The organism is Streptomyces sp. NBC_01723 (genome assembly GCF_036246005.1).
Classification (GTDB): domain Bacteria; phylum Actinomycetota; class Actinomycetes; order Streptomycetales; family Streptomycetaceae; genus Streptomyces.
In genome coordinates this window covers 6134515-6192185 of record NZ_CP109171.1, presented here as the reverse complement: position 1 = coordinate 6192185, position 57671 = coordinate 6134515, and the positions used below count along the sequence as shown (strand labels likewise).

The window sequence follows — 57671 nt, the reverse complement described above, 5'->3', positions numbered from 1 at the left end:
GATCAAGCTAGTCTTCTGAGTCAGGAATTCTATTCAGATAGCTGGCGAGGCGTTCGAGGATCTCGTCTGCGGTCTTCGTCCAGACGTAGGGCTTGGGATCGGTGTTCCATGCGGCGATCCAGGTCCGGACGTCCTTCTCCAGCGCCTGGACGCTTCTGTGGACGCCTCGCCGTATCTGCTTGTTCGTCAGCTCGGCGAACCACCGCTCGACCAGGTTGAGCCAGGACGAGCCGGTGGGCGTGAAGTGCAGGTGGAAGCGTGGGTGGGCCAGCAGCCAGGTCTTGATGGCGGGGGTCTTGTGGGTGGCGTAGTTGTCCAGCACCAGGTGCACGTCCAGGTCCGCCGGTATCTCCTGGTCGACTTTGATCAGGAACTTCTTGAACTCTTCGGCCCGGTGCCGGCGGTGCAGGGAGCCGATCACCTTCCCCGTGGCCACCTCCAGCGCGGCAAACAGTGTGGTGGTACCCGCGCGCACGTAGTCGTGGGTGACCCGCTGCGGGATGCCGGGCATCATCGGCAGCACCGGCTGGGACCGGTCCAGGGCCTGGATCTGCGACTTCTCGTCGACACAGAACACCAAGGCCCGCTCGGGCGGGTCCAGATAGAGGCCGACGACGTCGTGGACCTTGTCGATGAAGTACGGGTCCGTCGACAGCTTGAACGTCTCGGTGCGGTGTGGCTGCAGGCCGAAGGCCCGCCAGATCCGCGACACGGTCGACTGCGACAGACCCATCTCCGTGGCCATCGCCCGCGTCGACCAGTGCGTGGCGTTCTTCGGCGCGGTCTCCAGCGTCCGCTTCACCACCGCGGCGACCTGCTCGTCGGTGACCGTCCGGGGCCCGCCGGACCGCGGCATGTCACCCAGCCCGGCGATCCGGTGTTCAACGAACCGCTTCCGCCAGCGGCCCACCGCATGCGGTGTCGAACCGAGCTGTGCGGCCACGTCCTTGTTGGACGCGCCGGTCGCGCAGGCCAGGATGATCCGGCACCGCAAAGCCCACGCCTGCGGGGTGGAACGGCGCCGCACCCACCCCTCCAGCGCAGCCCGCTCCTCATCCGACAGGATCAACTCGGCCTTCGGCCGCCCAGTACGCGCCACCAGGCAACCCTACACATCTAAATAGAATTCCTGACTCAGAAGACTAGGGCGTGTGTCGAAAGTGGATCTTGGACGTGAAATGATCTTGTTTCGTGGCACGTGGAGATCTGACGGATGCACAGTGGGCCCGGCTGGAGCCGCTGCTGCCCGAGGGCACGAAGCCGGGTCGGCCGCCGATATGGACTCTGCGGTAACTGATCGCCGGCATACGGTGGCGAACCCGGACCGGGACGCCGTGGCGGGATGTCCCGGAGCGATACGGTCCTTGGGGCCGGGTGTACGACCTGTTCCGCCGCTGGCAGCGGGACGGCACCTGGAAGCGCGTCTTCACCGAACTGCTGGCCCAGGCCGACGCGAAGAACCTGATCACCTGGGACATCAACGTCGACTTCACCGTCTGCCGGGCCCACCAGCACGCAGCCGGGTCAAGGGAAAGGGGGACCTGCAGAAGGAGCCGCCCGGCGGCATCGCCGTCGAGCCCGGCGACCACGGGCTCGGACGCTCGCGCGGCGGCCTGACCACCAAGCTGCACTTGGCTGTCGAGCAGGGCCAGAAGCCCATGTCGATCGTGATCACGGCCGGGCAGCGCGGGGACTCCCCGCAGTTCGAGCCCGTCCTGAAGGCCATCTGCGTGCCCCGCATCGGGCCGGGCCGACCCCGCACCCGGCCCGATCGCGTGCGGGCGGACAAGGCGTATGCCTCTCGCAAGAACCGCGCCTACCTGCGGCGACGCGGGATCCGCTGCACGATCCCGGACAAGGCCGACCAGGTCCGCAACCGCAAGAAGCGCGGCTCCCACGGTGGCCGGCCTCCGAAGTTCGACAAGATCGACTATCGGGAGCGGCACGCGGTCGAATGCGGGATCAATCGCCTCAAGCGTCACCGCGCGGTCGCCACCAGGTACGAGAAACTCGCCGTCCGCTACCCAGTCCCCCTGGGCCTGAGCTCCCGGAACGACCTCGAACCGCCGGTGCAGGCCCGCCAGCTCGCCCGGGCTGATGCCCAGTTCCTCCGCTATTCGCGGCTGGGTCTCCTGCAGATAGAGCTTCACCCGCTGGTAGTTGATGCTGACCGCATAATTCTGGACCAGGCGTTCATGGATCACTGAGGCCTCCAGCAAGACCTCGGCCCTGAGTATCGCGTCGATCAACGGCGCGACCTCGTCCACCACCCGCCGAGGCCGCTGACCGGCCACCTCCCGCTTCGGCGGCGCGGCCGAAGCCGGATTCTTCAGGTACTTGCTGACCGTCCGGCGGTTCAGCCCCGTCTCCTTGGCAATCTCCCGCAGGCTCATCGCCCCGGACTCATACAGCGGACGAAACCGCCTCAACTCCAGCCACCGATGTGGATCCAGGACCACCGCCAGCCGCCTCCCTGCCACGAAACCGACAGCAGCAGACTCACGGTCCCCACCCCACCCCCGCACCGAAAACGGAGCACATTCCTCCGTACGAGGTGGCGCACGTCCACCTGTACGCCGACAACTGGAGGTCCGCCACCGCGGGCATGCCACCGTCGAGGACCACATCCGGTGCGGCAAGACCACCGGCTTCGGCCGCTTCCCCTCCCGCCGCTTCGGCCTCAACGCCGCCTGGCTCGAACTGAGCCTCCGGCAATCGACCTCCTGGCCTGGACCCGCGTCCTCCTGCTGGACGGCGAACTCGCGACGGCCGAACCCAGGAGACTCCGCGCCCGGATCCTGCACGTCGCCGCCCGGATCACTCGGGGCGGCCGCCGCCTCCGCCTTCGGATATCGGCCACCTGGCCCTGGCGACATGAACTCACGGCCGCATTCCACCGAATGACCGCACTGCCCCGCCCCGCCAGCTGACTCGCCACCCCCGCCCACCTCGACTCAAGGACCTTGGAGAACCCGCCCCCGCGTCGGACCCTCACCATGCCCACCCGCCGACCCAGCCTCAAACAACATCGCTCAACCGCCCAGCAACCCCATCCGAAACGGCGAGGCTAGAGCTCATAACACGATCATGATCGTGTCTTTTTGAGGCGTCTGAAGCTGATCAGGCTGCAGGCGAGGGAGACGAAGGCGTGGTGGAGTGCGGTGCGGCGTTCCCAGCGCACGGCGAGCCGCTTGAACTGGTGGAGCAGGGCGAAGGTCTGCTCGACGACGTAGCGGAGCATGCCGATGCCCTTGATGTTCGGTGATGACTTGCGTGAGGTGACGGGCAGGATTCGTCGGTTCCGCAGTGCGTCGCGGTGGGCGTTGGAGTCGTAGCCCTTGTCACCGAGCAGGGATTCAGGTCGGCGGCGGGGACGGCCGGGGCGTCCTGCGACGGGCGGGATGCCGTCGACCAGGACGAGAGTCTGGGTGACGTCGTTGACGTTCGCTGCGGTCGTGATGACCTTCAGTGGGATGCCGCGTCCGTCGCAGATCAGATGATGCTTGCTGCCTGTCTTCCGCCGGTCGACCGGCGACGGGCCGGTGTCGGCGCCCCACTTTTTTCGCGCGGATGTGAGAACCATCCACGCAGGCCCGCGACCAGTCGGGCTCGCCGGCCGCGTTCAGCTCGGCGAGCAGGACCTGGTGCAGCCGGTCGAAAGCTCCTGCTTTCTGCCACCGGTCCAGTCGGCGCCAGCACGTCTGCCCCGATCCGAAGCCCAACCCCAGCGGTAGGAGTTGACAGGCTATGTCGTTGTAGAGGACGAACAGAATGCTTTGCAGACAGAGCCGGTCCGGCACCGGCCGAGGCCCCGGCGACCGCTCCGGCCACGGCGGCAGCAACGGCTCGATCGACGCCCACAACTCATCGTTCACGATCCACGGCCGAGTACCCACACCATCACGAACGGCCGAATCGTCACACCAGTAACGCTCGACCAGCCCACATCAACAAGATCGTGTTACGAGCTCCAAGGGCGGGAATTACGGCTCAGCATTCAAGCGCCGCCGGCAAGGAAGAGGGTGGTGGTCTGTGTTCTGGAGGCGGGGCAAGCTCAGCGCCTCTGTCTCTTGGCGGGATGAGGGGCCGTCGGATACCCGAAAGCCGGCGGTGCCGCCTGGGAGGGGCCCGGCTGGTGACCGGCCTGGGGACTGGGGAACTGACCGGTGCCGGCCGCGGACACCAGATAGCTCCCCACCGGGTTGTGCGCCTCGTCCGAGGCAGGCAGAGCTCCCGGCAGCGGCACACCGGCCCCGCTCCAAGACTGCACAGCCCCCGCACCAGGCAGCCCCAGCCCGGGCTGCACACCACCGGCAACCACACCGGACAAGAAGTCCCGCTGCCGCGGTACCGCCGGATCGATGTAGTAACCCGGCCTGTTCGGCCGTAGCTGCAGAGGGATCTGCGCATCCGCCAGCACCTTCCCCTCCGCTTCACTGACCACACTCGCAGGGTCGAGGAGATGATGCATCCGCTGCCGGGCCGCGTTCTCCCACTCGGGCGCGCCCTTCCTGGTCGCCGTGGGGAGGTGGCCGAGGGGGACCAGGGCGGGGTGCTCCAGCTCGCGGGTCAGGCCGTACAGCCGTGCGATCCCCATGGCTTTGCTGACATGAGCAGCCGCCCTGGTGTCGTCACCGTGCCGCGGCACCGCCGGGTCGATGTAGTAACCCGCCCCCTGCGGCCGTAGCTTCAAGGGGATCTGCGCCTCCGCCAGCACCTTCCCCTCCGCGTCACTGACCAACTTGACAGGGTTGAGGAGGTTATGCATCCGCTGCCGGGCCGCGTTCTCCCACTTGGGCGCGTCCTTCCTTCGCGTGGGGAGGTGGCCGAGGGGGACCTGGGCGGTGTATTCCGGCTCCCCGCTCAGGCCGTACAGCCGTGCGATCCCCATGGCGTTGCTGACATGAGCAGCCGCCCTGGTCTCGTCACTGAGCCGCGGCACCGCCGGGTCGATGTGGTAACCCCCCTGCGGTCGTGGCTGCAGGGGGATCTGCGCATCCGCCAGCACCTTTCCCTCCGCTTCACTGACCACCTTGACAGGGTCGAGGAGATCATGCATCCGCTGCCGGGCCGCTTTCTCCCACTTGGGAGCGTCCTTCCTTCGCGTGGGGAGGTGGCCGAGGGGGACCTGGGCGGGGTGCTCCGGCTCGCCGCTCAGGCCGTACAGCCGTGCGATACCCATGGCGTTGCTGACATGAGCAGCCGCCCTGGTCTCGTCACTGAGCCGCGGCACCGCCGGGTCGATGTAGTAACCCGCCCCCTGCGGCCGTGGCTGCAGGGGGATCTGCGCTTCCGCCAGCACCTGCATCTCCGCTGCACTGACCACATTCGCGGGTTTGAGGAGGTTATGCATCCGCTGTCGGGCCGCGTTCTCCGACTCGGGCGCGCTCTTCCTGCTCTGCGTGGGGAGGTGGCCGAGGGGGACCTGGGCGGTGTGCTCCAGCTCGCCGCTCAGGCCGTACAGGCGTGCCATCCCCAGAGCATGCCCTTGAAGGGAAGCCTGCTGATCCATGACATCCTCCATACGCAAACCACCGACAAACACACCCCCTCAACGCAACACACTGCCCGACGGTTCACACCCGCCTGCCCTAACGAGTTGGTGCGTGATAGCGGGTGAGGCGTCGTGCCAGGCAGGTGGCACGATCCGGTCGTGGCGATCATGGTTAATCGGGTGGTGTTGGCCCATCGGCTGTTCATCGGGATCTCTTGTCGGCATCTCGCCTGTTGGTCGAGGAGTTGGCGGTGCCGTGGCAGGCCGGACTCGAGGGCCGACGCCATGCCGCACGAGGAGGAGTCCGGAAGCGGGCCGCGGGTGCCGGCGCCCGTCACCAGCTGGTGTTCGTCGACCGGCTGGTGGCCACGCTGATACATCTACGGCACGACCTGCCGCACTCGGTGCTGGGCCTGCTGTTCGGCGTCGACCGTTCCACCATCACCCGTGCGACCGCAGAGATACACACGCTCCTTGCCGAGCGGGGGTGCGCGGTTCCCGACCGTCCCGGCCTGCGTCTTCGGACGCTGACGGACGTGTTCGCCTACGCCCAGGCCGAAGGCGTCGAGCTGCGGCTGGACGCCACCGAGATCCAGGTCCGCAGGCCGCAGGCCAACCGCGGTGGTCGCCGTGCGTTCGTCTCGGGCGAGAAGAAGCAGAACACGATGAAGGCCACCGTGATCGCCGACTGGCGGGGCCGCACGTTATGGACCGATGCCCTGCGGCCTGGTCGTATGCACGACGCGACGGCGGCCCGCAGCGAAGGCATCGCCGTCTGCTTCCAGCACTTCCCCGGCGTCGAGGTCCTCCTGGACGACGGCTACCTCGGCCTCAGCCGCGACCACCGCGGGCAAGCGATCACACCGCCCAGAAAACCGCGTCCGGGAGCACTGCCCGGCAGAGGCGAACAGTGGGAACGCGACCGTCAGGGCCACTCATCCGACTGCATCACCGTCGAACATGCCCTCGCCGACCACAAACGCTGGAAGCAACTAACCCGCTGGACCCACCGCCGCGACCGCCTGCCCGACACCAACCGCGCCATCGCCGGCCACGTCTCCGACCGCACCCACAACAACTGAGCACAAGCCACGACCAGGCCAAACACGCCTCACCCACTATCACGCACCAACCCGTAAGGGGGGGGATCGACAGGCCGTGGATACGCGAATGCATGGACGGTAGAAGTGAAGCAGCACGGAGAAGTGAGCAACTCTCAGAAGGGGGGCGTGGTGATCGATCGGGCAGGGCTGGCGGGCTTTCTCCGTAACCGTCGTGAGGCGCTACAGCCGGAGGACGTCGGCATACCCCGGGGGCAGCGTCGCAGGACCAGCGGACTACGGCGGGAGGAGGTCGCGGCGCTGTGTCACATGTCAGCCGACTACTACGCCCGTCTGGAGCGCGAGCGTGGTCCGCAGCCGTCACCGCAGATGCTCGTCTCGATCGCCCAGGGGCTCCACCTGTCCATAGACGAGTGTGACCACCTGTTCCGGCTGGCCGGGCACAACCCGCCGCCTCGTGACAGCTCCAGTGAGCACATCAGCCCCGGGCTGCTGCGCGTTCTCGACCGGCTGCAGGACACCCCCGCGGAGATCACTACCGAGCTCGGCGAGACCTTGCGGCAGACACCGATGGGCGTCGCCCTCACCGGCGACACGACGCAGTACACCGGTCCTGCTCGCAGCAGTGGCTACCGGTGGTTCACCGACCCGAGCGCCCGGGACCTGTACGCTCCGGAGCAGCACGCGTTCATGACCCGGATGTACACCGCAGGCCTGCGGGGGATCGTCGCCCTCCGGGGTCCAAACTCCCGAGCCGCATATCTGGCGGATTTACTCCTGGACTCCAGCGAACAGTTTCGGCGGGGGTGGGGCGGCCACAGGTCGGGATCCTCCCGCGCGAGGTTTTGCGTCCAGTAAATTAACCGTAAGGGGCTGTAAATGACAGTGCTTGTGACTGGTGCCTCCAGCGGCATCGGTCGAGCGATTGCTATTAGACTGGCTGAGTGCGGGGAAAACGTGGTGGCGGGAGTTCGCCGAATCTCTGATGCCCCGGTCCACTCCCGCATCCGACCGGTAGCGCTTGACGTGACCGACGCTGCGCAGTTGGCTGCGGCAGCGAAGGAAATCGGACCCCTCAGCGGATTGGTCAACAACGCTGGAATCACCTTTTCTGGCCCTTTGGAACACATGCCTCTCGACAACCTCCGTGAACAACTGGAGGTCAACACAGTCGGGGCCCTGGCCGTATCGCAGGCGTTCCTGCCCGCGTTGAGGGCCGGGCGTGGGCGCCTCCTCATGATCAGCTCGACCGCAGGTCTCGTCACCGTGCCCTTGCTCGGCGCATACAGCGCCTCGAAGTTTGCCCTGGAAGCGATCGCGGACGCGCTGCGTCAGGAGTTGGCGCCATGGGGTCTGCCCGTCATCGTGGTTAACCCTGGTTCCTTCAAATCGCGGAATCGTCCCAAAAGCGACGCGAAGGCAGAGTCCGACCGTGCAGACATGGATGAGATAGCAGAGCGTCAGTATGGCAAGGCTATGGATGTTTTTCTGCAGTTCAACAAAAAGGTAGAGGCCGGGGCGGGCCCGCCCGAGCGTGTTGCGGCTGTCGTGGAGCAAGCGCTCACCGTAAGGCGGCCCCGCCCGCGCTACCTCGTTGGCAGCGATGCGCGCATGACTGTCGCGCTCAAGCGACTTCTGCCAACCCAGACTGTGGACGCGCTTGTGTCCAGGTACATTGGCCTGCCACGCAGTGAAAGTTCGGCATGACGTGAACCTACTCCGCCTGGGAAAGTTTGTGGCGACATCCTCCTTGATCGCCTGCAAGGTCTCTCCATCACCGAAGGTGGTGGCGATCCCGGGAGTCTCGATTCGTGCCGGAGAGACGACGTTGCCCCGGATGCCGCGGCCCTTGAACTCGAAGGACCATGTCCGTGCGCAGGACCGAACGGCGGCCTTCGACGCTGCCTGCGCGCCGAACGCCTCCCTGCCGCGGTCAGCGGCTGTCGAACCGACCGGGACGATCGAGATCCCGTCGGCCCTTTCCACCGGTCAGTAGGTGGTGAATCGGTCCCACGCGAAGATCCGCGCCCTCGTCGAGCAGACCATGGTTACTCTCAAGCCCTGGCGGTTCTTCGCAAGCTCCGACGCTCGACCGCCCGGACCACCTGCCTCGTCCAGGCCGCTCACCCTGCATCTGGCCAACTCAGAGCGACGATGGAGAAGGCTCAGTACCGCACTGGCAACGCCGGCTCCGCCCGCGCGGGAAGCCCATCGACTGCGCCCTGCCGCGGACGACGTGCGTCGTAGGGGGATCGACAGGCCGCGGGTAGGCGTGCGTCGGCGTATAGAAAGGAAGCAGCACGGAGAGATGAGCAAGGTCTACGACGCGAGACAGTCGCCACACTGTGCAACATGTCAGCCGACTTTTAGTGCTGCCTGGAGCGCGCGAGCGTGGTCCGCCGCGCGCCTGTGCGGTGAGAGGCCACACAACCGTGTGCCGAAAGGCACTCTTCTCATCAGGAAATGGCCGGCACGAACTCCAGGGCGGGCCATGATCGGTACTATAGCTGGACCATCGAATTGTGGGATGCAAGGGTGACTATGAGTTCTACGGACGAGATCGATGAACTGGCACGCCACTTGAGCGGACAAGCGCTGACCGACCGCCTGTTTCGGCCCGGTGATCCTTCGTATACCGACACGACAGCACTCTGGAACGGCGGAGTAACCACTCGGCCTGGCTTGGTCGTGCGGCCCCACACCAACGCCGAGGTCGCCGCCGCAATCACCTCCGCACGCCAATTCGGTGTAGGCGTGTCCGTACGCGGCGGAGGCCACGACTGGGCCGGGCGGGCCCTCCGCGGTGGATTGGTGATCGATCTTGGGGCCATGCGTGACGTACGGGTGCAGCGGGACAACGCTGTCATCGGCGGGGGAAGCCGGGCCGGTGACGTAATAGCGGCTGCCGCTCAGCATAGGATGAACGTTGCTGTGGGCACCGCAGGCGTCGTCGGCATGGCCGGGCTGACGCTTGGCGGAGGCTACGGCCCATTGCTGGGCACGACTGGGCTGGCCGCCGACAACCTTCTCGGAGCGGAAGTCGTACTTGCCGACGGTCGGATCGTTTCAACTGAGGACGATCCCGAACTGCTGTGGGCCCTGCGTGGCGGTGGCGGCAACTTCGGCGTTGTCACCTCAATCCGTCTCCGTCTCCACTCCGACCGTGGACTCGTCGGCGGCATGGTCCTCTTTCCTTGGGAGGAAGCATCGACCGTGCTATCCCGCTTCGCGGAACTGATCACCGAGGCGACCGATGGCCTCACCCTCCTGCTCGAAATGACCGTTGCCCCCGGAACCGGGCCGTGCCTCGTCGTCGTGCCGGTATGGTCCGGTGACCCACAGGGCGCCGACGCTGCTGTCGGCAAAGTCATGCGCCTCGGCCGGCGGGGCGTGGGTGCCGTGGCTCCGACTACACAGAAGGACCTGTGGGCGCAATTCGACCAGGCGGTACCCAGCGGCATGCACTGGGATCTGCGTACCCGAAATATCGCCGAACTTACGCCCGATGTCATCAGCCTCCTCACCGGCTGGGTAGAAAAGCGCCCCGGACCGGGAGCAGGCATCGGGTTGCGGCAATTTCATGGCGCAGCCACGCGAGTGGGAACCGAGGAGAGCGCCTTCGGCCTGCGCACCAACCACGTGGCAGTTGAAATCTCCGCAGGACGCGGTCCCGACGAGAATCACGATTCTTTCAAAGAATGGCTGGACGGTGTCTACAACGCTCTCGCACCCTTCGCTCTTCCGGGGGGCTACCCGAATTTTCTTCTGCCGGACCAGGAAGAGCAGGTTGTTCACGCCTATGGCGCTAACGCTGAGCGTTTGGTCAAGGCCAAGGAGACCTACGACCCTGAGCACGTCTTCACCGCAACGCCTCTTCCGGACCGCAGCATGCTAAAGACCCACCGCCCGGCACGCTGAAAGACGCACGCAACCAAAAAGAGGAACGCACTCAGGAGGTAATCGCATGGCGATTTGGGAGATTGTCAGAATTGTAGTTCCAGAAGGCAGGGAGGGGGAATTCGAAACCGTTGTTCGGTCGCATATGCCGATCCTCAAAGAGGATAGGGGCTGTCTGGATGTGATCCTTTACCGTGCTATTGACAAGAGTGGCACGCTATTGCTCTGTGTGCAGTGGGAGTCGATGGAATATCACGCCGAAGTATTCATGAAAACTGAGGGTTTCGCCAAATTCACCAACTCAATGGTGCCCTATTTCGTTGACACTCCAGAAGTTCTCCACGCTGACGCCGTCATCAACGGCTTCTGATCTCTCCAGCACAGATCAAACTACCCTTGGCGTGGTTGGGCGTGAAGGTCGCCTACGCCCAACTGCGGCAAGGCCGTGTCTGAGACCGGGGGACCCAACGCTCCCTGTGGACTGCTTCTCTCGTTCGACCACGGGGATTACGTCTTTCACATTGCGCCTACCAGCGAACGTCATCGTGAGCAAATCGTGCGCCACAGACTGGCGCACCTACTGCTCGGGCATGCCGGGAGCAACGAGAGCGTCGTCAGTCTCTACCGGGACCCCCTCCCAGTAGGGGTCGGCCGAGCCGCTAGCCTCGATCTTGCATGACGGTCCGCCGACGGAGTCGGTGGACCGTTTCGCTTTCGGTGGCTGATCGCGGGCATTCCGACGGCCCGAGTGTCGCCTCGGGTGGGCACCGGGTCCGCGGTCCGCTGCTCCGGGCTGGTTCCTCTACTCGTAGGGGCAGGCGAATCCGCTGGTCAGCCGGGGTTCGGCAGGAGCGCAAGCCGTTCAAAGGCGCCGGTGATCTCGCCGGTCCAGGGCCAGTGGCGGGCAAGGCGGAGGATGCGGCGCCGGCCGGTGGTGACGAACTGGCCGGCCGCGGAGAAGAGGCGGAATCGCAGCCGGCTGGGCTCGAAGAGCCGGGCCTGTCCGGTCAGGGCGAGCACGGGCATCCAGGCCAGCAGATCGAGCGTGATCTGGACGATCTCCAGCCAGACCTTGTTCTGGGCGGTGTGCTGCAGGGGCAGGTTGCGCATTCCGGTCGCGCGGGGCCCGGACGCGGTCCTCGGCCCGGGCTCGCAGGCGGTGGCGGAGCTCGATGGCGGCGATGGGCCGGTCAGTGGTGTTGGTGGCGAAGCAGGTGATCCGCATGCCGTCCGCGTCGGTGATCCTCAACTGGGCACCGGATGCGGTCGTTCCTTGCGGATGATGAGCCGCATGTCCTTCGGTCAGCCCGTGAGCAGGTCGCCGGTGAGTTCGGCGACCCAGGCGCCGTCGCGGACCTCGCCGTCCGTTTCGATGGCCGGGGTCCAAGCCGTGGCTGCGGATGGTCTCGGTGATGACCGTGCCGACCGGGTAGGACAACCAGCGTCCTCGCTTGGCAAGCCAGGCGACGAAGTCGTGGGTGCCGCCGGCGGAGTCCGTGCGGATCAGCGACTGCCGCCCGCGCCGGTACTGCTTCGGTAGCTGGGTCAGGGCGAGGCGGGCGGTGGTGATGTGGTCGGCTGCCGTGTTGGAGCCTGCGTTCCCCGGTCTGAGCAGGGTGGCGGGCGGCTCTCCGGTTCCGCCCGGGCCGTGGTCGACGAAGGTCGTCAGGGGGTGATGGCCGTAGGTCTTCTTCCAGGTCGCGGCCGCGTCCTGCTTGTCGGAGTGCGCGATCACCAGGACGCCGTCGAGGTCGACCGTGACGTGTCCGTCGGTGTCCGGGGCGCTCCCGCCGGCCAACGACCAGACGTGCTGCCGGACTTCGGACCGGGCAGATCGGATAGCCTGCAGAGCTTTCTCCTCGGAGGGGGCGAGGGTGTCGATCAGGCGGGAGATGGTCGGGTCGGAGGCGACCGGGCCGAAGATGGCCGGCTCACACCGCAGCATCGCGACGTCCGCGAGGCAGTCCCCGCCCAACGCGACCGCCAGGGCGACGTCCAGCAGGACCTTGCCCGGGTCGTGGAAGGCCCGCGGTTTGCGCCACGGCGGCAGAGCCTGCGATACCGCCTGATCCAGACCGGTCTTGCGGACCGTTTCGACCAGCAGCACCGATCCGGCCCGCGAGACCACGGCTCGGCCGTCATCCTGGACACGGACATGGGGGTAGGACCCGGTAGGCTGCTTCACCTGGAAAGTGCCTCCGACAGGAGCGGGAACAAGGACCTCAGTAATCCTCATTCCCGCTGGTCAGACGCACTTTCTGCTGTCTCGATCACCTGCTGGACAGCCCGCTTCGTGAAAGCGCGAGGCTAGGGCAGTAATCCGCCGTGCAACATTCGACGACAAACTTTGAAAGAGTTGTTGCTCAGTCAGGGGGCCACCCTGGTAACCGTCTGCGATAGCGCGACGTGTAACAGCAAGAACATCCCCATCGTGATGCGAAAGGCTCCAAATAGCCGGCGCCCGAAGGCGAACCATCTCAAGCTCGTGCGGGCGAGGTGGTCCTGCTGTCACGATCTCTCCCTTGCGGGGGAGCCGGACCCGCTCCCAAGCCTCTGTTGCAGCACATAGCGCTACCGCATATTCAATTTCAAGCTCTGTGAATTCTTGAGGCACGATACCTTCCTCAGACGTAGCCCGCAGGTCATCACTTTGAACGAAACTGGAGCGCGCTCGGTTCATCCGAACCTGCTACAAGACGTCACAGATCGGCAGTTCTGACACAGGGAGCCTTCTCCATCTTCAGGCTGAGCTGGCCACATGCAGGGTGAGGACAGCCTGAACGAGGCTCCTGACGCGGGCAGTCGAGCAGCGGAGTCTACGGAGAGCCGCCAGGACTTGAGGGTGGCGACGGCCTGCTCGACCAGGGCCCGGATCTTCGCCTGGGACCGGTTGACGGCCTGCTGGCCCGTGGACAGCGTCTACCACCGGCCGCGGTCGGGAACACGGGCCGTGCCCCCGGCTCCTTGGTACCCCTTGTCGGCCCAGCAGACGATGCCGGCCCCTGCGAGAGCGTCGATGACACCGTGCTCGCGGGCCGCACGGACGTCATGGACGGCCCAGGGCAGAGCGGGAGAGCCCACAGCAGCCGGCCGAACGGATCCGCGACGACCTGCACGTTCACCCCATGCTTCTTGTGTTTGCCCGAGTAGAACGGTCGGTCGGCGGCGATACGGTCGATTGGTAGCAGCGTCCCGTCCAGCAGGACGAACGCCTGCGTTGACGCCGCCCGGACCGCATCGGCAAGGGTCGGGACGAGGGCGGCCAGGACGTCGACGGCCTCGGTGATGTAGCAGTAGGCGGTGGTAGTGCCGATCCCGAACCCGGCCGCGAGCTGGGCGTACGGATGGCCGTCGCGCAGATGAGCGGGAGCGAGCAGGGCCTACCGCCCCGCACTCAGGCGCCGCCATCGGGCGCCGAGACGACGACGGTGTTGTGATCCCGCAAACGAACTGCGAGGAAACGCAGGGCAGAGCCGGACACGTCCAGCCCCGACAGGTAGACAGGCATGCGAAGCCTCTGGTGGACACAGGTTCTTCTTGGTCGAAAACCCATCTACCAGGGGCTTCACCCGTCTGTCAGCCCAACTGACCGGCTTTAGCCCGCAGGTTGGAAGGGGCGCACTGACTCCGCGCGTTGGGGTGCGGTCCCTCCGCAAGGAACAGCTCCGACCCCGGCCCTCTCTGAGGGACCCTCTCGATGCGTTGCCCGGCTGGCTCCAAGCCGTGACGCTTCGCGTAATTGACGACGCGCCGCCACTCCGCAACCTCGTCGTCATCCGGATCAGCGATCCGGAAACGCCCATCGGCCACGAGCCGCTCCATCAGTCCCTGCGCCTTCGCTCGCCGAGCACGCACGACGGGCCGCTCGCTATAGGGCGAACCAGGTGCGCACGCTTCATTGGCTCACCGCTCTCAGAGACCACATGGTCGTCGTCGATCGTCAGGAGGCAACGATCCCGCATTGCAGCGGACGAACGCCAGCGACTTGACATCAAGGCCGAGCGCTGTCATGGGCAACGGGTTTCGAGCCGCCCGGCTGGAGCCTGCGATCGGGGTATCAGCTCGTTTGCAGACGGCTTCGCCCCCACCCTTGGAGGGCAGGGGCGAAAGCACGTCATGCGGTGACGATGAGCGGGCTTTCCATGCGTTCCCAGGCTCCCAGCACGGCCTTATGGGCATCCGGCTGAAGGTGGGCGTAGCGCTGAGTGGTCTGGAAGCTCTCGTGGCCGAGAAGGTGCTGGACTTCGTAGAGCGAGACCCCCTTCTGGACCAGCCACGAGGCGCAGGTGTGGCGCATGGAGTGCGGCGGGTAGTGCGGGACGAGCTGCAACTCGCCGTCGTCGCCGAAATGGTAGGCAGCCTCGACAGTCGGCCACCAGGTCTGCCGGCGCCAGTTGCTATCGGTGAGGAGGCGCCCGGAGCGGCCCTTGGTGATGGTCGTGAAGACCACTGCGTCGCGGTCGAGCCGGTGGATGTGACGTTCGAGGGCCTCCAGGACGTGGGGCGGGAGCGGGACTTCCCGGCGGCTCTTGGAGCTCTTGGGGTACTCCTTGATGCCGCTCTTGGTGTTGACCTCCACGACGAACAGGCGGGAGCGGCGTGTGTCGATGCGGTGGCGGTGCAGGCCGGAGAGCTCTCCCCAGCGCAGTCCGGTGTAGAAGCCGAGCAGGCACATCGTCCGCCAAGCGGGGGCGAGTCCGTCGAGGATGCTCTGCGCCTGGTCGGGCGTGAACCACTGCGGTGGCTTGACCGCGATGGGCGGCAGATCGATGCTGCGGCACGGGCTCACCGCGATCACATCGTCGTCGACAGCAGCGCGCATGATGGACGACGTCAGGTTGTAGGCCCGCTTGATCGCGGCAGGGCCTGCACCCTTCTCAACCAGGGAGCGTATCCAGCTCTGGACGTCCATGCGGGTGATGGCCCGCATTTCCCAGTCCGCCCAGTAGGGCATGACATGGTTCTTGATGCTGGACGCGTCGCCCCGGAGGGTGTGGGGTTCGACTATGCGGGCGTTCCACCACCGGTCGTGCCACTCCCGGAACGCGATCTCGCCGGCCCGCGGGTCCCGCATGCCTCCACGGGCGAACTGGGTCTCCAGCTCGATGCCCCAGGCCCGCGCCTGGGCCTTGAGGGGGAAGGACTCGCTGAACCGGTCTCCGGCCCGGTTACGAACGGTCGCCTGCCACTTGCCGGACTTCAGTTTGCGCAGGTACGCGGTACTACTCCTTTTTCGGAAGCGGTGAGGGTTGGACTAGGGGCGAGAGATCACCGACGGGGGCGCGGGGAACCAACCAGCCTTCTGGCGATGAAGTCCTCCAGCCCGGCAGCAGGGACACGGACGCGGGATCGTTCCGTCCCGGTACGCAGGTCGACGACGGGGAGGTCCCCGGCGGCGATGAAGCGGTAGACGGTGCGGCGGTCGACGTCCAGGGCGGCGGCGACAGCGGGGATGGACAGCAAACGGGCAGGCATGCGCGAGTCCTCGGAGACAGGGAAGGAAAAGCGAAGGGGAGAATTGGTTCAGCAGGGCTGTCGGCGGTCCACGGCGCAGGTCAACCGGCCCTGTCAGGAGCAGTGGGACCAGTTCGCTGTACGGCCGAGCTATGTGACACGAACGCGCGAAACGTGGACCGCTGACGTTCGGGATGCATGCGGCGGTGCTCCCGCGCTCGGATCGTAAGTCCGAGCGCGGGACGGGAAACTACCGCTCGGGAATGTCCGGAAGGCGCAGGATCTCTTCCAGGTGGCCCCAGTCGATCTCGATGTCTTCCAGCCGGAAGCGGTGCGGGTACCGCAGCGCAATCCAGCTCGCACTCACGCCAGCCCACTCGGCGACACCCCACGCAGGAACGCCCGCCTCAAGCCAGCGGTCCAGACAGGAGTCACGCAGGCTGGAGACCTGCTCCCCCAAGCCCGCCTGCACCTCGTCAGGGCTCAACACCGCTTGGCGAGCGCGCCTCCACGCCCTCTTGTATTCGGAGGACGCCAACGGCCCACCCCGCTCGGCCGGGAACAACAGGTCTTCAGCTTCCAAACCCGCCTCGTCGATCCAGCGCCTCAGCACACCCACGATGTCCGGTGAGACAGGAACCTTCCGGCCCTCGCCGGCACGGACCAACACCTCCCCGAACTCCCCGTCCGGGAGCGTCACGTCCTGCACCCGGACCGAGGCTGCTTCACCCGGCGAAAGGGCGGTGCCCGCCATAGAGGCGAGGAAAGGGAAAACGGCTCCCGAAGATTCCTCCTGAATCCACTCCAGAAGGGCGCGAACATGGTCCGCAGAGAGCAAGGACGATTCACCTATTGCCAGCTTCGACAAGCTACATGACTCCTCACACGAGACATCGGGACGCGTCGGCATCCCCTGGTCATTCAATGGTCTGGAGAAGCGCCGGTTTGGCCAACCGGCGATCGTCGGCTATGTTGCGCCCGCGACACACCTCTCGCGGTCCCGACTGATGCGCAGAGAGCAGGTTCTGCTTTCTCAAGACCGCTCTAGGTTTGCTTCCTTCACCGAGTTAATCCAGTCCGTATGGGACTCAATGTGTCTGCTGTCGGCGAATCTGCCCGAACCCACCCATACCTGCCCCTCGACGGCCAGGGAACGTGAAGATAGAGCAGGCGCCTTCTAAGACCGTGTCCTACATGGTCAGTTTGAGGAGTCGTTTGTAGCAGCACAGTGCTGCGGCGAGGCCGAGAAAGGCCAGGTAGTTGCGGGGTTTCCGTTCGTAGCGAGGGCTGAGTCTGCGGTAGCCGGACAGCCAGGAGATGGTCCGTTCGATCACCCATCGGCGCCGACCCAATCGTTCGCTGGACTCGATGCCCTTGCGGGCGATACGCACTCCGATCCGCTTGCCGCGGAGCCATTTCCGCAGTCCAGGGATGTCGTAGGCCTTGTCGGCATGGAGGCGTTGGGGTTTGAAGTGGCGGCCGCGATAGGGGTCGTGTTTCGTTTGGTGACCCGCCACCATGGGCTTCAGGCTTTGGCTGTCGTGGACGTTGGCGGCCGAGACGCCGACGACCAGGGGCAGTCCGTTCGCGTCCGACAGGATGTGCATCTTGGAACCCGGCTTGCCTCGGTCCACGGGGCTCGGACCTGTGTGTTCGCCCCTTTTAGCGCGCACATGAGCCGAGTCGAGGACCACACGGGAGACATCGACAAGGCCCGCGTCATCGAGCCGGTGAACGACGGCTTCATGCAAGCGCCCCCACACGCCGGCCCTCGACCAGATCATGAACCTGCGGTGTGCGGTCGACTTCGATATCCCGAAACACGGCGGCAGAGCCCGCCAGGCACATCCACTGACCAGCACATAGATGATCGCTGCGAACAGCGTCTCATCAGGCGTGTTCTGCTTCCCGCCGCCCTGCGGCCGAACCCGGACCTCCGGGATCAACGGCCTGGCGATCTCCCACAAGCCGTCCGGAACAATCCAACTCCACGTACCCCGCCCCATACGCAGCCCAACGACCAACTGACCATGTAGGACACGGTCTAAGCGCTTGGCCGCAGGTTCGAGTCCTGCCGGGGGCGCCACTGGCGTCACGCCAGGTGGGCTTCATTTTGCCTGGTCAGGCTGCGTCTGACCGTCGCAGACTTCCAGCGTACGCGGGTCCACCGAACGGCGCTGGAGTCCGGCTGACACCGGCTGAAACTGGGGTTCTACGGGTGTCTGTCCCCCATGCGTCCCCCAGCCCCCAAGGCTCAAATGCATCCGAATGGCCCCGTTGGACAACGCCGAAGGGCGATGCGGGGCCCCATGCACCGGGGTCCCGCACCGCCCTTCTCGCATCCGTCCTACTTGGCTTCGCTTCTGTACCTGACGTCGTAGATCTGCTTCAGGTAGTTGTCCCGCTGGCCGACGATGCACCGCGCATAGATCGCCAGGAGCACGGGCACGCTGTTGAGGCAGGTGTGGCGACAGTCGTACACGCGCTTACCCGCCGGCGACTCGTACTCGTGGGGCTGGAGGACCTCCGCTCGGGCCTTGTCCCAGACCCGTCGGAACACCGAGCCCGCTAGCCTGCCGCCAAACTCTCCGGGGAAGAGGAGGTCAGTCGGCTTGAGCTTGTACTGGACGATGACCTCGCGAAGGAAGTGGACAAGGTCAGGGTGGATGGGCACAGTGCGGGTGTCGCCCTCCGCTCGTCCCTTCAGGTCACGGTCATCGTGGGGCTCTCCGCTGTCGGTCCACTGGCTACCGACCTCCGGCCGGGCGCTGTGGACCACGAACTCGCCCCAGCCCGTTTCGGGCAGCGTGGCATCAGTCACATGGAGCGCGACGGCTTCCTCCGGGCGGAGACCGGCGTAGCAGAGAGTGGCGAAGAAGGCCCTGTATAGGGGCCCCCGCCGCAGGGGTCGTTTGCCGATCCAATCGAGGAGCGCGGTGACCTGCTCAGGGTTCAGCAGAGAGCGTTTGTCGATGGCCTGAGCGACCTTGGGGGCACCCCCTCCACTGCCCTTGCCCTTCGGCAGGGGGTTCTGCCGGAGGATGCCGTGGCGGACGGCGTACTCCATTGCCAGGTTCATGATCCGCCGGTTGCGGGACACGGAGCTGGACGCTGCGGCAGTGCCGTCAAGCAGCGTTCCGAGAGCGGAGACGACCGTGTCGACCCGGTCCGACTGCTCCCACGCTGCCATCGACAGGGTGTTGCGCTGGACCCAGTCGAGGATGACGCGAACATCGTCGGGTATCGGCTCTTCGGGGTTGGTCCGGCGCTTGGAGTTGAAGGCCCACTCGCGCAGCGCGGTCCGCACTTTCACCGGATCGAACTGCTTCGGAGGAGTCCGAAGCAAGGCGATGGTCGCGGAGGTCATCGCCTTGGCCACGTTCTTCCGCTGGTTGGCGGAGAAGTGGGGCCACGTCTTGTCGACGAACTCGACCGCGAAGTCGTACCAGTTGGTGTCCGCGGCCTTGCTGGCGTACGAGATTGGCAGTCCGGTCTCGGTACTGAAGGGGCTCGCCACGCTTGACTGCGGTCAACAGGTCGGAGCGTCGGGCATCCGCGAGTGCCTTGGTCGGGTAGGTCTTGCTGTGCTTCTTCGCTCCGACCTTCCAGACCACCTTGTACGTGTATCCGTTCGCTCGCGTGCGGCGCTCGATGTTGTAGATCCGTACGTCAAACGTGCCATCGGTCAAGATGCATCCTCACAATCACTAAGCCAGTTTTCGAAATCGCTACGCCGTATCCGAAGGCTTCCGTTGGGAAGTCGGATACAGCGCGGCCCTCGCCCCTTCTGTCGCCAGTCATAGAAGGTGGATCGAGCTATCCCCAGCTCGTCACACACGTCATCGACCGTCAGCTTTGCCCCAGGCCGCACAGCTACCGCCACGCCGTCACCTCCCGGACGCCGATAGCGGAACTCGGTGTCATCTCGTGGCGAAAAAGAGAAGGGGGCATCACGGATTGGCGCACGGCAGGGTTTCCTTGCAAGGGCGCGAGGAGCGACAGGGGCGCGGCAGCATCACCTCGCGTCATCGGCGCCAGGAGGACCGCTTGCCAGCGGCGCACGCTGCCTACGGCATAGGAGCCGCAGCAGAACTACCTCGCGCCTCCTCTTGCCAACGCGAAGCTGTCTGCGTCCGCCACGGCTCCACCGCCAAGCGCAGCCGGAAGGCGAACACCTCAATGGTCGCGACGATCGCCGGTTTGGCTAACCGGCGATCGTCGGCTATGTTGCGCGCCGCACCGCACCCGACGGCTGCCTGGTCGTCGAGGCCGTCTGCCCGGTGTGGCTGCTAGCGGGACCTCGCCCGCAGGTCAGTCGAGAGGCACCGTGATACGACACTCGGGAACCTCGGGGCCGCGCACCACTTGGTGCGGACTCGCCGGAACACTGTTCGCCAACGCGATTACGGCACAGCCCTCTTCGTAGCATCGTTGCAAGAAGTCCTCACTCGGTAGGCAAACCCGCAGAGATGCAAGCGCAGAGACCAGTGAACACCGCTGCGCAGCCACCCGTCTTTCGACCATCACAGGCTTCAATCGACCGAGCACGTGGAGAATTGGCCGTCCCACCTCAACGCCTCGAAGACCACCGACCGACAGAACAGTCTCCCTCCATTTCACCCGGCGAGCCGTTAACGCGCCTGCTTCCTCCCGGGCCTGTTGTACGTTGACATACCATCGGGAGGTGTTCCAGCCTTTTGGAAATCTGTCTCGTCTGCCGTGAGCGAATGGGGCACTGACGCGACAGAGCGTCTATGGGGTCATAGACACGGCCGTTACACGACGACACCAACGTGGCACTGGTCGCCTTGGAGGACCCCACAGGCCCCGTTCCTGACCATGTACTTTGCGGGACGATGCACGTTGACATAGTCAGGAGGTTCCAGCCCTTTGGGCTTTATTCTCGTCGGCGTGGGCGAAGCGCTGGTGAAGCTGGCGCGAGAGCCGTTCGGGATCGCATGCTCCATGGTCGGGCCTCCCAGCCATGGCCCGTCGGCCGCCAGCCCGGGCTCGCGGCGACGGAGCTGTCGAGATCTCATGATTAGCGGGCGCTGTAGCACGGAGGTGCCCTGAACGGGCAGGATCAGCAACATGAACATTCTGGTGCTTGGTGGGACCTGGTTCCTTGGGCGAACCGTTGCTCAGACTGCGCTTGATCGTGGCTGGTCGGTGACTGTCTTCAACAGAGGCAGGTCCGGTACGGCTCCGGAAGGCACTCAAGAGATCCTCGGAGACCGCACCGTGCACACGGACCTCCTCCGGCTGGGACAGCAGGGGCCGTGGGACGCGGTGATCGACACATCGGCCTCCGAGCTGGCCCCACGCGATGTGCTGGCCGGTGCCGAGGCGCTGCAGCCCGTGGCGGGCAAATACGTCTACATCTCGACCGTGAATGCTTACCGCGGATGGCCAGAAGAGCCGCTGACCGAATCCTCCGAGTTGCTGGACGCACCGGCCGACGCCGATGTGAACTTCGGACGGCTGCCGGCGAACTGGGATGGACCCGACTGGTATTACGGTCGCCAGAAGGCCGGCGCGGAGCGCGCCGCCATCACCACGTTCGGCGCTCCGCGGGTGTCGATCTTGCGGCCCGGCGTCATTCTTGGACCCGGAGAATACGTGGGTCGCCTCCCTTGGTGGCTCCGGCGCACCTCAAAGGGCGGGATGATCCTCGCGCCGGGAGAGCCAGACAAATCGATCCAACCGGTGGACGTACGCGACGTAGCAGCGTTTGCGCTCGATCAGGCCCTTTCACCGAACGGCGGTGAGTTCAACGTCACCGCGCCCTTGGGTCGGGAGACGATGGGCGGATTCCTCACAGCCTGTCTCAATGTCACCGGAAGCGGGGGGCGACTGGTCTGGGCACCCGATGATCTCCTGATTGACCAGGGTGTGCAGCAGTGGACCGAACTGCCTCTCTGGCGCACCCACGCGGGCGTCTGGAATGTGGACTCGACGCGCGCGCAGGCCGCTGGCCTGCAATGCCGTCCCCTGGTGGAGACCGTAGCGGCCACGTGGGAGTGGATGCAGTCGGGCGGTGTGCCCGTCGAACACCCCCGTTGGGCAGAGCACGGCATCTCGCCGGAGAAGGAGGAGGAGATCCTCGCGAAGCTGGGCTCGTAACGGTCAGGGTTCGATGGCCAGTGGCGGCGTGCTCCCCAACCGTTGGGCCGACGCCTCCGCCGTGTAGTCCTCGATCCGCTCGCCGAGCGCGATGGCGTCAGGCGCACCGCGGAAGTCCGCCCGAACAAGACCGGCGCGAACTGCCGCCATACGTTCGAGTGTCCCGGCTCCTCTCCATTCAGTCGGTACGCTGAAGGCCGGCTCCAGTGCGGCCTGCACGCCGTCGAGTTCGCCTCGGAGCAGTCGGGCGCGGGCTAGATCCACGTGCGCCTGTGTGGAGATGAGCAGCGGACGCTGATGTTCGGGCTTGGCGCTGAGGAGCTGGAGGGCTTGCTCCGCAGCTTCCTCAGCGCCGTCAGCATCACGCAGCAGGAGGTAGGTGGTGGCGTTGCTCATGGCAACGCGGTCAAGGGGGAACCCGAATTCGCCGCCCACGTCATCGTGCAGCTCGTCTCGCGCACCAGTGCTCTGCTCAAGGGCGGCCCGCACAGCCCTTTCAGCAGACGCCTGGTCGCCCAGGTGTCCGTGGGCGCGTCCTTCGATTACGAATAGCCGCGTCATAGCCGTGTCGCCGAGTCCTCCGAACTGCTGGGCAGTGCGCACGAGACGTACGGCCTCCGCTGGACGGCCACCCCAAAACGCCAGGAAGGCGAGTGCACCGTGGGCGTACGCCTGAAGCGGACCGTGCTCGATCACTTGACCGTACAAGGCGGCCGTACGGGACAGTGAGACGGCGGCGGGCAGAGAGCCGAGGTCGAAGCAGATCGCCGACAGGACGGCGGCCGACTGGCCGGCAGCCAGGTAGCCGCGCTCACGCTGGCGGGGCACCTGGGTCCTCTCCAGCAGCGACTGCGCGACGCTCAGGAGTTCCTTCGCCCTGCGGTAGACCTCCACGGGAGACGTTCGGCTGTACTCGCGTGCCAGGGCGACGATGTCGTCGTCAAGCTGGTCGAGTGTCATGTCCGGCACACTGAGGGACGCGGCGTCCCCGGCGTGCGAAGCGGCATCCCGAGCAGTCATTGCAAGATCACTCTCATTGATCGTAGGTACATAGCTCGCGCCCGGCGGCGGCCCGCTCGGTTGGCTGAGAAGAGCTCTGGCGTTGCGTCCGAACATGCGCTCAAGCACCTCGGGTGCAGGCTGATTCGGGAGCCCCTTGACGCGCCCTGCTGTCCACCGACGAAATGTCTGCTCCTCCACCGTGGCGCTGAAGAAGTGGGGCTCGCCGGCCGCGACGGACAGCTCCTGAGCGGCCTTCTCGTACTCCTTCCTGAACCGCGGGTACGCCCAACCGCGTTCCCAGACCAGCAGTTGAAGCAACGTCCGCGCTTCCATCCCCGACGGCTCCCTTCTGGCCGCTGGCAATGAGGCGGCCCGTATCGGCCTGGGGCGTCAAGCCCCGCGCTTCAACTATCACCCAACTCAAGCCCCATATAGCGATCTCGCAGGCAAGTGGGGTCCAGATGACATGTTGGTGATACCCGTGTCACCCCGCGGGATGCAGGTGATACCCCCGGTGACATGGCGGGCCCGGCTCCCCCGGGGAAACCTTGATCTCCCCTCGCGGTCTCCGCTTGAGCGTCTTGAGGCGGCGAGGGCCGGTCTGCAACTCCCCACGAAGCCGAGGCCACCACCATGAGCCAGAGCACCACCCCGCGTAGTTGCTTGGAACGGGCAGCCAAGATGGGAGCCCGAGCGTGGTTGCCGGACGCCGCCGCGGCTACAGATATGCACGTCTTCCAGGCCGCGTTCGTACCGGATCCGCTGGCGGTCGCGGATATGCGCGGCTCGACGGCGGCTTTCCTGGGGCAGGCAGGCTTGACGGGGCCGATAACCGACAATGTGGTGCTGGCGGTCTCGGAGTTCATCACGAATGCGATCGAGCACGGACACGGCGTGGTCGAACTGCGGCTGCGCGCTGTCGGCGGGACCCTCACTGTTTCAGTGACCGACGAAAATCCCGCCCCGGCAGTGTTGCAACAGGCTGGCCCGGACGACATCTCCGGCCGGGGCATGGCGCTCGTCGCAGCGCTCGCAGACAAGTGGGGCAGCAGCGGCAAAGAAACGTGGTGCCAGTTCTTCTGTGACAGCATCGGGAGCCCGACGTGAATGTCGCGCCCCGGTTGGTGACTGCCCAGGCCGCTATGAGGGACGCAGCCGGCGATAAGTTGCGGCAAGCGGAGTTACGGGCGCTCCGAGGCATCGAGCCAGTAGGTGGCAAGCATTTCGCCCGGCCAGGCTGGCTGATGCACCGGTCCTCGGGGCCCCATCTGTGCGAAGTACGGCGCTATGTCGAGGATGGGAGTGCCGTCTACAGCGTCCAGGTCGGTGACGACGAGGTCCCGGCCGTCTGTCTTGAGCAGTCGCGGATAACTGATCGCCAGTTGGTTGGGGCGTCGGTGGTTGCGGTGGACGAAGGTTCCGGTTGCCGGCCAGATCGGGTTTCCTCTTGGGCTGCGGGCGTGGAGCTGCACGTCTTCGGGACGCGCCAGGTGGAAGTGCCAGGTCACTGTGAGGTGGGAGAACTCCTCGATGCCCTGCAGCGTTTCGAGCGGGAAGGCGTCGTCCAGTCGGATGATCGATTCCACCCCGCCCTGGTAGTCGTCTTGGACGCGGGTGTGGCCCCCAATGACCGTTGCGATCGGTTCGACCTCGTACGTCGCCATCGGCGTTCGTTCCTCTCCCATGAAATCGCGTGTGCAGCAACCGCCGGCCGTACCTGCGGACCTGCCCTGTGGTCAGCCTATGGCGCGCAGCATTTCCCGTGCCCGGCGGTCCAATTCAACAACGTGGCGGCCTCCGCGTTGCCTCATGGGCGACAGGTCGCTCTGCATGCGGACGATGACGTCGCGGGCGCGGCCGGACTGGACGCCGACCATGGCATCGAGGGCTTGTCCCCACGTGCCGCATGCCTCGTCGAGACGTCCTTGCTGGACCTGGACGGCGCCCAGGTAGCCGAGTGTCACGCTGTGGGTGCGGGCGTACTGCTGCCGGCGGCGGGTGCGGACGCTGCGCTGGAAATGGATCTCCGCCTCGACGGGGTTGCCCAGGTCGCGCAGGGCGCAGGCAGTTTCGTGGGCGAGAGAGGCTTCCTGGAAGAAGCCGACGCGGTCGGGGGCGTCCTCGTTGTCGGCGCGGGCGAGGTCCCGCTCTGCTCGGCTGATGGCCGCGAGGGTGCCGGGCCTGTCGCCGTCGGCGGCCAGGGCACGGGCGTGGACGATGGAGAGCAGGGCCTTCTCGCGCGAGCTGGCCTGGCCGTAGTGAGTGCGGGCCATGGAGGCATCGGTCAGGTCGAGGGCCCTTCGTGGGTGTCCGAGGTCGACTGCCTGGTGGGCGAGGGCGCGCAGGATGTGGCCGCCCAGCGGTCCGTCGCAGGCTTCGGCCGCTATGCGGGCGGCGAGGGTGAGGTAGCGCTGGGCGGTGCGGTGCTCCGAGGCGTCGAACGCCATCCAGCCGGCGATGTAGGTCATCTCTGCCACGGCCGAGTACGTGTCCCGTCGGTGCCGTTCCGTTCGAAACCTGCTGCCCAGCAGGGGCACCGCTTCGTCGCGAAGGTGGCCGGCCAGAGCCGAGCGCCCAGAGGCTCCACCACGCTGCTGGTCCCGTGCGGAGTAGAAGGCTGTCAGGTTGCGGACGTCATCGATGTCGGCCTGGGTCACCAGCCGTGGGGAGACTGCTGGGCGCGATGCTGCAGCGGCTGGGGCGGTTGTCCACCACGAACTCGCGGGCAGTGTGAGGCCGGCGGCCGAGTACGCGGCGGTCGCCAGCAGCTTGCGTCGGTGCATGTCCAGGTCGTCGCTTCCCAGCTCGGCCAGCACGGTCAGAGGGTCGACGCTCCAGTCGGAACTGCTGTCGGGCGAGCCGGTCGGCCCGTCTTCCAGCCCGAGGTCAGCGAGGGTGAGGGGGCGACTGAGCCTGCGGGACAGCGTCTCACGCAGGATATGAGGCGCTCGTCCGCTGGGCTTGGTGCCCTGGACCCACATGGCGATGTGCGAGCGCGAGATGGCCTGCAATTCGCGTGCACCGCTCTCCGCGGCGACACGAGCGACCGCGGCGGCTGCTTGGGGCTGGGACCAGCCCGCTTCGCGCAGGAGTGCGGCGAGGGCGACGTTTCGCTCACGGGCCATGGGCTGCCCCTCGGGTCCGAAATGATCTTTGACGCCTTTGACGGCCTTGCGGGCCGCACAGGCATACCCCCCAGCGGGGATTCGCGGTTCGCTCAACGTAGCGGCCGGATCACTCACCATGCACGCCGACCGACTGTGGTGCACGGCGTCTCTCACTCAATTTGGCTTGATCCATTTAGGAGTTGTGTCATGCGTCTCTCGCTGGCCCCTCGCCGGGCGTTCTGCCAGCGCCGTGGTCAGGGCCGGAGTCTCGGTGATCCGGGTGCCGGGCGTGACCAAGCGGCGTCCGCGACGGAGACGGTGACGCTCGTGCTGGGCGAGGACTCCCCGGTGCCCGAGACCGCCGCCGATGTGGAGGACCTCGTCCTGCGGCTGCGAGGGCACGTCAACCAGCTCGGAACCCTGATGCCTTCGCAGGAGCCGGCCTTGCTCCGTGCGCAGCAACTCTGCTCGGTCGGGCTCCCGGAGGGCTATCTGTCCAGCCGCGTGCACCTCGTCAGGCTCGCCGAGGCCACGCAGGAACTCATCGCGAAGATCCGGCTGGACGACGTCGGAGCGAGTCGACCGGCACGGAGGTTGGCTCGATGGACGCCGCAGATCAACGTGCTGCGCGGTGCGGTCTTCGCCGTCGCCCTCACCTGCTTGGTGTGGGCCGCTTCGGTGCCCCGGTCATGACGCTCACCGGAGCGCTCCTCATCGGACTGATCCTCGTCGCGATGGCGTGGCTGGTGTGCCGAGGCACTCGTGCGACTGGCCTCGATCCCGCAGACAGGGCCTCTACACCACCTCCGAGCGAGCCTGCGTCCCCGCGGTGACCGCTGACTCCTTGACTCCCGGCCTGTCCCCGGCCGCTTCGGCGGCCCCGATAACACCCCCAGACCAACGGGGCTTATTGGAGATTCACACACGATGAAACGCCTTCCGCGTATCGAGCAGTACGGCCTGATCGGCGACACGCAGACCAGCGCCCACGTCTGCGACGACGGCACGATCGACTGGCTGTGCCTGCCCCGCTTCGACTCACCGGCCGTGTTTGCCGGTCTGCTCGGCACACAGAAGCACGGCACCTGGCAGATCGCCCCGGCCCCGTCCGCAGGCTGGTCCGGCTCCGGAAGAGTGGCTGCCCGTCGGTACCGCGGTGACTCGCTCGTTCTCGAATCGCTGTGGCGTACCCCGACTGGTTCGGTCCGGGTCCTGGATTTCATGCCGCCGCGCGACGGGGCCCCGCAGGTGATCCGGATCGCTGAGGGCCTGACTGGCGAAGTGGAGATGGTCTCGGCCATGCGTCCTCGGCCGGGGTACGGCAGCGTCAGCCCGTGGATCCACGAGGTCGGTGGGCGCATGGTCGCGGAGGCCGGCGGGGACGCCCTTTGGCTCGACACGTGCGTACCGCAGGCGGAGAAGGACGGCGTCGTCGTGAGTGTGTTCACCGTCGGAGTGGGACAGAGCGTGGCGTTCGTGCTCAGCTGGTGCCCGTCCCACGCCCCCGCACCGGACGTTCCCGACCCGGAGGCGGCGCTCGCCGAGACGCTCGCCTTCTGGCAGGACTGGACGCAGGAGTGCGCCTACAACGGGCCTTACCGCGAGGCCGTGGTCCGGTCCTCGATCACGCTGAAGGCCATGACCTACGGGCCGAGCGGCGGGATCGTCGCGGCGCCGACCACGTCGCTTCCCGAGGAGATCGGCGGCGACCGGAACTGGGACTACCGCTTCACTTGGCTGCGCGACGCCGCCACGACGCTTGCCGCGCTGCTGGGGACCGGGTACCGGCAGGAGGCACAGGCATGGCGGCGGTGGCTGCTGCGGGCCGTGGCCGGGGACCCGGAGAACCTGCAGATCATGTACGGGATCACCGGGGAGCGTGACCTGCGGGAGCGGGAGCTTCCCTGGCTTCCCGGGTACGAAGGCTCTTCGCCGGTGCGGGTCGGGAACGGGGCTGCGGGCCAGCTGCAGCTGGACGTGTACGGCGAGGTGATCGACACCCTCTACGTCGCGCACCAGAGCGGTGTCGCGCACTGCGCCGACACCGCGGTCCTGCACCAGCGGCTCGTTGAGCACCTGGCGCAGCGCTGGCGGGAGCCCGATGAGGGCATCTGGGAGATCCGCGGGGCCCGCCGGCACTTCGTCCATTCCAAGGTGATGGCCTGGGTGGCGGTCGACCGCACCATCCGTCTGGTCGAGGCCGGCGCGCTCGACATGGACGTGGCCCCTCTGGTGGAGCTGCGGGCGGCGATCCACCGGGAGGTCTGTGACAAGGGCTTCGACCCGGTGCGCAACACCTTCACGCAGTCCTACGGCTCGCAGGAGCTGGACGCTGCCACGCTGCTCATCCCCCGCACCGGTTTTCTGCCGCCCGATGACCCGCGCGTGATCGGCACCGTGGATGCGGTCCGTCGTGAACTCTCCACGGAAGACGGGCTCGTGTACCGGTACCCGACCTGCGGTGAGGACGTCGGGGTGGACGGCTTGACCGGCGACGAGGGCGCCTTCTTCCTGTGCAACTTCTGGCTCGTCGACGGCCTCGCCCTGACCGGCCGCCTCGACGAGGCCCGCGCCTTGTTCGAACGCCTCCTGGCTCTGCGCAACGACCTCGGGCTCCTGGCGGAGGAGTACGACCCCGTCCAGCAGCGCCAGCTCGGCAACTTCCCGCAGGCGTTCAGCCACATGGGCCTGATCCAAAGCGCCCTGCTCCTTCAGCAGATGGCGACGCAGTCCTCCCCCCGCCACGCCGCGCTCGCGGTCCCCGCACCCCGCTCAACCCCCCGCAGCACGCGCCAGTCCACCGCAGACCTGACGCCGCAGCACGCATAGCCACCCCACCCCTGACGAGGATTCCCATGCCTGACAGCGCCTTGACGGCACGGCCAGCCGCTACCGGCCACCGCAGACGGCGGCCCCCGCTCGACGCGACCACGCTGTACCTCGCCCGTCGCGCCGTGGCACTGCCCCTGGCACTCCTAGCCGCGCTGCTGCTCGCCGCCTTCGCTCTCCGGTCGGGGTCCGTCGTAGGCCCCGGCTGGGTCCTGGCCGGCCTGGTCTGCGGACTAGCGGGGGTCGTCGCGGTGGCAGCACGCGGAGCGCACAGCGTCGCCAGCGCCGTGCAGTCGGCGGTGGCGGATTCCCAGACGGCAGCGCTGAACGCGGTCACAGGGGCAGCGGCAGCCGTTGAGAAGTCGGTGCAGTGGTCGGCGGACGAGCTGTGCCGCGGAAAACGTCCAGCGTTGCCGGACCCGCACACCGCGCAGTCGTCCACCCCGAACGCCGGGATCGACAACGCGTTGAGTGCCCTCCAGGCGCAAGCCATCGTCTCGCTGATCCGCGTGCACGACGAGTCCCAGTCCGTGGTCCTCCTGGAAGTGCTTCGCCGCCTGGCCATGCGCGAGCACGCCTTGGTCAGCAAGGCTCTTGAGGCACTGAGCCGGTTGGAGATGCTGACCGACGACCCGGAGCTGCTGGCCAAGATCTTCGAGATCGATCACCTCGTGACGCGGATGCGCCGCCAGGTCGAGAGCACGGCGGTCCTGGGCGGACAGTCCCTGCGCAGCGTGCGCCGGCCCGTTCCCGTCACGACGGCCCTGCGCGGCGCTGTCTCCGAGGTCGTGCAGTATCCGCGGGTGGCCGTCGCGGCCGGATCCGTGGGCGCCGAGCTGGGGTTGCCCGGCCATGTGGGGCCGGACCTGACGCACCTGCTGGCCGAGCTGATCGAGAACGCCTGCGAGTGCTCCGATCCAGAGACGCGGGTGATGGTGCGCGCACAGCGGGTGCCACACGGGCTGGCCATCGAGGTCGAGGATCGCGCCATCCCCATGCACCCGCAGATGCGGGCACAGATGAACCACCTGCTCAAAGCCCCGGACGAGGTCGATGTCAGCGGCCAAGTCCGGGCCGGGCAGCTCGGCCTGCTGGTCGCCGCGAAGATCGCACAGTCACACGGGATGACCGTCCTCCTGCAAGAGAATACGACGGGAGGCACCACCGCCCTGGTCGTCATACCGGCACGGCTCCTGGTAGCCATTCCATCGGTCGAGGATGCGGGCGCGCCGCCGCCCGAGGAAGCTCGCGGCTCCGGGCGGCAGCCGCAGCCGGTGGCCGCGACTCCCGCCGTCCCGGAGGCAGCACAGGCCGCAGGCCGTGGCGTCGCTGAGGCACCGACCGCGGAGGCAGGTCAGTCGACTGACGCGCCCGCTCTGCCGACACGCACACGCCGGACGGGATCTTTCCGTCCACCACAGGAGCGTGAGCAAGCCCCCGTATCCGCGGCGACGCCCGGGCTCGCAGCCGCCTTCCGCAACGGCCTCCAGGCCGGCGGCAGCGCCAGTCCCTCTCCCGCGTCGACAGAACACCCCACCCCCTGACCCGTCCTTCCGCGTTCCCGGTGGCCGATACACCCACTGGCCCTTCCCCCTTCTGGAGCAATCCTCATGAGCACCCACCCCGCGATGAACAACGTGACCGACGGCAACGCTGCATCTGCGACGACGCCAAGCGGACAGCGGGACAGCATGGTCTGGCTGCTGCGTCAGTTCGCCTCCGAGACGCAGGGCGTCACGCACGCCGTCCTGCTCTCGCGCGACGGACTGCGGCTGCTGGACAGCGACGTCGACAAGGACTGGGCGGACGAGCTGTCGGCCGCCTTCAGCGGCGTTGCCTCCCTCGCGGCGAACATCACCGGCCCGAGCCACAAGAAGAGGCCGGCCCGGCAGGTCATCATCGAGCGAGACGACTGCCTGTTCTTCGTCCAGAGCGCCGGGTGCAGCGCGGCCTTCGACAACCACCCCGGTAACGAACGCGGTGAGGTGGACACGATCCTCGCCGTCATCGCCACCAGGGACGCCGACGTGGGCACCGTCGGCTTCGAGATGGGCCGGCTCGTTGCGAAGTTCGCCCCTTACATGGTGATCCCCGTCCGCGTCGGCACGGGCGGAGAGGTCCGGTGACCACGTACGGCCGCGCGGCCGAGGAGTCGGCGTTCGTGCGGACGTACACCGTGGTGCGCGGGCGTACCAGGCCGCGGCACCTGCTCGCTCTGGAAACCGTGCTGGAGGCCGGGCAGGGAAGGCCAGGCCCGGCGCAGGCCGAGGAGTGCGAGGAAATCCTCGCCCTGTGCCGGGAGCGCCGACGGTCGGTGGTCGAGCTGGCGGGACGCCTTGGCCGGCCCGTCAGCGCCGTCAAAGTGCTCGTCTCCGACCTCCTGGACGCCGACGCCCTCGTCGTCCCCCTGACCCATTCCTATGCCGATACCGGCGCAGGATCCGGTCCGTCTACCCAACTGCTGGCAGCCGTTACCGCCGGCCTGAAGAGGAAGTGGCCTGATGCCGTCGCCTATCCCCAGGCCGGATGACCCGACCGCCGTGCCGCGGAGTTCGCCGCACCCGCGGGGCGGTGCGCCGACCGTGCTGAAGATCGTGATCGCCGGCGGTTTCGGCGCGGGCAAGACCACCGCCGTGGGCGCCGTCAGCGAGATCACGCCGCTGAGCACGGAGGAGTACCTGACCGAGGCGAGCGCGGACGTCGACAGCCTGGCGGGCATCGAGGCGAAGCAGACCACGACGGTCGCCTTTGACTTCGGCCGACTGAGCCTGCCCGACGCGCCGATTCCTCTGGAGCTGTTCCTGTTCGGCACTCCGGGCCAGGACCGATTCGTCGACCTTTGGTACGACCTCTCCCGCGGCGCCGTCGGCGCGGTCGTCCTGGTCGACACCCGCCGTTTGGAGAGCAGCTTCACGCCCGTCAGCTTCTTCGAGGACATCGGCCTGCCCTTCGTCGTCGCCGTCAATCAGTTCGACGGGGCGCACCGCTACCACCCCGAGCAGGTCCGCACCGCTCTCGAACTCCCCGCTGCCGTACCGGTGGTCACCTGCGACGCCCGCGACACGAATCACGTCGCCGGCGTTCTGCTGGCCCTCGTCGACCACGCCGTGAACAGCGCCGCCACCACCAATCGCACTGGTCACGCCCCCTCTACGCCCCTCCAGGACGCCTGATGTCACAGCACCCCAGCACCCCCTACCGCACGCCGCAGACCGCCCCGCCCGCAGGGTCCTTGCCACGGCGCGACATGCGGGACACCAACCGCGGCCCGTTCACCCCGCCCGGCACCGCCCTCACCAGCCAGCGGCCTCAGCAATCGCTGGAACTGGCGCAGCGTTACGAGCTGCTCAACCGCTTGGGCGTGCCCCCCGTGGCCAACGAGGACTTCGACGAGCTGGCCCGCGACATGGCTGAGCAGGCCGGGTTCCTGTACGGCTTCGTCAACCTGGGCTTGGAGAAGCAGACCTTCGTCGGGCTGCACCAGCCGCCCGCGGACAGCGGGTACGTCATCGTCGGCCGCACCATGAGCCGCGACCACGGCTGGTGCCCGGAGGTCATGACCCGCAAGAAGGCCCTCCCGCTACACGATGTACACGCCAGCCCGCGCTTCAGCGGCAACGCAGTGGTCGACGCCGTCGGGATCCGCTCCTACTTCGGCGCACCGCTGATCCACGAAAGCGGCACCGTGCTGGGCACGGTGTGCGTGATCGACCCCGAGAAGCGGCCTCTGCGCGAGGCCCGACGGATCAGGGACATCACCATCAACACCGGCGCGCAGGTGATGGACCACATGTCCCGGGCCCTCGTCCGCTAAGCCCGTTCCACACCCCCCCCACCCGGGAGCCGTAGGCGATCCCCGGCCGCTCCGCGTTGCGACCTTCATCCAGGGAGAGGGAGACCATGTCCGCCACACCCACCACGCCTCCACCGGCGCTGCGTCCCTACCTCACCGCCCGCCACGATCTGCTGTGGGTGGAGGCGGACGCCTTCGCGGCCGAGCACGTCGCGCCGCGCGCCGCGCGGATGGAGGCCGCTCCGGGCAGGGTGGAGCGCAAGGTCGCCGACCTGATGGCCGCCCGGGGCTGGTTCGCCGTCACCGTACCGGCCGTCTTCGGCGGGCTGGGCGCCGGACACGTGGCCAGGACCGTCTTGGTCCACCGCATCGCACGGGTCTCGGCGGCTGCCGCGGCCATCCTGCAGGCCACATTGATCCCCGTGGGCGCCCTGCTGCACTTCGCCACCTACGAGCAGAAGGGCCGCTGGCTTCCCAGGGTGACGGACGGTTCCCTGCTGCTGTCGATCGCCGTGACCGAACCGCTCGCCGGCGGGCACATCGGCGGCATCGAGACCACCGCCGAACGCGCCGGCAACGAGTGGGTGATCACCGGCAGCAAGATCCATATCGGCAACAGCCACCTCGCCGGAGCCCACCTCGTCGTCGCCCGCACCGCCGCGGCCGGAGTGAGCACCTCGCAGGCGCTGACCGCGTTCATGGTCGAAGCCGACCGCCCCGGACTTTCCGTCCCCGACCACCGTGCCGGCCTCGGTCTGCATGGCTTCTCCGCCGGCCGCCTCGACCTCGATCACGTCCGCGTCCCCGCCGACAACGTGGTCGGGGAGATCGGCCAGGGACTGGCCGTGGCCCAGAGCAGCAGCATCCTCTACGGCCGCCCCAACCTGGCCGCCGTCAGCCTCGGCATCCACGAAGCCGTCGTGGACACCACCACCGCCCGGCTCAAGGCCCGCCCCCGCTACCAGGGCGCCCTGTCCGACCTGCCCGTCCTGCGGGACCGCGTCGGCGGCATGGAAGCCCGCCTGCGCGCCGCCCGGATACTCGCCTACCAGGCCGTGCACCTCCTCGACCAGGGCCTGCCCTGCGACGCCGACCTGATCAATTCGAAATACCTCGGCCACCAGTGGGCCGTCCAGTCCGCCCAGGACGCCATGGAACTGCACGGCGCCAACGCCCTCGATGGCGACTACATCATCCAGCGCCTGTGGCGCGACATCCAGCACACCTACCCACCGGCCGGAACCGGCGAAGTCCAGCGCATACGCCTGGCCGACGCCGCCTTCGCAGAGGACCACATCCAGTGGTCCGAGCGCCTCGCCGCCGAAGCCGCCTGGGCACGACCCGATCCGACCGCCGCTTAAGCCCCCGTGCGCGGCACCCCGTGACTCCCCATCGCCGCGCACGGGCCCGTGCCGCCGGCCCCCGTCCCCCGCGGGGACCGGCGGCACCCCTCCCCGTGACCATCCACCCAGCCGAGAGAGACACCGTGACCCCGCCCGTGACGACCAGCGCACCGATCACACCCCTGACGCCGACCCTGCAGCGCGTCGCCCAGCACCTCACGAACGGCCTCACGGCCAAGGAGATTGCGGCAGAGACCCGCCTGTCGGCCGTGACCGTCCGCCAGTACGTGCGCGACATCCGTGAGAGCCTGCACTGCCCGCCCCGCTGCAAGCCCCCGGTGATCGTGCACCGCCTGTTCACCACCCAGCAGGTGGCCTCACCCACGGCGGACCGGCCAGCGCCATCCCTCACCCCGGAGCAGCGGCTGCTGCTCCGAGCCGTCGCCGAGCACAGCGACCCCCGTGACATCGCCGTCGCCGCCAAGCTCGCCCCCGCCGACCAGCGCGCCGCACTCGACCAACTCCTCGCCGACACGGGCGCGCGGGACACCACCCACCTGGTGATCCTTGCCCACGGCTGGAAGCTGCTGCCGACCGACCCGGCGGCGCGGAGCGGAGCGAGCCAGTGAGAAGGCCCCCCACTCCCCTGGCCAACGAGGAGGCTCCGGCTTCCACCTCGTTCGCAGCGAAGTACCCGGGCGCCGTGTACGCGGTGCGCACGTTACGTACGGACGCCGAGCGCGCGGAAGCCGCGGCTCTCGTGCAGGACCGGCAGCGCTGGCTCACCCTGCGCGGTCTCCCCGTGCCCGCTCAAGCCGACGTTCCGGCCCTCTTCCGCGACCCGCAGACGAGGTCAGCCGGTCTGTTCGAGGACGGAAAGCTGCTCGCCTGCATGGTCCCCGCGCGCGACCCCGGCCTCAGCTGGGGCGACGGCCCCTGCCTCCGCCTGGGACGCGTCCACACCCTGCCCGAGCAGTCCGACGACATCACCCGGCTGATCACCCTGTGGGCCTCCGACCTCGCCGCCCGGCAGAGCCTCCCGCTCGTACGGGCCGAAATCCTGGCCCGCCACGCCCTCCAAGCCGAGCCCATCGCCGCCCTGCTGCGCCGGCTCACGGACATGGGCTGGGACGTGCGGGGTTCCGGTCCAGGACGGGAGGGGGACCGCGTAGCCCGCCTCGAACTGGCCGCCGAGCACCGCCCCAGGCTCAGCACATTGATCAGCTGCCAGACCCATGCACCTCATCTGGCCGCGGACGATCGGAGCACCGCGTGACAACCGACGAACCGCAGCGACCCGACCTTGCCCGCGAGCTGATCGCCCGCGCAACGGAATCGGCCGTGCACCGAGCCAAGCGCGTGCGCGACCAGCTCGATGCAGTGCAACTCGGGCAGGGCCGGCACACCGACCACGCCAACACCAAGTTCCTGCGCCGCGTCCTGGGCGAATACGAGTGGCCCGGCCACCGCCTCGTCGGCCCTGCTGCTGCCCGCGCCGCCTGGAGCATCGCCCTGCACAGCGACCACGATCTCACCCTCCAGCGCGCCGCCACCATCCTGCTCAGGCGTGCGGTCCAGGCCGACGACGCGCTCGTCCAGCACTGGGCGCACCTGCACGACCGTGCCCTCATTGCCGGCGGGTGCGCCCAGGAGTACGGCACCCAGCTCATTCTGAGCGCCGAGGGGATCGAGCTGTGCCCGCTGCGTGCGCCGGAGTCCGTCGACGCACGCAGGGCCACCGTGGGTCTGCCGCCACTAGCCGTCGCGCTCATGGCGGTGCGCCGCCGCTACACGCCGGGCAGCTCCGCCGACGAAGCCCCGACCGTCGTCCTCGCGGGGGCCGCGTGAACAGGTGGAACTCCAAGTCTTCCCTCAGTCGGCCCACTGGCCGCATCTCCGATCTGCGAAAGGTCCGTTGACCGATGAAGCTCACCACCGCCGTCCTCGCTGCCGGTGCTGCCGTCTCCCTCACCACCGCCGTGGTCGGAGCCACCCGGCTCAGGCAGAACGCGCGACACCAGGCCGAGCGCAACGAGGCGTTCCTCACCCGCAACCAGCTCGACTGGCTGGCCCAGATGTCCACCAACCCCGACCTCGCCAAGCTCTGGGCTCCCGAGGACATGGACGTCGAGGAGTACATGCAGCTGCTCGCCGCCAACCGACTCATCTGCATTCTCAGCGTCCGCGACCGCCTCGGCTTCGTCCGCACCGGACACCTTCCGTGGCACGCCGCGAAGCTGATGGAGAACGACGTCTGCCGACGCTATTGGCAGCGGTTCGGCGACCTCCGCGCCGAGGAGGCCGAGGGCGATGAGCAGGGCGAGCACTTTACCCGGGTGCTGGACCAGGCCGCCAAGCAGCACCCGCGGGCACGGGCCGCTGCGACCTGACGGCACCAACCGACTCCCAGGCGAGCGACCGCTCAGGCGGCTTCGCCGCTGGTTGCCGTCTGGTAGCAGACCCCGAGGTCCGACAGGACCTCGGCATCCCGCACCACTCACTCCTAGGAGGCATGCATGACCGCCATCCAGGCCGAAAGGCCGACCGGTCCCGCAACAACGGACCTCGTGAAGGCCGACGACGACCCGTTCAAGCTCGACATCACCTTCATCGAGGGCACGCCGGCGACCGAGACGGCCCTGATGTGCAGCACGGGCGACACCTGCGGCAGCTCCTGCCCCAGCGCCTGCACCACCTCGTAAGCCGGATCACCCCGGCAACGCGGGCCGGACGGGGCTCCCCGTCCGGCCCGCCACGCCCAACCCGCCCGCCACACAGGAAGATGAGGAGAGCCCTGATGACACGGCACCGGCCCAGCCTGTACGAGGCCACGGGGCAGACCATGCTGCGCGCCGCGGTCCACACGTCCGAGCCCGCCATGCCGCCCTGGCCAGCGTCCAGGGCTCCTGCGGAGGAGTGGCGCGCGTGGCTGAGCACGGTGTGGTCCGATACCGACTTCCGCCAGACCGTGTCGCAGGCGAGCCCTCTCCTCGCCCAGCAGGTGCAAGCCATCATCGACGGCCGCACACCGAAGGTACGCCGGATGCGCCGGGCAGCGCTGGCCACCGCCCGCTACGCGATCCGCTACGCCCGCCGCTCCACCCCCTTCGGCTTGTTCGCCGGCGTGGCCCCGCTCGGCTTCGACGAGACCACGTCCGTACGCATCGGCGACGAGCACCAGGCCGTAGCCCGTCCCGAACCGGCCCTACTCGACGAGATGCTCAGCACCTGGGAGAGCGACGCCGCGCGCATGGCCGACGCCGAGGTCTGCGTCAACACCCTGATCCGTCAGCGCGACCGGCACCTCCACGTGCCCTCGGAGGGAGACGCCGCCTTCCGCCTGGCTCTGAGCCCCGCGCTGCGTCTCGTGCTCGACCTGGCCCGATCGCCCATCGGGTACCGCCAGTTGTCCGACAAGCTGGCCGCGGAGTTCCCCGCCGTGGACGGCACCGCGCGCGACCGGCTGCTCGGTGAACTGCTGCGGGTGCGGCTGTTGCGCTCCTCGCTGCGCGCGCCCGCTACCGTCGCCGACCCCACCGAGGTCTTACCGCCCACGGCGCGCACTCAAGCCGCCGGCCTGCGCACGGCGTGCGATCTGCGGCTGGACGCCGACGTGCGGCTGCCCGAGCAAGTGCTGACCGAAGCCGAGACCGCGGCGACCGTCCTGGCCCGCCTGGTCACCCATCCGAACGGGACACCGACCTGGCGCCGGTGGATCGAGCAGTTCACCGAGACCTACGGCGAGAACACCCCGGTACCGGTGGATGTGGCCACGGACCCCGACCGGGGCGTGGGCTTCCCGGCAGGATTCGTCACGGCGAGCGAACCACCCCGGCCGATGTCCCGGCGTGACCGTCTGCTGATGGAGCTGGCCGGCACCGCCGCCGCCGAAGGCAACCGCACCGTCGCGGTGACCGGGGCGATGATCGAGGAACTGGAGGCAGCGGCCGGAACCAAGCCTCACAACGCGGCGCCCCACCTCGAACTGGCAGGACAGATTCACGCCACCTCCGTTCCGGCTCTGGACCGGGGCGACTTCCGGCTGCGTGTGCTGACCGTCTCCCGCTCGGCCGGATCGATGACCGGCCGGTTCTGGCACCTGTTTCCCGGCGCCGAGGCCACGTACGCACATCTGCCCACCGCCGATCCGGAGGCGGAACTCGCGCAGCTCTCCTTCCACGCCGGACGGGTGGCGGCCGACCTGCTCACCCGCGCGCCCCAGGCCCTGCCCCGGATCGTAAGCGTCGGCGAATTTCGACGCCCCGCCCCACACGTCCTCTTCCCCCGCGACCTCGCGGTCACCGTCACCGACGGCCGCCCCCAGCTGCTGGAATCCGCGACGGGCAAGCCCCTGGAACTGCTGGCCCCCACCGCCATCAACTTCCTGTGGAACAACTACACCCCGCCGATGGCCCGCTTCCTCGGCGAGATCAGCCGGGCCGCCCACCCGCAGGTGACCTGGTTCGACTGGGGCGCCGCCTGGACCCTGCCCTTCACCCCGGCCCTCACCTACCGGCGCACCATCCTCACCACCGCCCGCTGGAAGATCAGCAGCCGCACGCTGCCCGCCCGCTCCGCACCACTCCAGCAGTGGGCCGACCAACTACACGCCTGGCGTGCCCGGTTCCGGGTGCCGGAGCGGGTCCTGCTCGCCGAGGACGACCAGCAGCTGCCCCTCGACCTGTCCCGCGACGTCGACCTGGACCTCCTGCGCGCGCACCTGGACGCCAGCCCCTTCGGCATAGCCACCCTGCACGAGGCGCCCCCGCCGGACGCCGACGGGTGGATCGGCGGCCGGGCCCACAGCATCGTCGTCCCCCTGGCCAGGCGCTCATGACCACGACGACCGGGCCTCGCACGCAGGACCTGTCCGAAGGCGCCCTGGGGATGGCCCTGCTCGACATCGAGCGCCGCGACCTGTCCACCGCACGCCGCCACCTCGCCCAGGCCACCGCACGCGGGGTCAGCACCGGCAGCAACGCCAGCCTCTTCCACGGCGCACCCGCCCTGGAGTTCGTCCTGGCCCGCGCCCACGGAGCCGACGACGACGTCCACGCGGCCGTCGACCGCGTCGTGGACGCCCGGCTCGCCGCCGCCCACCGCCGCCAGGCGGCCGGCGCGCTGCCCCACCTCGCCGAATGGGACCTCATCCGCGGCATGACCGGTCTCGCCGCCCTCCTGCTCTCCCGCCAACCGCCCGCGCCCCGGCTGCCCGACGTGCTCACCTGCCTCGTCGCCCTCGCCCGTCCCACCCCCGGTGACGGCCGGATACTGCCCGGGTGGTGGTCGCCGGTCGGCCCCGACGGGAAGGAGATGACCGGCGGGCACGGCAACAACGGCATGGCTCACGGCATCGCAGGGCCTCTTGCCGTGCTCTCCCTGGCCCTGCGCGAAGGCATCCGCGTCCCCGGTCAGGAGGAGGCCGTCGACACCTTCGTGACCTGGCTCGACCGGCACGGCGCCCGCTACTGGTCCACCGCAGCCCACCTGTACGCCGACCAGCCGCCCGCGCCTGAGCCGGCCCGCCAGTCCTGGTGCTACGGCCGGCCCGGCATCGCCCGCGCCCAGCAGCTCGCCGCGCTCGCCCTCGGCGACCCCGCCCGCCGCCGGGCGGCCGAGGACACCATCGAGACCACCCTGACCGACCCGCTGCACCTCACCCGCATCACCGACTCCACGCTCTGCCACGGCTGGGCCGGGCTGCTGACTCTCACCCGCGCGGTCGCCGCCGACAGCCCCGCACCCGACCGCTTCAGCCCGATCATCCAGGACCTGCACCGACGACTGGCCACCAGTTGGGAGCGCCTGCCCAAGCTCGGCTTCATGGAAGGCCGCGCCGGAGCCCAACTCGCCCTGCAGCCCGCCGACACCACCGGCTGGAGCCGCGCTCTCCTGCTCACCTGACCCCCGAACCTGCCGACGTGCAAGGAGTTGCCCCTCCATGACCTTCGACGACGAGAACCTGCCGATCCCTCCGCTCACGTCCTGGTGGCACGCATCCGTGGCCTTCACCGATCCGCACACGGACGCTGCTCGGACCCTGGCGACCGCGCTGTCCGGGCACCGTTTTCACTTCCTGCGCAAGGACGCCGGCGTGCGCCTGCGCACCGAACAGCCCGCCACCGGTCTGCTGGACCAGCTCGTCGCCGACCGCGTCATCACCGGCTGGACGGGTGGGATCTACGAGCCGGAGACCTATGCCTTCGGCGGCCCCGAAGGCATGCAGGTCGCGCACGAGGTGTTCTGCGCCGACAGCCCGGCCGCGCTCTCCGAGACCGGCAGCCCCGGCGCCCGCGAACGCAGCGTGATGCTGCTGTCCGCCATGATCCGCGAGGCCGGGCTGGACCCGTTCGAAGCCGGAGACGTCTACGCCCAGTGGGCCGCCCTGCGGCCCCCCGTCACCCCGCCCCAGGGCCCCGCGCTGGAGCAGGCCGTATCGGCTATGCGGCGGCTGATGAACGCGGACGCCGCCCTGCGCCCCGACGCGGACGCCGGCTGGGTCGAGCGCGTCGCCGCGTTCGAGGACGCCGGCCGTCGGCTGCGCCGGCTCGCCGCCGACGGCCGACTGATACGCGGAGTCCGGGGCGTCATCGCCCATCACGCGATCTTCGCGTTCAACCGCGCAGGCGTGCCTGCCGACGTGCAGGCCGCCACCGCGTGGCTCGGCCGTCACGTCGCCTTCTCCACCGGAGATGGCGACGTGTCTACCCGCACGTCCGCCTCGGCGGACCCTAGCCTCCCCCGAATGGAGACCACCGTGACACCCGAAACCGAGCCCAGCCAGCTGCGCGAAGCCCTCGCCCAGCGGCTCGCCGACAGTGGCCACCTGCGCAGCAAGGCGGCCATCGACGCCTTCCGCAGCACCGACCGGCACGCCTTCCTGCCCGGCGTCGACCTGGAGAGCGCGTACAAGGAGGACGCGGTCCCGATCAAGCACGACGAGCACGGGGAGATGATCTCCTGCATCTCCGCGCCGTCCATCGTCGCCACCCAGCTCGAACAGCTCGGCGCCCAGCCCGGTCACAAGGTCCTGGAAGCCGGAGCCGCCACCGGCTACAACGCCGCCCTCCTCGGCAAGATCGTCTCCCCCGGCGGGCAGGTGTGGACGCTCGACGTCGACCAGGACCTCGTCGCCGGCGCGAACAAGAACCTCGCCGAGGCCGGCGTCGACAACGCCACCGCGGTCATGGCCGACGGCGCGGCCGGACTGCCCGAGCACGCCCCCTACGACCGGATCATCTTCACCGTCGGCGCTGGCGACGTCCCCGTGAAGATCCTCGACCAGCTCGCCCCCGGCGGGCGCCTGGTCCTGCCGATGCGCATCCGCGGCAGCATCTCCCGCTCTTTCGCCTTCGAACGTGACGGCGAGACGTGGCAGACCGTCTCCTGCGAGATGGCCACCTTCATCCCGCTGCGCAAGGGTGTCTGCGACGACGTGTACACCCTCGTGCCGATGGCCGGCGAAGGCAACGTCCGCCTGGAAACGTTCAGCGAGCAGGACGTCGACCGCGACGCCTTGCGTACCGTCCTCGACCAGCAGCAGACCAAGATCTACACCGGGGTGAAGTTCCGGCAAGGCTCCGCCTGGGAGTGGCTGTACCTGTACCTGGCCTGCGTACTGCCCAACGGCCTGTCCCGCCTGCCGGGCCAGCGCCCCGGGTTCACCCCGCACTTCGGGTGGGGCTCCATGGCGGCCCTCGACGGCGGGTCGCTCGCGTACCTGACCATCCGGGAGGGCGAGGACGAGCAGGGCCGGTACTGGGAGGTCGGCGTGACCGGCCACGGCGAGGGCGGCGCCGGCCTCGCCGAGCGTGTGGTGAGCGAGATCCGCGCCTGGGACGCGACCGGCGGCAACGACGCCCCCGAGCCGGGCTTCCGGATGGCCGTCGCCGACTCGCGCGACCGGCTGACGGCGGACGACCGGCGCTTCGTCGTCGACAAGCCATACAGCCGACTGGTCGTCGACTGGGCGCGCCAGGGCTGAGCCGATGATCCCCGCGATAGCCAGCCGCGTCCCCCTGGTCCGCCGCACCAAGGCGCCCGCGCTCCCCTTGGAGGAGCGCATCAACCACCTCACCGGGCTGACCGTCGCGCCCGCGGGTGCGAGCCACCACGACCTGGTGGCTCGCACCTGCGGGGTCCTCAACTACGCGGCTCTCATCGCCTCCGACGTCGGCCTGCCCGACCTGGCCGAGGATCTGTGCTGGCGCCAGCACCAGGTCTTCGCCAACGCCGGACGCCTCAGCGGACGAATCGCGGTCATGTCGCTGATGCCGCTCGTCAACCTCGCCCGGCTGCAGACCCGCGCCGGCCACGGCGAACTCGCCTACAGCTTGTTGCACTGCCTCAACGACGCCGCCCGGCACCGCAACAAGACCGACATCGACGGCCGCACCGTCGACCTCTCGACCCTGACCGACACGGACGAGGACCACCGCACGGTGTGCCAGGAGCTGTACATCACCCTCCTTGTGGACGGCGCCCGCGCCCTCGCCCAGGTCGGGCGGTGGACCGAGGCCGCCGACGCCATGGCCCAGCACCGCGGCATCGGCAACCGCCTCCTCGACGGCCGCCAGATCAAGATCATGGCCCTGATGGAGCAGGGCCTGGACCAGCAGGCCCGCGACCTGATCGACACCACCCAGCCCACAGAACCCTGGGAGACGGCCGTCGCCCTCCTCCTGCACGCGCACTGCCGGCCTGCCGACGTTCCCGTCCCCGAAACCGATCTCAACCGCACCGTGGAAGAAGCCGTCCAGCTCCTTGCCCATCCCGATCCGCCGACCGCCGTCTTCCAGACCCGCACGGGCCTGTCGGCCCTGGAACTGGACCACGCCGGCCGCCATCATGCCCGGATACTCGACTCCCTCCGCAGCGTCGCCCGACTCGACGCCTACGCCGCACGAGAGGCTCTGCACCACCCCGCCGCCTCGTCAGCTCTGGGCCACCAGGCGACGGTCGCACTGACCGCAGTGATCGCCGCGGCCGGCCTGGGAGCCGGCGCTCTGTCCGCGCACGACCACGAGGCCCTCACGGGCGCGGTCAGCCACGCCGAGCGGGAGCTGGAAAGGCTGCTGCAGGCCGATTCCGACCCCGGTTAGGAGGCGGGCGACCTGCGGTGCCCAGGCGTACTGCCCGCGCGGTGCGGCGGTGTCGGCGTTTCGGCCATTTCCTGCCCGCAGCCGCTCCAAGCCAGACCAGGGATGTGGCGCCTGCGGGCTCCACAGACGCAGGGAATCACGGGCTTTCCAGCACGACCGAATGACGTGTGTTCGATATCGCAACCGCGTCGTTAGACCTCACGACTCTGCCGTAGCGACCGCCCTAGGGGGAACGATGACCTCGGCTATTACGCAGGACCAGCCGCCGCAACCACCCAAGGGGACCGCGCCGGACGTCGAACAGCAGGATGCCGGTGTTCGAGAAGAGGAATACCTCTACCGCGACGAGTGGTTCGCCCCCGACGACCTCCACCGCCTGCGCATCGCGGACACCACCAGCGACCTCGTACGGCGCCACGCCGCCAGCCTCCCGGCGATGCCGAGCGACCCCAAGCTCGAAGAACAGCGTCCGGCGTCACCGCACGGCACGGTCCCCAACGTCATTGGCGTCCACCTCTACCTGGAACGCTCCGACGGGACGGTGCTGCTCGGGCTGCGCCACCCCGACTCCGCGTTCGCGCCCTCGACCTGGCACGCGCTGGCCGGCCACTGTGAGCAGGAGAACGCCATCACGTGCCTGATCAGGGAGGCACGTGAGGAAGCAGGGCTGCACATCGAGCGTCAGGACGTCGAACTCGTCCACGTCATCCACCACATCGACAAGGCCGGGGACCGGCCCCGCATGGGCCTGTTCTTCCGCGCTCGCGCCTGGAGTGGCGAGCCGGAACTGCGCGAGCCGGACAAGTGCACCGAGTGGAAATTCTGGTACCCCACCGCGCTCCCCGACAACCTCGTCCCCTACACCCGGGTGGCCATCGCAAAGATCCAGAACGGGGAGCTGTACAGCGAGACGGGATGGCCCGCGTGACCGGCACCCCGAGCGGCGCACCCCGTCGTGTGTCCACAACAGCTGCGGTCGGCCGGGAGGATACCCGCCTCGTGGTGATCCGCGGCAACTCGGCGTCAGGCAAGTCCAGCGTGGCCCAGGGCCTGCGCGATCACTACGGCCGCGGTATCGCGATCGTCGGCCAGGACGTGATCCGCCGGAACGTGCTCAGGGAACACGACACCGCGCGCGGCGCCAACATCGCCCTGCTGAGCACGATCGCCCGCGCAGCCCTCGACGCCGGCTTCCACGTCGTCCTCGAAGGGATCCTGTACGCCGACCGCTACGGCCACATGATCACATCGCTGGTACGGGACCACCGCGGCGCCTCCCACTGCTACTACCTGGACGTTCCCCTGGAGGCGACGCTGGTACGGCACGCGTCGAAGGCGGACGCCGCATACCTGGCCCAGGTCACCGACAGCCACCTCGCCTCCTGGTACCGCGAGATGGACCTGCTGCCCGGCGCGCTGGAAACCGTGATCCCGGCCGACAGCACGCTCCGGGACACCATCGCGCGAATCCTGCTCGAAACCGACCTCGCCTCTGCCTCCCCCATCCCGCCGCCGCAGGACAAGCCGTCACAGGGAGCCTCAATGAGCAAACTGGTGTTGATGTCCGACCCGCAGGTCGCCGCAGTCCCGGTGCGCGAGTGCGGGGAACCCCTCGTCGACGTACGGGACCACGACTTCCGTGTCGACCCGCGTAAGCGAGATTCGCTGGGCGCCTTCGCCCACGTCCGCGAGGGCGTCCTGGCGCGCCTGGAGCACGCCCGCTCGCTCCTGCCCGCCGGCACCGACCTCCTGTTCATCGAGGGCTACCGGCCGCTCGCCCTCCAGCAGCGCTACTTCACCGAGTACCGGGACCACCTGGCCGCCGCCCACCCTGACTGGACCGCCGAGGAGCTGCACCAGAACGCCAGCCGGTACGTGTCGCCGCCGGAGATCGCGCCCCACGCCGCGGGCGCGGCCGTGGACGTCACCCTCGTCGACCAGGACGGCCACGAACTCGACCTCGGCACCCGCGTCAACGCCTCCCCGGAGGAAAGCGACGGGGCCTGCTTCACGCACGCCACGAACATCAGCGACCGTGCGCGTCACCACCGCACGCTGCTGCTCGACGCGATGGAGAGCGCCGGCTTCACGAATTACGGGACCGAGTTCTGGCACTTCTCGGCAGCAGACCGGTACGACGCCCTGATGCGGCAGGAACCGCACGCGCGCTATGGACCGATTGAACTGCCCTAGCCCGCCCGCAGCCCCGCCACGGGAGCGCGGCCACCACACCCTGGCCCGGTTACGACGGCCAGACCGGCAACAGACGCAAGGCATCGAACGGAGGCACGTGTGCCTGACGACATCCAACAGGCGACCGCGGCCAGCCCGAGCCCGGCCAGCGGAAACGGCCCGCAAGAGCACCACATGCACCTGCTCGGGCGGTACTACCGCCAAGTGGAGGCAGGCCGCAAGACGATCGAGGTCAGGGTGGCCACCCCGAACAAGCGGACCGTCGCCGCCGGCGACACGGTCGTCTTCCACGACCGGGACACCGGCCGGGAACTCGACGTCACCGTGCAACGGATCACCTCGTACCCCTCCTTCAAGGACCTGCTCGGCTCGGAGGATCCCGCGCACATCGACCCGGACCGACCGCCCGGGGCGGTGCTCGCCGCCCTCCGCAGCATCTACCCGCCCGTCAAGGAAGCGCTCGGCGTTCTCGCCTTCACGTTCGACCATCGCCCTGCCCGGCCAGGGCGCTCCATGCCGATGACGGCCGAGGATTACGCGCAGACCGTCCCCCACCACACCGTCTACGGCTGCCTGTACATCCGCGACGAGCACGACCGGCCCATCCAGCTCCGCTCGGTCTACGGTTCGAGACTCTGGCAGTTCCCGGGCGGCAACCTGGACGCCCTGGGCGAGGACCCGCTGCAGACCGCCCGGCGCGAGGCGGTCGAGGAGACGGGCCTCGGACTGGGACTGGGCAGGCCGAAGTTGCTCCTGACGCACTTCCTGCACGCCGGGCCCCGCCTGCCGCTGAACAAGGTGGGGTTCATCTTCGACGGAGGCCGGCTGAGCGCGGATCAGCTCGGCCGGATCCGCCTCGACCCAGATGAGCACGACATGTGGGCCATCCACGACCTCACCACATGGCAGGAGCTGATGGCACCCCGCGCCTTCGTCCGCCTCGACGCCGTCGAGCAAGCACGCCGCGGCGAGGGCCCCGCCTACCTCGTCACCCACACCTGCCCCAGCATGCCCGCGAAGGAGATGCCCTGCCCGTCGGACGAGCTGTAACTGGCCGTTCTCATCATCCGTGGAGGTAGACAGTGAGCACGCAGGACCGCATCCGGCTCATGCTGTGGAATCTGGAGCGCGACGGAGGCCCGGAGCCCCGGCCCGGCGTCCTGCCGGCACGGTGGCGCCAGGGCTACGAAGAGGTCCTGAAGCCACAGCGGCCAGATTGGCTGGCCATGCTGGAACTCAAATACTCACAGACCCGGCCAGACGTGCCACCGGCGGAGAAGCACGCGGCGAAGCGCCGTTTCACGGCCGCACAGCAGATCCTCGGTATGCGCGGCTTCCGTGCCGCGGTAGGGCAGCGCACCAATCCCACCGGTGTGTTCATACGCGAGGCCGTCTTTCCCTCTGCCCGCCAGCGTCACCACCCCGTCGGCCACAGTGCACCGCCCACCCACGTCGACCTGCGGCTCGCCGAGGCCCCGGACGTGCCCATCATCACCGCCTCATTCCACAGCGCCTTCTGCAACCCCGCACAACGCCGCTCCGAAGCCATGGACTTGACGGAACTCGTCGACAAGGTGAAGGCCCACCATCCGAACCCTGCCGGGGGTCACGCCGCCTGCTGGCTGTTCGGCGACACCAACGAGTACCCGGTGCCCGTCGGCGAGCAGGTCCCGGCCATTGACTGGTCAAGGGTGACTGACGTGGTGCACCGCCGGCACCGTGCCATCAAGCAACCCGACGGCACCTGGGTCAGTTGCACCGCGGTGGACGAGATCATGCATGACTGCGGCATGCACGACCCCGCCCGCTGGGCCGCACACCGCCTGGGCCAGACGACCGCACTGGCTGCGACCGCCGGGCATGCTGCCGCCGGTCAGGGTGGCCCCCGGAGAATCGACCGCGGCTATCTGGACGCCTGGAGCGTGCAGGCCGTCGAAGACGTCCGCGTGCTGGATACCACCGGGCTCAGCGATCACCACGCGGTCATCGTCGACCTCTCCCGTCGCAAGCTCATCGAGGGCTTGCATCGCCGCACAAGCGCCATAGCTCCCTGGTCCTTGGTCGTCGAACGCGCCCGGAACACGCACACCTAACCCCGGCATCCCCACTCAGGAGGCAAGCGTGCCCGCCGAGGACACCAACATCCGGGCCTGGCAGATCTACGGCCAGCGCCAACTCGCTCGCGCCTACGCCCCGCCCGTCCCCGAGCGGCTCGGCTGGACGCCCTGGGACGGGATCGGGCCGGGAGCAGAAGTCCTCGGCGACATCACTGGCCGCCGCGTCCTGGACATCGGTTCCGGGGCTGGCCACCACGCCGTCCACCTCGCCCAAGTACACGGAGCGCGGGTCACCGGCATCGAGCTGTCCCCGACCCAGCACGAACGGGCCGTCAGCACTCACGTGGACGTGGACGGCGTGGAGTTCGTCCGGGCAGACGTGGCCGAGTACCTGGGCGGAGCCGAGCCGTTCGACGCCGCGTACGCGATCGGGACGCTCGCCTTCATCGACCCGCACCGCTCGCTGCCTGCGCTGCGCGATGGTCTGCGTCCCGATGCCCCGCTGCTCCTTTCGCTCCTGCACACCGATCTGCACGGCCACGGTCCGTCCACGGCAGTGGCGCCGCGCGAGCAGATGATCCTGCTGCGCGACGACCCGCCGTTGCCGACGCAGATGTGGGTCCTGGCACCGCAGCTGTGGGAGGACCTGCTCACTGAGTACGGCTTTCGCGTCGAAGCCATCGACCTGTTCCCGCACCCCGGCGAGAACGCCAAGGTAATCCAGCAGCTCATCCGCGCCCGGCGCCTTCCCGACCGGCCGACGCGCGTTACCAGCCGGCCCCGCAGCACCCGAGGCCCGGCCGCCCACGCGGCAGTCGGCGTCGGAGCGATCCTGCTCAGCGAGCAGGGCATCCTGCTGGGCCGACATCGCCGCGGCACCCTCGAACTACCAGGCGGCAGCGTGGAGGCCACCGGAGAATCCTTCGAGGAGGCGGTCGTCCGAGAACTCACCGAGGAGACCGGCCTGGTCGCTCGGACCGGCGACGTGGAACTGCTGGGCACGCTCGTCGATCACGTCAAGGGGGTCCTGCGGGTCACCGTCGGCGCGCTCGTCCACGCCTGGCAAGGACAGCCACTGACGCAGCCGGACGAGAGCGTCGGCGACTGGGCGTGGTACCCGCTCGACCAGCTCCCCAACGGCCTGTTCGTATGCAGCGCCCAGATCCTCACGTCCTGGCGGCCCGACCTGCCCGTCGACCACCCGCCGGCGCACTTCACCGCCTTCGCCCCAGCCAAGTAGGCCGCGCTGACCGCCGCCTCCGATGCCCTCCCGCGACACGACGTACGTGTCGCATCCCCGGTAGCAACACACACCGCTCAACACCAAGCTGGAGTTCTTCATGCCGCACCTCTCCATGCGCCGGTCCATATCCTCAGACGGCGCCGTCGGTACCGACCGACTCCACGATCTGCAGCAGGTCGCTCTTCGCCACGGAGTCCCTGTCGAGGACGTGCTGCTGATCGCCGTCAACCTGTACGGGATCACCTCTGACCACGACCGTCACCGGGCCCGGGTCAACCTCCGCCTCGTACGCCGCCCCGACACTGCCTGGCAGATCATCGTCCCGCTGAACCAGCCGGCCAGCCCGTTCCGACTGCGTGGCGACGACTTATCGCTGAACGGCGCGGTGGTCGCGAACGTCGAGCGCATTGATGCCGACGAGGCAGTTGGAGGTTACTTCCGCAACGGTGGCCGGGCCGCGACCCTGAACCCCAATGCCCGGAGCCGGTGTGTCGGGTGCGGCTGGTGCCCGAACACCCTGGAGGCCGCCGCCGATCCGAGGATGCAGGAGGACCAGGGCCTCGATGCACTCCTGCGGGCCCTCAACGAGCAGCACCCCCGCCGCAATCTATGCGAGTTGGAGGAAGTCACCGTCTCCACCGGCTGCTTCGAGCGCGAGGACGCCGCAGTCGCGCACCTGACCGCTCTACGTCCCGCCCTGGAGCGGGCCGGCGTCACGGCTCGGATCGGCTTCCTCACCTCCGTACTGCGCAGTGACGAGGCGTTCGAGGCCATCGCCTCGAAGGTATCGCCGTTCGTACTCAGGCTGACGACCGAGCACTTCACCCGTCGCGAGGCACTGATGAAGGCGACCAAGGCCGACCTTGGGCCGGCCAAGATGCCGGACCTGCTGGCACGGGCGCGTAAGGCAGGGCTGGACACCTCGTACACGTACATCGTCGGCCTGGACCCGATGGACGACCTCGCGCACGGGGTGAACGAGCTTGCGGACGAGGTCACCGCGTTTCCGAACTTCCAAGTCTTCCAAGCACACACGGTGATCATGCAAGGGATGCGGACACCGGGCGCGGAGAGCCTGGAGTACTACCTGCAGGCGCGCACGGTGATCGAGCGGGCCATGGCATCGACCGGGCTGCGGCCGGTGGGCTGGGAGTGCTACCGGCCGCTGTGGTATTTCACCTTCGCCGGAGAGGACCTCGTCGATGGACCCCGCTGACGCGGTCATCGACCGGGTGCGGGTCGAGCGCCTCGACGAGAGCGTGGCCGGTCCGTGGAAGGCGGGCGACAGTCGGTACGCGGTAGTGGTCGAGGCCAGCGGGGAGACCGGGGTGTTTGCCCCGGTCGACGAGCTGCCCGCCGCGCTCGTCGCCACCCGGCTCGGCCAGAGCGCGCTGCGGCACCCGGTGGCCGACCACACGGGACTGCTGCGAAGGCTCCTGGCCGAACTCGGCTCGCGCGCAGAAGGGCTCGGGCGCTGGGCGGTCGGGGTGCTGGACTGCGCGGTCTGGGACCTGCACGGCCGCCTCGCCAACCTCCCTGTCGCGGCTCTGCTCAGCAACCGGCCTGCGCGGCGGGTGCCGGTCTACGCATCCTGGCTCTCCCTGGACCTGGCTGCTGCCTCGGCCGCCGACTCCGTCAAGGCGACCGCTGGCGAGGGGTTCACCTTCACCAAGTGGGCTCTACGTGGCGGCGCAGAAGCCGCGGAGATGGTGTTGCTGGCCAGACGTGCGGCAGCGTGGGCGGGGCACAGTGTGGCGGTGGACGCCCTGGGCACCTGGGGCCACCTGCGGACCATGGAGGTCGCACCTCTCCTCGACTCGGAGATGGTGCGCTGGGTGGAGGACCCGCTCGCGCGGACCGACCGGACCGCGTATACCCGGCTGCGCAGCCGGTCGGAGGGCCTTCGGGTCGCGTTCGGCGAGCGGCTGTCCCACCTGGAGGACGCCAGGGGGTTGCTGAAGGACTGCCGGCCGGAGGCGTTCACGTTCGACGTGGTGTGGTGCGGCGGCATCACCGAGGCGCGAGGCTGGCTGGGCGCCGCCCTCGACGCGAGGGTGCCGGTCCACCTGCACGGCCGGGCGTTCCTGCCCGCCGTGCACCTGGCCGCCGCCTTCCCCGACGCGGCGGGGGCGGTGGAGTACCAGGTGGTGTGGGAGCCGAGGCGGCAGCGGGCGCTGCGCGGCACGCTCCGGCCCGACGGCGGGCACGTCGTTCTCCCCGACCGGCCCGGCCTCGGGATGGAGGTGCGCCGGTAATGCCCAGGCACACCGGTGAACTGGCGGTCCACGGCCACCTGCGGCAGCGCGAAGGGAAGACGCTGCTCGTCGTGGACGAGCGGCTGAGCGGGCGCGATACCTTCCTGTCCACGACCCTGCGCCTCGAACAGCCGGTGCACCTGCCCGAAGTCGGGGTGCGGATCCTCACGTTCGACGACGTCACCGTTCTTTCTCCCCTCGCCCCGGTCCTGCCGCAGGAGCGAGCCGGCGAGGAGTGGAGCGGCACGCTGCTGATTCCGCACGGTGCCCGCCCGCCGGCGATCCCCGACGACCTCGCCCAGGCGGCTGCCGAAGCCGGCGTCGACACCGGTGGCTGGTCGCCGGCCGAGGCCCGGCACCTGCTGACCTTCCTCGGCGAGGCCGGCTCCGCATCCGTACGCACCGAGCGGATCGCCATGATCATCACGACTCTGGGAGGCCGTTCGTGAACGCGGCGCCGGTGCGGCTGGTGAGCCTCGATGTCGGGTACACCCTGGGCGAGCCGTCCGGGACGACGCTGACGCAGCGCCTGGTGGAGCTGTCCCCGCGCCCGGCACGGGAGGCGAAGCGGGTCGCCCAGCGGATCCTGCACGCCCTGGACCCGAGCACCGATAAAACGGGGCCGCAGACGGTGTGCGCCGCCCTGGGCATCGCGCCGTCCGCCTTCCCCCACGACCACCGTCCGCCCGCCTTCGCCCTGTGGCCCGGCGCGGTGGAGGCGGTGGCGCGGATCGCCCGGGTCGTGCCGGTGGTCACCCTGTCGAACGTGAGCCACTGGGACGAGCGGGAGACCGACGTCGCCGCCCTTCTCGCCCCCCACCTGCGGGCCCATCACCCTTCCTGGCGGATCGGGTTCGCCAAACCGGACCCGCGCGCCGTGGAGACTGTTTCCCGGCTGCACGACAGGGATCCCGCGGAGGTGCTGCACGTTGGCGACAGCCTCGACTACGACGTGCGCGGCGCTCTCGCCGCCGGAGCCCAGGCTTTGTGGATCACCCCGCGCCCGCCGTCGGCCGAAGCCCTGCGGCTGCTGGCCGAGCACCCCGGCCGGGTCGCGGTCGTACCGGGCCTCGCCCGCGCGGTCCGGTACATCGAGCAGACCCTCCTCCCGTCAACCCACACGATCAGGAGCACCACCTCGTGAGCAAGAGCGAGTTCGACACCACCGCCCCGTTCTACGCCACCTACCGGCCCGGCATCCCGAAAGAGGCCGTCGAGCTGCTCGCCCGGCGGGTGGCCGGCCAGGAGCACCGGGTCCTGCTGGACCTCGGGTCCGGCACCGGGCAGGTCCCCCTCGCCCTGGCCGGGGAGGTGACGGAGATCGACGTCGTCGAGCAGGACGCGGGGATGCTCGCCGAGGCGGACAAGGCGCTGGCCGGGCTGCCGGTCACCGTCCGCCTGCACAACTCCCCGGCCGAGGACTTCACCCCGTCTGCCTCCTACCGGGCCGACCTGGTCACGGTCTGCCGCGCGTTCCACTGGATGGACCAGGACGTGGTGCTGTCGCGGCTGGAGAGCATGACCGCGCCGGACGCGACCGTCGCGGTCATGGGCGACGGCAGCCTATGGACCGCGCGCACCGCGTGGACCGACGCCCTGCGAGCCCTGATCCAGGAGTACCTGGGCGAGGAGCGACGGGCCGGGGCGGGCAAGACGTACGCGGTGCACAACCGGCCGTACCGCGAGATCCTCGCCGAGTCCGCCTTCGGCCGGGTCGAGGAGCACACGATCACCGTCGAGCGGGAGTGGAGCACCGACATGGTGATCGGCTACCTGTACTCGACGTCCTTCGCCGCCCGGCCGCTGTTCGGCGAGCAGGTCGATGACTTCGAGCGCCGTGCCCGGGCTCTGCTCGACGAGCACACCGCCGCCGGCGGGCTGACCGAGCACGCCTCCTTCCAGGTCGTTCTCGGCCGGCGCGGCTGACCCGGGCCCCCCTCTTCGCCGGGGCGGCCACCTTCCCGCCCCAGCCCTGTCCCGTTCTTCCGGAAGGAGATCCACCGTGCCCCGACCCGAGATATGGAGCGACGACGAGCAGAGTCTGTTCGTCAACGAAGGCGTCCTCATACGCCGTGGCCTGGTCCACGGCGACGTCCTGTCCCGGGCCCGTGACCTCGTCGGCGGCTGGCTGACCGAGGCGTACGACCCCGCGTGGCTCACCGCCTACACCGAACGCAGCTTCGCCCCGGAGCTGGAAGAGCACCCCCACCTCCTCGCCCTCTATGAACACAGTGGGTTGGCGGAGCTGGCCGAGTACCTGCTGCGGCCCTCGTGCATCGCCCCGGTCACCCGGACGCAGATCCAGATCCGGCTGCCGCACGGCGCCAAGCAGCCGGTGAAGGCGATGCACGTCGACGGCGTCTCCTGCCCTCACCTGGAACCGTCCGACCTGCGCACGTTCACCTTCATCATCGGCGTCGTCCTGGACGGGAGCGCCACTGCGGACGCCGGCGCTCTGCACTACGTGCCCGGCGGGCACCACCGGATGGCCCGCTACTTCGCCACGGACTGGGTCCAGGGACAGCCGGCCCAGACCCCCGACGACATAGACGCCCAGGACGGCACCGCCTTCACCGCCGAGCCCGGCGACGTGATCGTGATGCACCACCTCGTCCCGCACCGCGTCGGCATCAACACCAGCAGCACCCCGAGGGTGATGGCGTACTTCCGTATCCAACACGCCCAGCACCCCGACCTCGCCCTGGCCGCCCTGTCGAACCCATGGCTGGAGTACCCGGCGCTCGCCGACCGCGCCCGCCTCGGCACCGCGTGAAGGGGCGGCGCACCGTGGATGTCCTCACCCCCGACCAGCTCCCCGCCGCCGCCCGGCTCCTGGCCGCCGGGCGGGTGGTTGCCGTGCCCACCCCGCGCTGGTACATGCTCTGTGCCCACGCCGCCGAACCGGCCGCCACGGACGCGGTCTTCCGCGCCAAGCAGCGCCCCACTGACAAGCCGCTACTGCTCCTGCTCGACTCTTTCATCACGGCCGAGGACCTGTTCGACCTGAGCGCCGATGCCCGCCTGCTGGCCGGCGCCCTGTGGCCGGGGGACCTCGCGCTGCGCCTTCCGTGGAAGCAGGACGCGGAGACCGTGGCGGCGGTCGGCTCCCCGGCGCTCGCCGGATGCCCCGACGGGATCCTGGGCCGCCTCGTCGCCCTGGCTGGCGAACCGCTCGCCGCCGCCGTGTGCAGCATCTCCACCCCCGCCGCCGGCGAGAGGGACCACCCGGCGCTCACCGCCGCCCAGGTCGTCGCCTTCGAGCGGACCGCGGGGGCCGGGATCGCCGCGGTCGTCGACGGTGGGATCTGCCCGCACGGGCGGCACATGACCATCGTCGACTGCCCCGCGGGTGCCCCGGCCCGCCTGGACCGGGAGGGCACCGTCCACGCCCGCGCCGTCGAAGCCGCCCTCACCCGGCAGGGAGGACCGCATGTGGGCTGACCTCGCCCGCCGCACGAACCGCCTGGTGCCCGACGCGTCGGTGGCCGCCGTCGCCGACGCGCTCGACTACCTCTGCCTCGCCCAGCTCTACCTGCGCGACAACCCGCTCCTGGCCCGACCGCTGACCCCGGCCGACATCAAGCCCCGGCCGGCCGGGCACTGGGGGGTGTGCCCGCCCGTTAACCGGATGCTCGCCGCCCTGGGACCGCTCCAGGCGGCCGTCCCCGATGGCTACGACCTGCACGTCCTGCATGGCGCCGGGCACGCCGGGCCCTCCGCCCTCGCCCACGCGTACCTCACCGGCCGACTCGGCCGCGCCCACCCCGGCCTGTCCCAGAGCGAGGCCGGACTGCGCGAACTCGTCTCCGGCTTCCCCCGGGCCGACATCGGCGGGGAGATCACCCCGATGATCCCTGACCACCTGCACACCGGAGGCCAGCTCGGGCCCGCCCTCGCGATCGGACAGGGCACCGTCCTCGACGCCCCCCACCGGCTGTCGGTGGTCCTGATCGGCGACGGGGAGTGCGAGACCGGGACGACCGCCGCCTCCTGGCTCGCCACCCGCGCGCTGCACGGTACGGGCGACCACGGCACCGTCCTGCCCGTCGTCCTGCTCAACGGCCTGCGCATGGGCGGCCCGAGCGTACTGTCCGCCCTGAGCCGCACCGAACTCACCGCCTATTTCACAGGGCTTGGCCACCGGCCCGTCTACAGCGACGGCCTCGACACCGGCCAGCTCCGCCAGGCGCTGGCCGAAGCGCTCGCCGCCGCCCAGCCCCTGGGCATCCCGGGGTCCTCCCGCGTCCTGATCCTCACCCTGGACAAGGGCCACGGCGCCCCCGCCCGCCTCGCCGGCACCCCGGCGGTCCACAAGACGCCGCTGCTCGACCCGGCCGGCGCCGGGTTCGAGGTGCTCGCCGACTGGCTGGCCTCCTACCAGCCCGCCCAGCTCCTCACCCCCGAAGGCCGGCCCCGGCCGCACCTGCTGGCCGCGCTCCCGCTACCCCGGCCCGAGCCCGGCAGCCTCCCGGCGCCGCGCGGCTGCGTCGCGGCCTCCGCCCGGGGCGCCGCCCACGCCGCCGGGCGCCCGTTCGCGCAGGCGGCCCCCGAGGTCCTGCGGACCCGCGCCGAGCAGGGACCGTTTCGCGTGTTCAGCCCCGACGAGCTGGCCTCCAACCGCCTCGACCTCACCGACGAGCACGGACGGCCGGCGCCATGGGCGGTGGAAGTTCTGAACGAGGAGCTGTGCCACGCCTGGGCCCAGGGCTACACCGAGACGGGCCGGCACGCCCTCGTCGCCACCTACGAGGCGTTCGCGCCGATCACCCTTAGCCTCATCCAGCAGCAGCTCAAGCACCGGTCCGTGCGCCGGCACGCCGGGCTCGCCCCGCTGCCCAGCCTGGTCTACCTCCTGACCAGCCTCGGCTGGCACAACACCTTCACCCACCAAAACCCCAGCCTCGCCACGGCACTTCTGGCCGGCGGTGACCCCACGCTCCACGTCCTCACCCCCGCCGACCCCGCGCGCGCCGCCGCCGCCCTCACCTTCGCCCTGCGCAAGCTCGACCGGTGCACGATCGTCGTCGCCGGCAAACACACGCACCTCCAGCACCCGCTGGAGACCGTCGACGAGGAGCTGCGGCACGGGATCGCGATCTGGCCCCACCTGACCCACCCCGGCCCTGGCGAGCCCGGCCTGATCCTCGCCTCCGCCGGCGACCTGCCCGCCGAGGCCCTGACCACCCTCGCCCGGCGGCTGCACGCCGAACGCCCCGGCCTGCGCCTGCGGTACATCCACGTCCACGACCTCACGGCCCTCGCCGAGAACGGCACCCGCCCCCTCGCCCTCGACCCGGACGCGTTCGCCCGCCACTTCGGCACCCGGGCGCCGATCATCCTGGCCACCAGCGGACACCCCGCCGACATCCACGCCCTCCTCGGCCGCCGCCATCCCGGGCCCCGGCTCACCGTCCTCGGCTACCGCGACCCCGGCCGCCCCGTCTCCCAGGAACACCTCCGCCGCCTCTGCGGCCTCGACGAAGTCGGCCTGTGGAAGCTCGCCACCACCCTCACCGACACCCCGAAGGAGACACCGGTCCCATGAGCACCCCGCTCCCGCCCGCCGCCCCCGACGCCGGCACCATCGACGCCTTCGACCGCGACGGGTACGCGGTCATCCGCGACGCGATCACCCAGGACCTCCGAGACCGACTCCTGACCGCCGCCGAGAAGCTGCTGGCCAGCAACATCACCCAGGGCCGCGACCGAGGAGGCGACGGCAAGGACGGCTTCCGCGGATGCCTCACCCTCGACCGCGCCTTCCTCCCGCTCCTCGCCAACCCGGCCGTCCTGCCCACCGTCGTCCAGCTCCTCAGCCCCAACATCCACCTGCTCTCCGCCCACCTCATCGCCCTGCCCAGCGGCCAGCCCCGCACCATCCGCATCCCCGAGCGCCACGGCTGGCATCGCGACATGTACGGCGTCACCGCCGACCTTGGCTTCCCCCACACCCCCCGAATGGCCATCAAAGCGGCCCACTACCTCACCCCCGTCACCCCCGACTGCGGGCTGACGATGTTCCTCCCCGGCAGCCACCGCCTCACCGAAGAACCCGTCGTCCCCGCCGGCGCCATCGACCCGCCCGGCGCTGTTACGCCCGACATTGCCGGAACCGACGCAGTCCTGTTCGAGAACCGGACGTGGCACACCGGAGGCATCAACTTCTCCGGCCGCCCCCGCATCGCCCTCATGCTGCAATACGGGTACCGATGGCTCCACCCCGTCGACGACCCCGCCACCGACCTACGGAAAGACCCCACCCTCACCCCGATCGAGCAGCAGCTGCTGGGAGTGCCCGACCGCCACCCGGACGGATCCCTCGCCAAGGGCAGCGGAGCCGCCTCCATCCGCTCATGGTGGGAATCCCGCCCGTGGACATCCACATCGGCTTAGCTTCTGCAACCTTCGGCGGAGCCTTAGTGACACCGGAACAACGGACGGCGGGTCTGAGAGGCGTAACGGTGCCCTCAACCACGTCCCTCCATCGGATCAGCGCGTCAGGTGGAAGACGGCTGCGGCCACGATGGTGCCGAGGATGGTGCCTGCGATCACTTGGTTGCGTGTGTGGTCGCGCAGTTCGATGCGGGACCAGCCGACGACGATGACCAAGAGAAAGCCCAGGGCCATCCACGGGCCGTAGGTCTGCACAAGCATCGCGCAGGCACCTGCGGACACGGCCTGGTGGACGGAGATCTTCCAGGCGAAGGTGATTGCGGTGA

Annotated in this window: 50 protein-coding genes and 8 pseudogenes (1 of these 58 running past the window's edge); 41 read left to right on the top strand and 17 right to left on the bottom strand. The window is 68.9% G+C overall.

Features of this window, described 5'->3' with window-relative positions; genetic code table 11:
- Window positions 1-7: 7 nt before the first annotated feature.
- A complete protein-coding gene (locus tag OIE75_RS28765; protein WP_329472567.1) occupies window positions 8-1099 on the bottom strand; it encodes an IS630 family transposase in 1092 nt (363 codons plus the stop codon).
- A 92-nt stretch (window positions 1100-1191) separates the two neighbouring features.
- On the opposite strand from OIE75_RS28765, the pseudogene OIE75_RS28760 reads away from it, so the two are divergent.
- Together OIE75_RS28760 and OIE75_RS28750 are read left to right on the top strand one after the other, a co-directional pair.
- Window positions 1192-2024: pseudogene (locus tag OIE75_RS28760) on the top strand (IS5 family transposase); the annotation flags it as partial.
- A 556-nt stretch (window positions 2025-2580) separates the two neighbouring features.
- Window positions 2581-2930 (top strand): annotated as a pseudogene (locus OIE75_RS28750) (transposase); the annotation flags it as partial.
- A 155-nt stretch (window positions 2931-3085) separates the two neighbouring features.
- Here OIE75_RS28750 and OIE75_RS28745 read toward each other — a convergent pair.
- Both OIE75_RS28745 and OIE75_RS28740 read right to left on the bottom strand, forming a co-directional pair.
- A protein-coding gene (locus OIE75_RS28745; RefSeq protein ID WP_329472566.1) for an IS5 family transposase occupies window positions 3086-3896 on the bottom strand; the annotation gives its coding sequence in 2 pieces (ribosomal slippage) (window positions 3086-3544 and window positions 3546-3896; 810 coding nt in all).
- A gap of 158 nt (window positions 3897-4054) precedes the next feature.
- Window positions 4055-5512 carry a hypothetical protein gene (locus tag OIE75_RS28740; RefSeq protein ID WP_329472565.1) on the bottom strand — a complete coding sequence of 486 codons (1458 nt, stop codon included), beginning with the start codon at window positions 5510-5512 and terminating at the stop codon, window positions 4055-4057.
- A gap of 150 nt (window positions 5513-5662) precedes the next feature.
- Here OIE75_RS28740 and OIE75_RS28735 point away from each other — a divergent pair.
- The 3 genes and pseudogenes from OIE75_RS28735 to OIE75_RS28725 all read left to right on the top strand — a co-directional run bounded on the left by OIE75_RS28735 (window position 5663) and on the right by OIE75_RS28725 (window position 8262).
- Window positions 5663-6576 (top strand): annotated as a pseudogene (locus tag OIE75_RS28735) (transposase family protein).
- A gap of 147 nt (window positions 6577-6723) precedes the next feature.
- A pseudogene (locus OIE75_RS28730) lies at window positions 6724-7406 on the top strand (helix-turn-helix transcriptional regulator); the annotation flags it as partial.
- Window positions 7407-7434: 28 nt separating this feature from the next.
- Window positions 7435-8262, top strand: a complete 828-nt coding sequence (locus tag OIE75_RS28725) for an SDR family oxidoreductase (RefSeq protein WP_329472564.1) — start codon at window positions 7435-7437, stop codon at window positions 8260-8262.
- A 99-nt stretch (window positions 8263-8361) separates the two neighbouring features.
- Here the strand turns inward: OIE75_RS28725 and OIE75_RS28720 are convergent.
- Window positions 8362-8541: pseudogene (locus OIE75_RS28720) on the bottom strand (SDR family oxidoreductase); the annotation flags it as partial.
- Here OIE75_RS28720 and OIE75_RS28715 point away from each other — a divergent pair.
- The 3 genes and pseudogenes from OIE75_RS28715 to OIE75_RS28705 all read left to right on the top strand — a co-directional run.
- A pseudogene (locus tag OIE75_RS28715) lies at window positions 8510-8707 on the top strand (IS5/IS1182 family transposase); the annotation flags it as partial. The pseudogenes OIE75_RS28720 and OIE75_RS28715 sit on opposite strands and share 32 nt — an antisense overlap.
- A gap of 311 nt (window positions 8708-9018) precedes the next feature.
- A complete protein-coding gene (locus OIE75_RS28710; protein ID WP_329472563.1) occupies window positions 9019-10473 on the top strand; it encodes an FAD-binding oxidoreductase in 1455 nt (484 codons plus the stop codon).
- 46 nt (window positions 10474-10519) lie between these two features.
- On the top strand, window positions 10520-10822 hold the full coding sequence (locus OIE75_RS28705; protein ID WP_329472562.1) for a putative quinol monooxygenase: 303 nt from the start codon (window positions 10520-10522) through the stop codon (window positions 10820-10822).
- 461 nt (window positions 10823-11283) lie between these two features.
- Here OIE75_RS28705 and OIE75_RS28700 read toward each other — a convergent pair whose 3' ends face one another.
- The 9 genes and pseudogenes from OIE75_RS28700 to OIE75_RS28660 form a co-directional block, all read right to left on the bottom strand.
- Entirely contained in the window at window positions 11284-11562 is a 279-nt protein-coding gene (locus OIE75_RS28700; RefSeq protein ID WP_329472561.1) for a transposase, read from the bottom strand.
- A gap of 76 nt (window positions 11563-11638) precedes the next feature.
- A pseudogene (locus OIE75_RS28695) lies at window positions 11639-12688 on the bottom strand (transposase); the annotation flags it as partial.
- A gap of 504 nt (window positions 12689-13192) precedes the next feature.
- A pseudogene (locus OIE75_RS28690) lies at window positions 13193-13960 on the bottom strand (transposase family protein).
- Window positions 13961-14566: 606 nt separating this feature from the next.
- Complete coding sequence (locus tag OIE75_RS28685; protein WP_329472560.1) at window positions 14567-15526, bottom strand: tyrosine-type recombinase/integrase; 960 nt, start codon at window positions 15524-15526, stop codon at window positions 14567-14569.
- A 194-nt stretch (window positions 15527-15720) separates the two neighbouring features.
- Entirely contained in the window at window positions 15721-15927 is a 207-nt protein-coding gene (locus OIE75_RS28680; RefSeq protein WP_224354219.1) for a helix-turn-helix domain-containing protein, read from the bottom strand.
- A gap of 229 nt (window positions 15928-16156) precedes the next feature.
- A complete protein-coding gene (locus tag OIE75_RS28675) occupies window positions 16157-16774 on the bottom strand; it encodes a tyrosine-type recombinase/integrase (protein ID WP_329472559.1) in 618 nt (205 codons plus the stop codon).
- Window positions 16775-17096: 322 nt separating this feature from the next.
- Window positions 17097-17912, bottom strand: coding sequence for an IS5 family transposase (locus tag OIE75_RS28670; RefSeq protein ID WP_329474075.1), 816 nt, complete (start codon window positions 17910-17912; stop codon window positions 17097-17099).
- Window positions 17913-18253: 341 nt separating this feature from the next.
- Complete coding sequence (locus tag OIE75_RS28665; RefSeq protein ID WP_329472558.1) at window positions 18254-19423, bottom strand: tyrosine-type recombinase/integrase; 1170 nt, start codon at window positions 19421-19423, stop codon at window positions 18254-18256.
- 168 nt (window positions 19424-19591) lie between these two features.
- Window positions 19592-19777: a helix-turn-helix transcriptional regulator gene (locus OIE75_RS28660; RefSeq protein WP_359388241.1), complete on the bottom strand. Its 186-nt coding sequence runs from the start codon at window positions 19775-19777 to the stop codon at window positions 19592-19594.
- Window positions 19778-20997: 1220 nt separating this feature from the next.
- Here OIE75_RS28660 and OIE75_RS28655 point away from each other — a divergent pair.
- The gene (locus OIE75_RS28655; RefSeq protein WP_329472557.1) at window positions 20998-22029 is read left to right on the top strand and encodes an NAD-dependent epimerase/dehydratase family protein; all 1032 of its coding nucleotides are present in this window, start codon (window positions 20998-21000) and stop codon (window positions 22027-22029) included.
- 3 nt (window positions 22030-22032) lie between these two features.
- Here the strand turns inward: OIE75_RS28655 and OIE75_RS28650 are convergent, their stop codons facing one another.
- Window positions 22033-23364: a hypothetical protein gene (locus tag OIE75_RS28650; RefSeq protein WP_063789610.1), complete on the bottom strand. Its 1332-nt coding sequence runs from the start codon at window positions 23362-23364 to the stop codon at window positions 22033-22035.
- A 300-nt stretch (window positions 23365-23664) separates the two neighbouring features.
- Between OIE75_RS28650 and OIE75_RS28645 the strand changes: the two genes are divergently transcribed.
- Window positions 23665-24138 carry an ATP-binding protein gene (locus OIE75_RS28645; protein WP_329472556.1) on the top strand — a complete coding sequence of 158 codons (474 nt, stop codon included), beginning with the start codon at window positions 23665-23667 and terminating at the stop codon, window positions 24136-24138.
- Window positions 24139-24212: 74 nt separating this feature from the next.
- Here the strand turns inward: OIE75_RS28645 and OIE75_RS28640 are convergent, their stop codons facing one another.
- Both OIE75_RS28640 and OIE75_RS28635 read right to left on the bottom strand, forming a co-directional pair.
- Complete coding sequence (locus tag OIE75_RS28640) at window positions 24213-24695, bottom strand: SAM-dependent methyltransferase (RefSeq protein ID WP_210962032.1); 483 nt, start codon at window positions 24693-24695, stop codon at window positions 24213-24215.
- Window positions 24696-24767: 72 nt separating this feature from the next.
- Entirely contained in the window at window positions 24768-26156 is a 1389-nt protein-coding gene (locus tag OIE75_RS28635; protein ID WP_329472555.1) for a Tat pathway signal protein, read from the bottom strand.
- A 189-nt stretch (window positions 26157-26345) separates the two neighbouring features.
- Here OIE75_RS28635 and OIE75_RS28630 point away from each other — a divergent pair, with 189 nt between their 5' ends.
- From OIE75_RS28630 to OIE75_RS28480, 31 genes are all read left to right on the top strand, one after another.
- Window positions 26346-26831 (top strand): DUF6415 family natural product biosynthesis protein, encoded by a 486-nt coding sequence (locus OIE75_RS28630; RefSeq protein WP_329472554.1) that lies wholly within the window; start codon window positions 26346-26348, stop codon window positions 26829-26831.
- Window positions 26832-27065: 234 nt separating this feature from the next.
- Window positions 27066-28967: a glycoside hydrolase family 15 protein gene (locus OIE75_RS28625; RefSeq protein ID WP_329472553.1), complete on the top strand. Its 1902-nt coding sequence runs from the start codon at window positions 27066-27068 to the stop codon at window positions 28965-28967.
- A gap of 26 nt (window positions 28968-28993) precedes the next feature.
- Window positions 28994-30511, top strand: coding sequence for a sensor histidine kinase (locus tag OIE75_RS28620; protein ID WP_329472552.1), 1518 nt, complete (start codon window positions 28994-28996; stop codon window positions 30509-30511).
- Between the two features lie 66 nt (window positions 30512-30577).
- Window positions 30578-31093: a roadblock/LC7 domain-containing protein gene (locus tag OIE75_RS28615; RefSeq protein ID WP_319125038.1), complete on the top strand. Its 516-nt coding sequence runs from the start codon at window positions 30578-30580 to the stop codon at window positions 31091-31093.
- On the top strand, window positions 31090-31497 hold the full coding sequence (locus OIE75_RS28610) for a DUF742 domain-containing protein (protein WP_052837028.1): 408 nt from the start codon (window positions 31090-31092) through the stop codon (window positions 31495-31497). The genes OIE75_RS28615 and OIE75_RS28610 overlap by 4 nt, the downstream gene beginning before the upstream one ends.
- Before the next feature lie 52 nt (window positions 31498-31549).
- Window positions 31550-32140, top strand: a complete 591-nt coding sequence (locus OIE75_RS28605) for a GTP-binding protein (protein WP_043485169.1) — start codon at window positions 31550-31552, stop codon at window positions 32138-32140.
- On the top strand, window positions 32140-32781 hold the full coding sequence (locus tag OIE75_RS28600) for a GAF domain-containing protein (protein ID WP_329472551.1): 642 nt from the start codon (window positions 32140-32142) through the stop codon (window positions 32779-32781). Before OIE75_RS28605 ends, OIE75_RS28600 begins: the two co-directional genes overlap by 1 nt.
- Window positions 32782-32867: 86 nt before the next feature.
- Window positions 32868-34121, top strand: coding sequence for an acyl-CoA dehydrogenase family protein (locus tag OIE75_RS28595; protein ID WP_329472550.1), 1254 nt, complete (start codon window positions 32868-32870; stop codon window positions 34119-34121).
- A gap of 137 nt (window positions 34122-34258) precedes the next feature.
- Complete coding sequence (locus OIE75_RS28590; protein WP_329472549.1) at window positions 34259-34732, top strand: LuxR C-terminal-related transcriptional regulator; 474 nt, start codon at window positions 34259-34261, stop codon at window positions 34730-34732.
- A 74-nt stretch (window positions 34733-34806) separates the two neighbouring features.
- Complete coding sequence (locus OIE75_RS28585; protein WP_416070620.1) at window positions 34807-35379, top strand: hypothetical protein; 573 nt, start codon at window positions 34807-34809, stop codon at window positions 35377-35379.
- Window positions 35376-35951 carry a DUF6624 domain-containing protein gene (locus OIE75_RS28580; protein WP_329472548.1) on the top strand — a complete coding sequence of 192 codons (576 nt, stop codon included), beginning with the start codon at window positions 35376-35378 and terminating at the stop codon, window positions 35949-35951. Before OIE75_RS28585 ends, OIE75_RS28580 begins: the two co-directional genes overlap by 4 nt.
- A gap of 74 nt (window positions 35952-36025) precedes the next feature.
- On the top strand, window positions 36026-36493 hold the full coding sequence (locus OIE75_RS28575) for a DUF6082 family protein (protein WP_199578159.1): 468 nt from the start codon (window positions 36026-36028) through the stop codon (window positions 36491-36493).
- Between the two features lie 126 nt (window positions 36494-36619).
- Window positions 36620-36805, top strand: coding sequence for an FxLD family lanthipeptide (locus tag OIE75_RS28570; RefSeq protein ID WP_199578158.1), 186 nt, complete (start codon window positions 36620-36622; stop codon window positions 36803-36805).
- A gap of 95 nt (window positions 36806-36900) precedes the next feature.
- Window positions 36901-38940 (top strand): lantibiotic dehydratase family protein, encoded by a 2040-nt coding sequence (locus OIE75_RS28565; RefSeq protein WP_329472547.1) that lies wholly within the window; start codon window positions 36901-36903, stop codon window positions 38938-38940.
- Entirely contained in the window at window positions 38937-40007 is a 1071-nt protein-coding gene (locus tag OIE75_RS28560; protein ID WP_329472546.1) for a lanthionine synthetase C family protein, read from the top strand. The genes OIE75_RS28565 and OIE75_RS28560 overlap by 4 nt, the downstream gene beginning before the upstream one ends.
- A gap of 37 nt (window positions 40008-40044) precedes the next feature.
- Window positions 40045-42087 (top strand): methyltransferase, FxLD system, encoded by a 2043-nt coding sequence (gene fxlM / locus OIE75_RS28555; RefSeq protein WP_329472545.1) that lies wholly within the window; start codon window positions 40045-40047, stop codon window positions 42085-42087.
- A gap of 4 nt (window positions 42088-42091) precedes the next feature.
- Window positions 42092-43204, top strand: coding sequence for a hypothetical protein (locus tag OIE75_RS28550; protein WP_329472544.1), 1113 nt, complete (start codon window positions 42092-42094; stop codon window positions 43202-43204).
- Between the two features lie 235 nt (window positions 43205-43439).
- Window positions 43440-44132, top strand: a complete 693-nt coding sequence (locus OIE75_RS28545) for an NUDIX hydrolase (RefSeq protein ID WP_329472543.1) — start codon at window positions 43440-43442, stop codon at window positions 44130-44132.
- Window positions 44133-44203: 71 nt separating this feature from the next.
- Window positions 44204-45397, top strand: a complete 1194-nt coding sequence (locus OIE75_RS28540) for a M15 family metallopeptidase (RefSeq protein WP_329472541.1) — start codon at window positions 44204-44206, stop codon at window positions 45395-45397.
- Between the two features lie 99 nt (window positions 45398-45496).
- Complete coding sequence (locus tag OIE75_RS28535) at window positions 45497-46447, top strand: NUDIX domain-containing protein (protein ID WP_329472540.1); 951 nt, start codon at window positions 45497-45499, stop codon at window positions 46445-46447.
- Window positions 46448-46479: 32 nt separating this feature from the next.
- On the top strand, window positions 46480-47490 hold the full coding sequence (locus tag OIE75_RS28530; protein WP_329472539.1) for an endonuclease/exonuclease/phosphatase family protein: 1011 nt from the start codon (window positions 46480-46482) through the stop codon (window positions 47488-47490).
- Window positions 47491-47518: 28 nt separating this feature from the next.
- The gene (locus OIE75_RS28525; RefSeq protein ID WP_329472538.1) at window positions 47519-48694 is read left to right on the top strand and encodes a bifunctional class I SAM-dependent methyltransferase/NUDIX hydrolase; all 1176 of its coding nucleotides are present in this window, start codon (window positions 47519-47521) and stop codon (window positions 48692-48694) included.
- Window positions 48695-48794: 100 nt separating this feature from the next.
- The gene (locus OIE75_RS28520) at window positions 48795-49913 is read left to right on the top strand and encodes a hypothetical protein (RefSeq protein WP_329472537.1); all 1119 of its coding nucleotides are present in this window, start codon (window positions 48795-48797) and stop codon (window positions 49911-49913) included.
- Window positions 49900-50952, top strand: a complete 1053-nt coding sequence (locus OIE75_RS28515) for an enolase C-terminal domain-like protein (protein WP_329472536.1) — start codon at window positions 49900-49902, stop codon at window positions 50950-50952. Before OIE75_RS28520 ends, OIE75_RS28515 begins: the two co-directional genes overlap by 14 nt.
- The gene (locus tag OIE75_RS28510) at window positions 50952-51401 is read left to right on the top strand and encodes a hypothetical protein (protein ID WP_329472535.1); all 450 of its coding nucleotides are present in this window, start codon (window positions 50952-50954) and stop codon (window positions 51399-51401) included. The genes OIE75_RS28515 and OIE75_RS28510 overlap by 1 nt, the downstream gene beginning before the upstream one ends.
- Complete coding sequence (locus OIE75_RS28505; protein WP_329472534.1) at window positions 51398-52096, top strand: HAD family hydrolase; 699 nt, start codon at window positions 51398-51400, stop codon at window positions 52094-52096. The genes OIE75_RS28510 and OIE75_RS28505 overlap by 4 nt, the downstream gene beginning before the upstream one ends.
- Window positions 52093-52878: a class I SAM-dependent methyltransferase gene (locus OIE75_RS28500; RefSeq protein WP_329472533.1), complete on the top strand. Its 786-nt coding sequence runs from the start codon at window positions 52093-52095 to the stop codon at window positions 52876-52878. The genes OIE75_RS28505 and OIE75_RS28500 overlap by 4 nt, the downstream gene beginning before the upstream one ends.
- A gap of 76 nt (window positions 52879-52954) precedes the next feature.
- Window positions 52955-53725, top strand: a complete 771-nt coding sequence (locus OIE75_RS28495) for a phytanoyl-CoA dioxygenase family protein (protein ID WP_329472532.1) — start codon at window positions 52955-52957, stop codon at window positions 53723-53725.
- A gap of 14 nt (window positions 53726-53739) precedes the next feature.
- Entirely contained in the window at window positions 53740-54393 is a 654-nt protein-coding gene (locus OIE75_RS28490; protein WP_329472531.1) for an L-threonylcarbamoyladenylate synthase, read from the top strand.
- Window positions 54383-56497: a phosphoketolase gene (locus tag OIE75_RS28485; RefSeq protein WP_329472530.1), complete on the top strand. Its 2115-nt coding sequence runs from the start codon at window positions 54383-54385 to the stop codon at window positions 56495-56497. The genes OIE75_RS28490 and OIE75_RS28485 overlap by 11 nt, the downstream gene beginning before the upstream one ends.
- Window positions 56494-57345 carry a phytanoyl-CoA dioxygenase family protein gene (locus OIE75_RS28480; protein ID WP_329472529.1) on the top strand — a complete coding sequence of 284 codons (852 nt, stop codon included), beginning with the start codon at window positions 56494-56496 and terminating at the stop codon, window positions 57343-57345. The genes OIE75_RS28485 and OIE75_RS28480 overlap by 4 nt, the downstream gene beginning before the upstream one ends.
- Before the next feature lie 96 nt (window positions 57346-57441).
- On the opposite strand, the gene OIE75_RS28475 is transcribed toward OIE75_RS28480, so the two are convergent.
- Window positions 57442-57671, bottom strand: the 3' portion of a protein-coding gene (locus OIE75_RS28475; RefSeq protein WP_329472528.1) for a hypothetical protein. The gene runs 364 nt beyond the window's last position; 230 of the gene's 594 nt are visible here — the last part of the coding sequence; the start codon falls outside the window, past its right edge — the gene reads right to left on this strand; it ends in the stop codon at window positions 57442-57444.

Excerpts from the sequence above, each read along its gene's own strand:
- OIE75_RS28740 (WP_329472565.1), bottom strand. The coding sequence starts at position 5,512 with ATGGATCAGCAGGCTTCCCTTCAAGGGCATGCTCTGGGGATGGCACGC.
- OIE75_RS28725 (WP_329472564.1), top strand. The coding sequence starts at position 7,435 with ATGACAGTGCTTGTGACTGGTGCCTCCAGCGGCATCGGTCGAGCGATT.
- OIE75_RS28710 (WP_329472563.1), top strand. The coding sequence starts at position 9,019 with ATGGCCGGCACGAACTCCAGGGCGGGCCATGATCGGTACTATAGCTGG.
- OIE75_RS28705 (WP_329472562.1), top strand. The coding sequence starts at position 10,520 with ATGGCGATTTGGGAGATTGTCAGAATTGTAGTTCCAGAAGGCAGGGAG.
- OIE75_RS28700 (WP_329472561.1), bottom strand. The coding sequence starts at position 11,562 with ATGCGCAACCTGCCCCTGCAGCACACCGCCCAGAACAAGGTCTGGCTG.
- OIE75_RS28685 (WP_329472560.1), bottom strand. The coding sequence starts at position 15,526 with ATGCGGGACCCGCGGGCCGGCGAGATCGCGTTCCGGGAGTGGCACGAC.
- OIE75_RS28680 (WP_224354219.1), bottom strand. The coding sequence starts at position 15,927 with ATGCCTGCCCGTTTGCTGTCCATCCCCGCTGTCGCCGCCGCCCTGGAC.
- OIE75_RS28670 (WP_329474075.1), bottom strand. The coding sequence starts at position 17,912 with ATGGGGCGGGGTACGTGGAGTTGGATTGTTCCGGACGGCTTGTGGGAG.
- OIE75_RS28655 (WP_329472557.1), top strand. The coding sequence starts at position 20,998 with ATGAACATTCTGGTGCTTGGTGGGACCTGGTTCCTTGGGCGAACCGTT.
- OIE75_RS28650 (WP_063789610.1), bottom strand. The coding sequence starts at position 23,364 with ATGGAAGCGCGGACGTTGCTTCAACTGCTGGTCTGGGAACGCGGTTGG.
- OIE75_RS28645 (WP_329472556.1), top strand. The coding sequence starts at position 23,665 with ATGAGCCAGAGCACCACCCCGCGTAGTTGCTTGGAACGGGCAGCCAAG.
- OIE75_RS28640 (WP_210962032.1), bottom strand. The coding sequence starts at position 24,695 with ATGGCGACGTACGAGGTCGAACCGATCGCAACGGTCATTGGGGGCCAC.
- OIE75_RS28635 (WP_329472555.1), bottom strand. The coding sequence starts at position 26,156 with ATGGCCCGTGAGCGAAACGTCGCCCTCGCCGCACTCCTGCGCGAAGCG.
- OIE75_RS28630 (WP_329472554.1), top strand. The coding sequence starts at position 26,346 with ATGCGTCTCTCGCTGGCCCCTCGCCGGGCGTTCTGCCAGCGCCGTGGT.
- OIE75_RS28625 (WP_329472553.1), top strand. The coding sequence starts at position 27,066 with ATGAAACGCCTTCCGCGTATCGAGCAGTACGGCCTGATCGGCGACACG.
- OIE75_RS28620 (WP_329472552.1), top strand. The coding sequence starts at position 28,994 with ATGCCTGACAGCGCCTTGACGGCACGGCCAGCCGCTACCGGCCACCGC.
- OIE75_RS28615 (WP_319125038.1), top strand. The coding sequence starts at position 30,578 with ATGAGCACCCACCCCGCGATGAACAACGTGACCGACGGCAACGCTGCA.
- OIE75_RS28600 (WP_329472551.1), top strand. The coding sequence starts at position 32,140 with ATGTCACAGCACCCCAGCACCCCCTACCGCACGCCGCAGACCGCCCCG.
- OIE75_RS28595 (WP_329472550.1), top strand. The coding sequence starts at position 32,868 with ATGTCCGCCACACCCACCACGCCTCCACCGGCGCTGCGTCCCTACCTC.
- OIE75_RS28575 (WP_199578159.1), top strand. The coding sequence starts at position 36,026 with ATGAAGCTCACCACCGCCGTCCTCGCTGCCGGTGCTGCCGTCTCCCTC.
- OIE75_RS28570 (WP_199578158.1), top strand. The coding sequence starts at position 36,620 with ATGACCGCCATCCAGGCCGAAAGGCCGACCGGTCCCGCAACAACGGAC.
- OIE75_RS28565 (WP_329472547.1), top strand. The coding sequence starts at position 36,901 with ATGACACGGCACCGGCCCAGCCTGTACGAGGCCACGGGGCAGACCATG.
- OIE75_RS28560 (WP_329472546.1), top strand. The coding sequence starts at position 38,937 with ATGACCACGACGACCGGGCCTCGCACGCAGGACCTGTCCGAAGGCGCC.
- fxlM (WP_329472545.1), top strand. The coding sequence starts at position 40,045 with ATGACCTTCGACGACGAGAACCTGCCGATCCCTCCGCTCACGTCCTGG.
- OIE75_RS28550 (WP_329472544.1), top strand. The coding sequence starts at position 42,092 with ATGATCCCCGCGATAGCCAGCCGCGTCCCCCTGGTCCGCCGCACCAAG.
- OIE75_RS28545 (WP_329472543.1), top strand. The coding sequence starts at position 43,440 with ATGACCTCGGCTATTACGCAGGACCAGCCGCCGCAACCACCCAAGGGG.
- OIE75_RS28520 (WP_329472537.1), top strand. The coding sequence starts at position 48,795 with ATGCCGCACCTCTCCATGCGCCGGTCCATATCCTCAGACGGCGCCGTC.
- OIE75_RS28515 (WP_329472536.1), top strand. The coding sequence starts at position 49,900 with ATGGACCCCGCTGACGCGGTCATCGACCGGGTGCGGGTCGAGCGCCTC.
- OIE75_RS28510 (WP_329472535.1), top strand. The coding sequence starts at position 50,952 with ATGCCCAGGCACACCGGTGAACTGGCGGTCCACGGCCACCTGCGGCAG.
- OIE75_RS28485 (WP_329472530.1), top strand. The coding sequence starts at position 54,383 with ATGTGGGCTGACCTCGCCCGCCGCACGAACCGCCTGGTGCCCGACGCG.
- OIE75_RS28480 (WP_329472529.1), top strand. The coding sequence starts at position 56,494 with ATGAGCACCCCGCTCCCGCCCGCCGCCCCCGACGCCGGCACCATCGAC.